Genomic DNA, 55,573 nt, shown 5'->3' on the forward strand with positions numbered 1-55,573 from the left:
CCGTCGTCAACCCCGCGACCGGGGCGGTGGTCGGCCATGTCCTGCCCGCCGCCCGCGCCGATCTCGACACCGCGCTGCGGCTGGCCGAGCCCTGGGCCGCCGATGCCGCCACCCGCGCCATTGTGCTGGAGCGCGCGGCCGACCTCTACGAGGCCCGGTTCGGCGAGATCTTCGCGCTGCTCGCGCGCGAGGCCGGGAAGACCCTTGGCGATGCGGTCTCCGAACTGCGCGAGGCGGTGGATTTCCTGCGCTATTACGCCACCGGCGCGCAGGGCCTTGCCCATCCCGCGCGCGGGCGCTTCGCCTGCATCAGCCCGTGGAACTTCCCGCTGGCGATCTTCACCGGCCAGATCGCGGCGGCGCTGGCGGCGGGGAACGCCGTGCTTGCCAAGCCCGCGCCGCAGACGCCGCTGATCGCCGCGCTGGCGGTTTCGCTGCTGCATGAGGCGGGCGTGCCGGAGAGCGCGCTGCAACTGCTGCCCGGCGGGGCCGAGGTCGGCGGCTGGCTGACCTCGGATCCGCGCATCGACGGCGTGGCCTTCACCGGATCGACCGCGACGGCGCAGGCGATCCGGCGCGCGATGGCGGCGCATCTCGCCCCCGGCGCGGTGCTGATCGCCGAGACCGGCGGGCTGAACGCCATGCTGGTCGATTCGACCGCGCTTCCCGAACAGGCGGTGCGCGATATCGTCGCCTCGGCCTTCCAGTCGGCCGGGCAGCGGTGCTCCGCGCTGCGCTGCCTCTATGTGCAGGAAGATATCGCCCCGGCGGTTCTGGCGATGCTGAAGGGCGCGATGGCGGAGCTGGCGGCGGGCGATCCCTGGCGGCTTGCGACCGACATCGGCCCGGTGATCGACGGCGCGGCCCAGGCCGCGATCCAGGCCCATGTCGAGGTCGCCCGGGCCGAGGGGCGTGTGCTGGCCGAGGGCGCGGTGCCGAAGGGCGCGGCGGGCAGCCATGTCGCCCCGGCGATCCTGTCGGTTCCCGGCATCGAGGCCATCGGGCGCGAGGTCTTCGGCCCGGTCCTGCATCTGGCCACCTTCGCCGCGGGCGGGATCGACCGCGTGGTCGAGGCGGTCAATGCCACCGGCTACGGGCTGACCTTCGGGCTGCACAGCCGCATCGACGACCGGGTGCAGCATGTGGTCGAGCGGGTGCGGGCGGGCAATATCTATGTCAACCGCAACCAGATCGGCGCGGTGGTGGGCAGCCAGCCCTTCGGTGGCGAGGGGCTTTCGGGCACCGGGCCGAAGGCGGGCGGGCCGGATTATCTGGCGCGTTTCACCGTCGCGCCTGCGCCTTATCCCGATGATCCCGGTCTCGATGATTCCGTTGGGAGCCCGTCCCCGTCCTCGGCCCCCGCCGATCCCGCCGCGACGGCGCAGCGGCTGAAGGCCCCCGCCGCGCCCCGCCCGCCCGAGACTGTCGACCTGCCCGGGCCCACCGGCGAATCGAACCGGCTCTCGCGGCTGGCGCGCCTGCCGCTTCTGTGCCTCGGGCCCGGCGCGCCGCGCGCGCTGGCGCAGGCCGAGGCCGTGCGCGCCCTCGGCGGTCTCGCGGTCGAGGCCCCGGACCTGCCCGCCGCCGCGCTGACCACGCTTGAGGGTTTTTCCGGCGCGCTCTGGTGGGGCGCCCATGCCGAAGGCCGCGCCTATGCCGAGGCGCTGGCCGCGCGCGAAGGGCCGATCCTGCCCCTGATCACCGGCCTGCCGGACCGCGGCCATGCCATGATCGAGCGCGATGTCTGCATCGACACCACCGCCTCGGGCGGGAACGCGCGGCTGCTGGCCGAGGTCGGGGGCTGAGGTCGCGCGCGGGGGGCGGTCGGGGACCTCTTTCCGCGACAAGGGTTCCGCGACAGGGGTTCCGTGACAAGGGCTTCGGGCGGGGTGATGTCTGGCGCCCGGGCCGGAAGGGGCGCCCGAAAACCGTCCGCATGGCGCGGAAAGAGGGCGGCCTGCCGAGCATCTGTGTCCCGCGCGGGGGGGGCGCAAGTTTCGCGCGGTCGATCAGGTAGAACGCCGGGCATCTGCGTCCGGTGCGCGGAGGGCGGGGCCGGTCACTCGCTGGCAGGCTGCAGAAAAGAATTTCGGGGCCGCTTCGGGACGGAAATTTTCCCGCATCGTCAATCATCGCTGCGGAAACCGCATATTCTGGTCCGCGACCGGAACAATCTGCCGATCCTCCGCGCAAGCCGACGCCGCTGCATGACGTCTTCAGCGGCCTGCCAGGGCCGGACCCCTCTTGCCTCGTCTTCCCTCGCTTCCCGCGCGCGTCCCGAGCCAGTCGGTCGTGCCGCGCCCGATGGCGCCGCGCGCTCGGGGCTCGTCTTCCTCTCCGGGCCTTGTCTCCGGCCTCGCGCCCCTCCAGACTTCCGCCCGGCCTCGCTCCAGGCACTTCTTCATCATTGACGCGGGCGCGCCCGCGCGCGAGGCTCCGGCCATGTTTCCCTTGCGCGACCACAATCCGTCCGGGCGCAGGCCCTATGTCACGATCGCATTGGTCGTGCTCAACCTGCTTGTCTTCGCGATCACCTATGCCGCGGTCTCGGACCAGCAGGCAGCCGAGGTCTGGTATCGCTGGGGCATGATCCCGGCGCGGATCCTGGCGGGCGAGGGCTGGCCGACGCTGCTGACCCATATGTTCCTGCATGGCGGCTGGATGCATCTGATCGGCAACCTGCTGTTCCTGTGGATCTTCGGCGACAATCTGGAGGACCAGATGGGGCATGGCGGATTCGCGCTCTTCTACCTTGCGTCGGGGCTTGCGGCGGCGGCTCTGGAGATGGGGATGGCGCCGGGCTCATATGTGCCGATGGTGGGCGCCTCGGGCGCGATCGCCGGGGTGATGGGGGGGTATCTGCTGCTGTTCCCCAGGGCGCAGGTCGATGTGCTGATCGTGATCCTGGTGTTCTTCCGGGTCTTTACCGTGCCCGCCTGGGTGCTTCTGGGCGGCTGGATCCTGCTTCAGTTCTTCGCCGGGCTGGAAATGCCGTCCGAAGAGGACGGGGTGGCCTATTGGGCCCATGTCGGCGGCTTCGTCGCCGGGGCGGCGCTGACGCTGCCTTTCTGGCTCGCCCGGGGCGGTCGCGGCTACTGGCGGCGCAACGACGGCCATCCGCCGCATGCCGGGGCGGAATATCCGATGGCGCAGAGCCGGATCCCGAAGGTCCGTCGCTGAGAGGCGCGTCGCCGGAAGGGGCGGGTCAGTGGATCAGCCGCAAATGCCGCCGCGAGGGATGCGCCGCCGAATTGGGCCGGGGCAGGTCGGGCCCGGCAGTATCGGGGCAGGCGGGCCGGTGGGCCGGATCCAGGCCGGGGGAGGGCATCGCCCCCGAGACATGCGACTCGGGCATCCGCGATTCGGCTGGAAAGCGGGCGCAGAAGGCCAGGGCCGACTGGAGCAGGCCCGGCTCGATCCGCCCGTCGGTCAGTTCCATCACCGCGCCGCGCGCCAGATCGGCCCGGTCGCGCCGCATGGCATGCAGCATCAGGCACAGCGCCGCCTCCTCGCCCGTCGCCATCGCGCTGCATTCGGGGCAAAGCGGGTTGGCGTAATGGAAATCCGCCCGCCGCGCCTGGCGCAGCACCTGCACCACCGTCAGCAGCCCCTGGGCCACCTGCGGCCCGCGCGCCCCGCCCCAAAGCTCGGTCGCAAGCGCGAAGGCGCTTTGCCAGGCCTGGGTCTCGGGCCGCGCGAAGGCGGTCATGAAATGGCGCAGCACCGCCAAGAGCCCGGTCTCGAAATCGTCGAGCCCCAGCGAGGCGACCGGAACCGCATCGTCGGATGGCATGTGAGGCATGGTCATCGGGCTTTCCCTCTCTGGCGTCTCGCAATGGCCGGGCGGGACGGGGTCCGGGGCGCGCGCGGGTTGGAACCGGAGAGTCCGGGCGAAGGCCCGATGGCCGAACGGCAAGCTGCCTCAAAGCCGGGACGCGCGTCCGAAGGGGGCCGGAGAGCCGTCTCTTGAAAACGGCCTCAGGCAGCCCCCGCGAAAGCCGCGCGGCAAAAGGTGCCGCCGGGCCGGGGATCGGTGACTCTCCGATCTGGCGGCGGGCTTGATCACAATTTTCTTAGTAAAATGATCGGGCAATGGCAAGGCCCGATTGCCGGAGCGGGCCAAGTGCCAGGACGAAACGATCCCCGGCAGGCGGGGCGGCCTTTCCCGAATCCGTTCCGGGCGGCTCTATTGCGACAGATGCACCATGGCGCCCGGCTCGGCCCGGAACAGGTCCTGCGGGCCGAAAAGCATGATCAGCGTGCCGATATAGACCGCCGCGAAGATCGCGATGGCGGCGAAGCGGCCGGATCCGAACCGGCGCGTTCCGAAATCGGCGGAGCCTGCCGTGCCCGACCCGGAAGACGGCAGGGCATTCCGAGTGTCGATCTGATGGCGCATCCGGGTCCTCCTTCGTCGCCTGGAACGGGGCCTGTCCCGACCGGACCCGGACCCGGGTTGCGGCGGTCCGGGTCCGTTTCGGGGGGGCTGGCCTGTGGACAGCACTTGGAAAGCATAACACGCAAGGGGGGGTGGATCGTTCCAAGTTTGGCGGCGGATCGGGAAAATATTCCCTTTTCTTGCGATGAGGATGCGGCGCACCATCTGATGCGGGCGATCGCGCGAGCGGAGGAGAATATTTTTCTCCGATCCCTGAGCGCCCCTTCGCGGGACGCTCGCCCGGTGCCAGGCAGGAAAAAAGCCGACCCGGGTTAATCCCGGGTCGGCCCTGTCATCCGCGACGAAAAAGCGGATCAGAAGCAGACATACCAGTATTCGCAATAACCGTAGTAGTTGCACCAGTATTCCCAGTAGCAATAGCCGCGCGACCGGGTCTCGGCGGCGTCGCGCAGTTCCTCGACCTTGGCGAGGAGAAGCGCATCCTCACCGGCCAGTTCCGCCGCCTCGTCCAGCACGGCGCCAAGGTCGATGGGCGCGCCGCCCGCGGCCTCGACCGTGGTGCCGTCGGTCACGTCGACGATGATCTGCACGGCGCTGACGATGGCCAGCGCGTCGCCTTGCGAGCGGCCGTAGTTGATCAGCGCATTGGCGGTTTGCAGCGCCGAGGCATCGGCGGCCTGTTCGGCGGGGGATTTCTGCGGCGCGGCCTCTTGCGCCATGACGGCGGGGGCGGGGGCGATGGTCAGGACGGAAAAGGCGAGGGCGGTCAGAAAGCGTTTCATGTCATTCTCCCAAGATAAATTCGGTTGGTCTGCGCGGGCGGTGCGAGGCGCGTCGCAAGGCGGAATGGGCCAGGCCAAGCGTCGTTGGCCCGCAGACTTTGCATCAGGCCGGATTATTCATCAAATGAAATTGATCGTCATGAATCCCGCGCCGCGCGCAGGTTGCCGCTCCAGGGACCGCAGGCCCCCCGGGCTGCCGCACTCAGGCCTCAGCCGCGGATGCCCGAGAACCGCAACTGCCAGTCGGCGCGTTCTTCGTCGGTGATCTTGGCGAACAGGTTCTCGGGCACCGAGAAGCCGTGCCCGGCCGAAAGATGGTCCAGCGCGCGCGCCAGATCGCCAGTTGCGGTTCCGGGCCAGCTTTCGTCCGTGACCCCAAGCGCCGCCAGCATCGCCGCCGAGGCATCCGGGATGAAGGGGCGCGACAGCACGGCGTAAAGCCGGATCAGGTTGAGCCCGAAGCGCACGATGGCCTCGGCCCGCGCGGGATCGGTCTTGACCACCGACCAGGGCGCGGCGCTTTGCAGATATTCGTTCCCCGCCACCCAGATCGCGCGCAGCTCGGCCGCCGACTTGCGCACTTCGATCGCATCCATGTGTTGCTCGTAGCTGCGCAGCCGTCCCTCCAGATCGGCGATCAGCGCCGCCTCCTCGGGCCCGAAGGCGCCGCCCCCCGGCACCGTCTCGCCGAATTTCGACCGGGCGAACTTGGTCACCCGGCTGACGAAATTCCCCAGCACATCGGCCAGGTCCTTGTTCACCGAGGCCTGGAAATTCTCCCAGGTGAACTCGCTGTCCGCGCTTTCTGGGGCGTGGCTCAGCAGCCACCAGCGCCAGTAATCGGCGGGCAGGATCGAAAGCGCCTGGTCCATGAAGACGCCGCGCCCCTGGCTGGTCGAGAACTGGCCGCCGTCGTAATTCAGGTAGTTGAACGACTTGAGGTAATCCACCAGCTTCCAGGGCTCGCCCGAACCCAGGATGGTCGCGGGGAAGCTGAGCGTGTGGAAGGGCACGTTGTCCTTGCCCATGAACTCGTAATAGGTGACGTCCCCGGCCCCCATGTCCTCGCGCCACCAGCGCTGCCAGGCGCTGTCGGGCAGGCCGTTGGCATCGGCCCATTCGGCGGTGGCCGCGATATATTCGATCGGCGCGTCGAACCAGACGTAGAAGACCTTGCCCTCCATCCCCGGCCAGGGCTGGTCGCCTTTCCTTACCGGCACGCCCCAGTAAAGATCGCGGGTGATGCCGCGATCCTGCAGCCCCTCGCCGTCGTTGAGCCATTTCTTCGCGATCGAGGTGGTCAGCAACGGCCAGTCGGTCTTCTGGTCGATCCAGGCCGCGATCTTGTCCTTCAGCGCGCGCTGGCGCAGGTAGAGGTGCCGGGTCTCGCGCACCTCCAGATCGCTTGAGCCGGAAATGGCCGAGCGCGGATTGATCAGATCGGTCGGGTCGAGCTGCTTGGTGCAATTCTCGCATTGGTCGCCGCGCGCGCGCTCATAGCCGCAGTTCGGGCAGGTGCCCTCGATATAGCGGTCGGGCAGGAAGCGGCCGTCGGCATTGGAATAGACCTGCTTCTCCAGCCGCTCCTCGATATAGCCGTTCTCGTCCAGCTTTCCGGCGAAATGCTGGGTCAGCCGGTGGTTGCGCGCAGAAGAGGAACGCCCGAAATGATCGAAGCTCAGCCGGAAGCCGCGCGCCAGCTCGGCCTGCACCGCATGCATATCGGCGCAATATTCCTCGACCGGCTGTCCGGCCTTGGCGGCGGCCAGTTCGGCCGGCGTGCCATGTTCGTCGGTGGCGCAGATGAACATCACCTCGTCGCCGCGCCCGCGCTTGTAGCGGGCGAAGAGATCGGCGGGCAGTTGAGAGCCGACAAGATTGCCCAGATGCTTGATGCCGTTGATGTAGGGAATGGCGGAGGTGATCAGAATCCGTGCCATGGCTGCGCCCTTTCGACCGTTCGCCAAGCGGTTTAGCGCGCGCCGGAGGGAAGGGCCAGACCCCTGATGCCCGCCCCCTTGATGGCCCCGCCCTGACACGGCCGCCTCCCCCGTCATGGCCCCGCAGGCGGCCCCACCCACGCCGGTTCAGGGCTCAAGCTCCGGCGCGTCACCCCGCCAGAGACCCAAGACACCGCAACCCGAAACACCCCGCCCTTCCTCCATTCTTCTTTGCAAAAATATCCCGGGGGAGCCCGGAACGGGCGGGGGCAGCGCCCCCCTTTTTTCCTTCCCGCAGATCTCAAAGCGCGGTGTAGCCGCCATCCACCAGATGATAGCTGCCGGTGATGAAGCTCGCCCGGTCCGAAAGCAGGAACAGCGTCAAGGCCGAGACCTCCTCGGCCCGCCCCAGCCGCCCCGCGGGATGTTTCGCGATCAGCCAGTTGCGGGTCGCCTCGTCGAAATGCGACAGCAGGGGCGTGTCGATGAAGGCCGGTCCCACCGCATTCACCCGGATGCCCTGGGTGGCATATTCCTGCGCCGCATTCTTGGTCAGCCCGACCACCGCATGTTTGGCCGCGACATAGGCGGGCGATCCGGCAAAGCCGACCGAGCCCAGGATCGAGGCCATGTTGACGATGGCGCCCCCGCCCGAGGCCAGCATCGCCGGGATCCCGAAGCGCAGCCCGTAGAAGACCGCGTTCAGGTTGACCCCGATCACCTGCTGCCAGCCCTCCAGCGGATATTCCCCCGTCGGCGCCGAGGGCCCGCCGATCCCGGCGTTGTTGACCAGCAGATGCAGCCCGCCAAGCGCGACCGCCGTCTCGACCAGGCGCGCGACCACATCGGGATCCGACACGTCGCCCCCCGCCGCCACCGCCTTGCCGCCCCGGGCGGCGATCCGCTCGACCACGCCCTGTGCCACCTCTTCCTTCAGGTCGGCCACGACCACCTGCGCGCCTGCACCCGCAAGATCCAGCGCGATGGCCTCGCCGATCCCCGATCCCGCGCCGGTGACCAGCGCGACCTTGCCTTCGAACGAGATGTTCATGCCATTTCCTCCTGTTCCCGATTCCGTCGACGCCCCGGATGAGATTTCGGCTGCGATTTCAGGCGCGATTCCGGGCGCGTTCCCGGGCGTGATCCTGCCACGAATCCGCGCCGCGCGCATTGATCTGCACCAATGCCGCCGCCGCGCATGGCGGCCTTGCGGCAGGCGCATGGCGGATCCGGGCCGGGCCTGCTCCGGGCCCGCGCCAATGGCGGCTTGCGCGCCCCGGGCGCGCAGGATCTTCGCGCCCGGGGCGCGGTTTCCGGCCCGAGTCCCCGCGATGGTGTGTCTTCGGGGCTTGTGCCCCGCCCCGGTCCGCCTAGTCTCTGGCGCAAAAGGGATATTGCCATGAAGATGATTCCGCTGGGGCGCACCGGCCTGACCGTTTCTGCGCTCTGTCTCGGCACCATGACCTGGGGCAGCCAGAACACCGAAGCCGAGGGCCATGCCCAGGCCGATCTCGCGCTTGATCGCGGGGTAACCTTCTGGGACACCGCCGAGATGTATCCGGTGGCCCCGGTCCGGGCCGAGACGGTCGGCGATACCGAGACGATCATCGGCAACTGGATCGCCGCGCGCGGCGGGCGCTCGCGCCTCGTGCTCGCCACCAAGATCGCCGGAAAGGGTCAGATCATCCGCCCGGGCGAGCCGGTCACCGGCCAGGGCCTGCGCGCGGCGCTCGAAGCCTCGCTGCGGCGCCTGCGCACGGATTACGTCGATCTCTACCAGATCCACTGGCCCAACCGTGGCAGCTACCATTTCCGCCAGCACTGGGATTACGCGCCGACCGCCGTCGACAAGGCGGCCGAGACCGCCCAGATGACCGAGATCCTGACCACCGCCCGCGCGCTGGTCGAGGAGGGCAAGATCCGCGCCATCGGCCTTTCGAACGAAACCGTCTGGGGCGCGGCGCGCTGGCTGCATCTGGCCGATGTGCTGGGCCTGCCGCGCATGGCCACGGTGCAGAACGAATATTCGCTGCTGTGCCGCCAGTTCGACACCGACTGGTCTGAGATGAGCATCGCCGAGGAGATCCCGCTTCTGGCCTATTCGCCGCTGGCGACCGGGCTGCTGACCGGCAAATACGCGGGCGGAGTCATCCCCGACGGCACCCGGCGCGAAAGGGTGCCGGATCTGGGCGGGCGCATCACGCCCCGGGTGTTCCCGGCGGTGGCGGCCTATCTGGGGATCGCCTCCGAACACGGCCTCGACCCGGCGCAGATGGCGATCGCCTTCTGCCGCCAGCGGCCTTTCTCGGTGGTGCCGATCATCGGGGCGACCGGCCTTTCGCAACTGGAGACCGATATCGGCGCGGCCGATCTGGTGCTCTCGCCCGAGGTTCTGGCCGATATCGCGGCGGCGCATCGGGCCCATCCGCTGCCTTACTGAGCCGGGCGCCGGTCCTGCTGCCCCCGATCCCGCTTCCCGCTGCGGCCCCCCGGTCTTGAGGGGCGGGGGTTGCGGGAGATCAGGGTTTCGGGCCTAATCCTTTCCACAGAAGAAACGGCGGGCCGGGCGCGATGGCAGGCAGGAATGGCAGGCCGGACAGGGACGGCAGGCAGGTGGTGGCAGGCCGGACAGGGACGGCAGGCAGGTGATGGCAGGGGGTGTTTTTCATCCGGGAACGCTCGGCATGGCGGGTGTCGGCCTTCGTGCCGGTGCCGCCGTCCTGTCGCTGCGCATGGCGGCCGTGCGGCGGGGGGCCCTGAGGCGGGGGGCCCTGAGGCGGATGGGTCTGACGTTGGTGCCCCTGCTGATGCTGGCGGGCTGCGAGTTGGCCTTGCCCTCGGGCGGCGGGGGCGCGGCGGCGACGGGCCCCAATCCGGTGACGGGCCCTATGATCGAGGTGACCGCGCTGGAGGATGCCGCCGCCGCGCCGGTGGCGGCAAGGGCGGCGGCTCAGGCCATCCCTGGCGCCTCTCCTCCGTCCGATATGACCGAACCCGATACCGCCCTGTCGGAAGTCGCCGGGCCGGAGTCCGGTCCGCCCGCTTTCGGCCCGTCTGAAGAAGCCGCGCCACCTGCGGCGCGAAAATCCCAGGCGCAGCTTGCCTGCGAGAAGGCTGGCGGCAAGTGGTCGCGCGCGGGTCAGGCCGGATATGCCTGCGTCAGCACCACCCGCGACAATGGCAAGGCCTGCACCCGCGCCAGCCAGTGCGAAAGCGCCTGCCTCGCCCGCTCGGGCAGTTGCGCGCCCTGGAAACCCTTGTTCGGCTGTAATGAAATCCTCGACGACATGGGGCGGCGCATGACGCAATGCCTGGAATGAAGGCTTCGAATGAATAAGGCCCGGGGAGTGATCCGAAATGAGGCGAGCGGAATGATCCGGCATTGCGGATCCGGCTTGGCGCGGGCGTGCCGCAGGGTTCTCTCCACCCTTTTCGCCGCGGGTTCGGCGCTCCCGCCGGGACCGGCGGCGGGCCTGCCCGGGATGGGTCGCTTCGGAGCGGGAGGTTCAAAGGCGATGCGTTTCGCCTCTGCGCGTCCGAGGCCGGGGCCTTCGCGGCGGGGGCATCGAAGGTCGTGGCCTTCGAATTTGGGGTGCTGGCTGGCGCTCGGCCTGCTGGCGGCCTGCGCCGCCGCGCCGGGGGCCTCGGTCGCGGTCTTCCGCCCCGAGGCCGCGCCGATCTGGTCGGCGGCGGCCTTCCTGCCCGCGCGGATCGAGGGCGACTGGCGCCAGGCCGCGGCCTATGCCTCGGGAGAGCGCCCCGGTTGCGCCCCCGGCGCGGTCGAGTTCCGCCAGGGCGCCGAAGGGCTTTTCCTGCGCGCGAGGCTTTGCCTCGACGGTCGCGAGGTCAGCCTGTCCGGCCCGGTCGGGATCGTCGGTCCCGGGCGGCTCTCGGTGCCGGGGATGGAGGATTGGTGGGTGATCTGGGTCGACGAATCCTATCGCACCCTGGCCATCGCCACGCCCTCGGGCCGGTTCGGCTTCGTCCTCGATCGCGGCAGCCTGCCCCCCGACCGTCGCGCCGCCGCGGCCGAGATCTTTGCTTTCAACGGCTATTCGAAGGCGCGGCTGCGGCCGTTCTGAGCGGGGGAGGCGGTTGGAGGGGGCGGGGAGAAAGAGGGGGCGCTGCCCCCTCGGCGCCTTTGGCGCCTTCACCCCCGGGATATTTTTGCAAAGAAGAATGGGGTTAGGGGGGGCTTGGTGGATGGGTTGCGGTGGGGGGGGGTCAGGTCAGGCGGCGGAAGCGCGGGGTCGGGCCGGAATTGTCGAAGAACGGCACGCCGGGCTGGTCGCCCCCGGCCAGCAGGTGGGTGACTTCGGAGAGGGCGATCTCGGTCACGAAGGGCAGGTCGAGGGTGCGCGCCTCGGCCAGCGGCAGCCAGCGTAGATGCGACAATTCGTCCGAGGCCTGCGAGAAATCCTCGGGGTCGCCCGCCAGCCCTTCGGCCTCGGCCAGCAGGAAGCGCGCGTCGTAGCGGCGGCTGCGTCCGGGCGGGGTGATCGCGCGGAAGACGAAGCGCAGCCGGGGCGCGGCGAGGCGCAGTCCGGTTTCCTCGGCCAGTTCGCGCCGCGCCGCGCCGATCAGCGTGGCGGCGCGGGCGGCGCCGCCCAGCCTGCGCGTGCAATCCTTTGAGAGCGGCAGCGGCGGCGGATGGTCGTCGCCCGGATCGACGGCGCCGCCGGGGAAGACGAATTTCGACGGCATGAAGGCCGCGCCCGCGCCGCGCTGGCCCATCAGCACCCGCGCGGGCCCGCCGTCGCGGCGGATCAGGATCAGGGTCGCGGCATCGCGGATCGTGGTGGCGGGGGAGGATCCGGCCGGATCCGGTTCAGTCGGATCTGGCAAAGCCATGCATCCTCTTGGCCCATTGCAGCCCGACCAGCGCCCCTTTCAGCCGGGGCAGCAGCCAGAGCGACATCGCCACGCAGCCCAGTGACAGCAGCAGCGCGGTCAGCAGCGGGTCCGGCTCCCAATGGGCATAGAGAAACAGCATGACCGGCGCCAGCACATGGCCCACGATCAGGATGGTCAGATAGGCCGGGCCGTCGTCGGCGCGGTGCTGGTCCAGCCTGGTCCCGCAGGACGGGCAGGTTTCGCGCACCTTGAGGTAGCCCTGCATCATCGCGCCTTTGCCGCAGTTCGGGCAGCGCCGCTGCCAGCCGCGCAGCATCGCCTGTTTCGGCACGCGCGGGGAATCGTCCTGCGGACCTTTGGTATCGGAGGCGGGGGCGGAGAGGGGCATTTCGATGTTCCGGGTCATGGCCGCGCCAGTCTCGGACGGTGGCCGGGCGCCGTCAAGCCATGGCGGCGCCTCCGCGAAGCGGGGCTGCGGGGAAATACCGGGGCGCGTTGGCCTTTCCTCGCCGGGCTTTTGCGGGCCCGGTCGGCATTCGATGGCGCGCGACGGAAACCCCGGCGGGGATCGTGGAACCGCTGAACGACAAAGCGCAGCGCCGCCCCCCGCCGGGGGGGAACGAAAGGATGACCATGCCCGATGCCGGATCCGAGCCTCGCATTCGCCCTTGTTCCGCGCCCGGAGGTCGCGCGTTGCGCCCCCCCCGGGGCCGCGCGGCAGGCGCATTGGCGCCGTTTCCGTTCCGCCGGGCGCCGTGACCCTTTGCACCTGCGCCGGTTCCGGCGCATGAACATGGCGATGCAGATGCCTCTCGACACGTCACGCACCGAAGATGACGACGCGCTTCTCGCGCGCTACGGCGCGGGAGATCCGGCGGCGGCCCGGGCGCTCGTGCTGCGGCTGACGCCCCGGGTCATGGCGATGTCGCTGCGGCTTCTGGGCGGCGACCGCGCCGAGGCCGAGGACCTGACCCAGGAGGCGATGCTGCGGCTGTGGCGTGCCGCCCCTGGCTGGCGCGCGGGCGAGGCGCGGGTGACGACCTGGCTTTACCGGGTGGTGGCCAATCTGGCGACCGACCGGCTGCGCGTGCGCGGGCGGCGGCGGATTTCGGCGCTGGAGGAGGCGCCCGAGCCCGAGGACGGCGCCCCGGGCGCGCTGGCGCGGATGATCGAACGCGACAGGATGGCGGCGCTCGACCGCGCTTTGGCCACCTTGCCCGAGCGCCAGCGTCTCGCGGTGGTGCTGCGCCATATCGAGGGGTTGTCGAACCCCGAGATCGCGGAGGCGATGGGTGTGGGGGTCGAGGCGGTCGAAAGCCTGACCGCGCGCGGCAAGCGTGCGCTTGCGGCGGCGCTGTCGGGCCAGCGGCCGGGCCTTGGCTATGACGAGGGGTAGGCGGAGATGACGAGGCGCGACGGGCGGCACAGGGCCGGAGAGGCCGGAGGGCATTGGGCCGGGGAGCATGGCACGGGAGAGCATGGCGCCGGGGCGCGAGATCCCGGGCGGGAGCCGGATCCGGGGATTGGGCCTGGCCTTGCAGGCGCTCCGGGGGCGGGTATGGGGGCGGGTCTGGGGGCGCGGACGAACCGCGAGCGCGCGTCTCTTGGCCCGGCCGGGCGGTCCGTCGGTTTTGGCGGTGCGCGCGAGTTTGGAGAGGCGGGCGGCAGGGCGCCGACCTGCCACGCCGAGGCCGATCTTGACGGATTCTTCGCCGAGGCGCGGGCGCAGTCCCGGGCGGGCGGGCTGTCGGACGGCTTGCTCTCGCGCGTGATGGCCGATGCGCTGGCGCTGCAACCCCGGGCCGGGGCGGCGGCGGCTGAGGCTTTGCCGGGGGCGGAGGTTTCCGCCACCGGGCGCAAGGCCGCCATCGCGGAGTTGTGGGGCGCGCGGTTGCCGCGCCAACTTCGGGGACGTCCGGTCGCCGAGGTGCCATCTCCGCCGCCGGGCCCGGTGCCCGGGCGGGCCGGGGGGCCAGTGCGGCCGGTCCCGGTTCCCGTCTCGGCACGCGCCCCTTCGGCACGTCCCGCTTCGGCGGGCGGGGTCTGGGCCATGCTGACCGCCGGTTTCGGCGGATCGGGCGTGCTGGCGGGGCTGGGCGCGGTGGCTTTGTTGGGCGTCTTCATCGGCTATGCCGATCCCTCCGGCGTCGCGGCGCAGTTCCTCGACCTGTCGGGCGAGGGGCTGGAGGGCGGGCTTGAACTCCTGCCCGCCGCCGAAATCTTTCTGAGCGAGGGCTGATCCCGAGATGAACGAAACCCCTTCTTCCGTCTCCCCTCCTTCGGTCCCCGCCGCCGCGCGCACCCGAGGCTGGGTGCGGATCGTGCTGGCGGTGTCGCTTGCGCTCAACCTGGCGGTGGTCGGGCTGACGGCGGGCATCGCCTTGCGCCATGGCGGGCCGCAGGACCGCGGCGGCGGGCAGGATTTCGGCCTTGGTCCCCTGGCCCGCGCGCTTCCGGTCGAGGAGCGCAAGGCGCTGCGTCGGGGGTTTATCGACAACCATCCCGAGCTTGCCAAGGGGACCGAGGCCCTGAAGGCCGATTTCGACCGGCTGCTTGCAATCCTGCGCAGCGAAAGCCTCGATCCCGCCGCGCTGGATGCGGCGTTGGCGCAGATCGCCTTGCGCAATGCGGAAAGGCTGACCAGCGGCAGCGCCCTGATCGGCGGCTATCTGGCGCGGACGGATGCGGCGGGGCGGGCGGATTACGCCGACCGGCTGGCCGAGGTTCTGGGCCGGGGCGCCAGGCGCGGATCGGGGCCGGGCGGTGCGGAAGGGGCCGGGCCGGACGGAAAATCCGGCAAGACCGGGGCCGACCCCGGGGGCTGAGTGCGGCCGGACCGCCGGGTCGGCGGATGCGCGCGGCCTCGCTGCCGCCGTGTTCCGTCCCGCATAGCGCCGCCAGCGTCGCGACACCTCATGCCGTTGGCGCCGCGTCCGGGCGCGCGGCCTCATATCGCAATCCCCAATGCGGCGTCCTGCGCGATTGCGCCCATTCTCGCCGTGTCTCGCGTCGCGGCTGCCTCGGGCCCGGCACCCGCCCTTCCGCGACCTGAGGGGTGGCCCGCTCGGCCTTTGGCGCCCGAAATCCTCCGTCCCGGTCCGTCTCTTCAACAACCTTTGCTTGCTTCCAGGAAAGGGGCAAGACGCGGGCCCGGCGCAGATGGCCGCGCGCAGGCCGGGGCGGGTGGGGCGCGGATGCGTTTGGGCACGCGTCCGACCGGGAGCCAGGCTTTCGCAGGCGACAATTGTCCCTGCTTGCAATGGTGAAACGGTGAGGATTGTCCAGAGAGGCTGGCGCTTCCGGCGCGGCTTCTGGCGGAGGCGGACAGGCCGGGAGGTCGGTGTCCCCGGTGGCGCCCACGGCAGGGTTGGGGCAGGGGATTTTCAGGCCTTGGGGATGATGGAGGTCGTTTCTGGTCCCGCCGAAGATCGGCGGGAGTTGCATTCGGGGGCGGCTGCCCGGTTTCCGACCCCAAGCCGGGTGGGCTGGCGACTTTGCCGCAGATCGGCAGCGGGGATCCTTGGGGTTCCTTTCCGGTCGCGCCCTGCCGACGCAGCGGCCCATGCCAGAACCTGGCCCGCCCGAATCTGGCCCGCCCGAATCTGACCCGGCCGAGCCCTACCCACGGACCGCCTCGCGCCGCGCCATCCCCCTTCAGGCGGCGGTGAGGCTGAAGGTCACCAGGTTGCGGCCCGAGCTTTTCGACGACAGCAGCGCCATGTCTGCCTCTTCGATCACATGCGAGATGTTGCACCCGCCCTGTGCCACGGGCGGCGCCCCGCCGGGGCTGCTCCAGCGGCAGAGCTTGACGCCGATCGAGATGGTCACGCGCAATTGCGCGCCCGAGGGCAGGTCGATCGGCCGGTCGCCCACGGCGCCGCGCAGGCGTTCGGCCACCTGGCGGGCCTCGTCGGGGCCGGTCTGCGGCAGCGCCACCAGAAACTCCTCGCCCCCCAGCCGGGCCAGTAGGTCGCTGCCCCGCAGGCTGTCGGAAAGCCTGCGGGCCACCTCGGCCAGGACGGCGTCGCCCGCGCTGTGGCCGTGCAGGTCGTTCACCGTCTTGAAACGGTCCAGATCGACCACCATCACCGCGAAATCCGAGCCCTCGTCCAAGGCCTGTTCGGCGATCCCGGCCAGCCGGGGCATGGCGTAGCGCCGGTTGTAGAGCCCGGTCAGCGGATCGACCATGGCCGCGCGCAGCCCGTCCTCGACCGTCGTCCTCAGCCGGTCCTCATGCCGCTTGCGGCGCAGGAGCGCGCGCAGCCGCAGTTCCAGCTCTGCCGGAGGGGTGGCGGCGGTGACCACCTCGCCCGCGTCGAGATCGAAGGCCATGGCGGCCAGGGCGTCATCCTCATCGGGCATGACGATGCAGAAGGCGGTGTGGCGGGTGCCGGGGTTGCTGGCCAGTTGCGACAGCAGTTGCAGCCCGCTTCCGCCGCCCGCCCCCCGCCCCGCCGCGCCGCCGGGAGAGGCCTCGACCCCGCTGCCTCGCGCCCCCACCTCGATCATCATGACCTCGGGGATGATGCCGCGACCGGGCGCGAGCGTCAGCGCCTGCGCCCGGGTCAGCACGGTCAGCCGGTCGCGCAGCCGACCCTTGAGCCGGTGTTTCCAGGTCATGGCGGTCTCGACCCGGAAGGCGAGCAGCCCGATCTGGCCCGCCCCGCTTTCGCCGGTTCCGTCCGGCTCCGTGCCGCCGCCGGGCGCGACGAAGGTGGCGGCGGGCTCGGCCAGGCCCAGAAGGGCGGGGGCCTCGCGGCCCCAGGCGGTGCGGACCACCCGCTCGGTCTCATGCCCGCGGGAGAGGTTGCGGATTCGCGCCAGCAACAGCGCGTCCGAGACGTCGCGCGGCAGCGCGTCGTCGGCGCCCGCCCGCAGCGCGGCGATCCGGCGGGCGCCCCCCTCGGGCCCGTCCGCCCCGGGCGGGCACAGCGCGATCACCGGCACCCCCCGCGACAGCGGATCGGCGCGCAGCGCGGCGATCACCTCTTCGCCGGGGATATCCGGCAGCGACAGGTTCAAAAGCACCATATCGGGCCTTTCGGCCCTGACGGCGCGCAGTCCGCTCTGGCCGTCGGGGGCCAGGACCGGCAGATAGCAGGCGTCGCTGAGCTTCACCTTGTAGACGATCCGGTTGGCGGCCGTTCCGTCGATGATGAGTATCCGTCTGTTCATTCTGAACGATCCGCGACCGGCCGGGATCCGGCGCCGGGGTTGAGGACAGGGTCTTGTGGCCCAATCTGCGACGAGGAAGGTTAATATTCCCTTTCCACGCCCGGGGTCGAGGTTCAGGATAAACCCGAACCCAAGGCCTTTGGTGCTATATTTCCTGATCATTCCGGGGGATTTTCGTGAACGCGCAAGAAACCGCTCAAATTGTCGCATTTCAGGGGCTGGAATGGCTGGCCGAAGACCGGGACCGGATCGAGGCCTTCGTGCTTCAGACCGGAATCGCCCCCCGAGACCTGGCCCGACACGCCGCCGAACCCGAGATGCTGGCGGCGGTTCTGGACTTCCTTCTGGCCGACGACGGCCTGGTGCTGGCCTTTGCCGCCCATGCGGCGCTGTCGCCCGAGGGGGTCTGGCGCGCCCGCGCGGCGCTGCCGGGGGGCGAGGTGCCGAACTGGACCTGACCCTGCCCGCCGCCGGTTGCCTTCGGCCGAGTCGGCGGGCAAGAGTGGCGCCGGACCAGGCAAAGTCCGACGAGGCAAAGGCGGGGGCGTGATGATCGGCGGGATCCTTTTCGACAAGGACGGCACCCTTTTCGACTTCCGGTCGAGCTGGGGACGCTGGGCGGGCGGTTTCCTGGGCGGAATCGCGCGGGACGAGGCACATTTCCAGGCGCTCGCCGATGCCATCGGCTATCTGCCCCGGGCCGAGAGCTTCGCACCCGACAGCATGGTGATCGCCGGGACGGCGATCGAGATCGCCGAGGCGCTCTTGCCGCATCTGCCGGGCGAAACCCCGGGGGGGCTGATCGCGGCCATCGACCGGGCGGCGGCGGATACGCGGATGACCGAGGCGGTGCCGCTGGTGCCGCTGTTCGGGGCGCTGCGCGCGCGCGGGCTGAGGCTCGGCGTCGCCACCAATGATTCCGAGGCCCCGGCGTGGGCGCATCTGGCCGCGCATGGGCTGACGGATCTGGTCGATTACGTCGCGGGCCAGGACAGCGGCCATGGCGCCAAGCCCGGCCCCGGCATGTGCCTGGCCTTCGCGCGGCAGGAGGGGCTGGACCCCGGCCGGGTGGTGATGGTGGGGGACAGCCTGCACGACCTGCGCGCCGGTCGCACGGCGGGGATGCGGGTCGTGGCCGTGCTGACCGGGATCGCCACGCACGAGGACCTTGCGCCCCATGCCGATGCGGTTCTGGCCGATATCGGCGGGCTGCCCGGCTGGCTTGACGGGCTGGGCTGAAAGGGCTCGGCCGAGGGGGGCGAGCGGCGGGATCGCTGTCGGAGGCCCCGATGCCCCGCCCCGGCAGGGCCCGACCCCGATGAGGCCATGCCCTTGCAAGTCTGGGCCCCGGCGCGTGCGTGGCCCTGCGGTCCGGGTCCTGGTGCCTGCGGTCTCCGGCCCCGAGCCCGTCCCGGAGAAAGGCGCCCCGAGAAAGGCGTCAGCCGCGAAGCGCGCGGAGGGCCAATCTCCGCCCGCCTCAGCCGCCCAGCATCTCGGGCGTCAGCGCGTAAAGCCCCTCGGCGCCCTCGCGCGCCTGGTCGAGCAGCGCCGCATGCCCCGGCAGCAGCCGCCGGATCATCACCCGCGCCAGCGCCAGCCGCGCCGGATCGGCCAGCGCCGCCTTCAGATGGGCATGCCCGCCAAGCACCAGCGCAAAGGCGCGCAGATAGGGCAGGGCGCCCGCGAAACGGTCGTTCAGCGGCATCGCCAGCAGCGCCTCGGTGGTCTCGCGCAGGGTCTCGGCGGCCTGCCAGACCTCGGTCGCGAGTTCGGGCAGATCGGCGCGCGCCGCCGCCGCCGTGGTCTCGACCTCATGGATCAGCCGGAAGGCGGCCTCGCCCGCGTCCGAGAGCTTGCGTCCCACGAGATCCATCGCCTGGATGCCGTTGGTGCCCTCGTAGATCGCGGTGATCTTCACGTCGCGCAGATATTGCGCGGCGCCGGTTTCCTCGATGAACCCCATGCCGCCATGGACCTGCACGCCGATATCGGCCACCGTCAGCCCGACCTCGGTGCCATAGGCCTTGGCGATCGGGGTCAGCAGCGCCGCGCGGGCCTGCCAATGCGGATCGGCGGTCGCGGTCGCCATGTCGATCGCCTTGGCGCAGGCCAGGCCGATGGCGCGGGCGGCGAAGACCTGGGCGCGCGCCTCGGCCAGCATGCGGCGCACATCGGCATGGCCGATGATGCCGGGCACGCCCTCGGCCGTGGGGCCCTGCACGCGCTCGACCGCGAAGGCGGTGGCCTGTTGCAGCGCGGCCTCGGCCACGCCCACGCCCTGCATGCCGACGCCCAGGCGGGCGTTGTTCATCATGGTGAACATCGCCGCCATCCCCTTGTGCGGCGCTCCGACCAGCCAGCCGGTGGCGCCGTCGAACTGCATGACGCAGGTGGGCGAGCCGTGGATGCCCAGCTTGTGCTCCAGGCTGACGACCTTGAGGCTGTTGGCCACCCCCGGCGCGCCGTTCTCGTCGGGCAGGAACTTCGGCACCATGAAAAGCGAGATGCCCCGCGTGCCCGCCGCCGCCTCGGGCAGCCGCGCCAGCACCAGATGGCAGACGTTCGACACCAGGTCGCTGTCGCCCCAGGTGATGAAGATCTTCTGGCCGGTCACCGCATAGCTTCCGTCGCCCTTCGGCACCGCGGTCGCGCGCAGCGCGCCCACGTCCGATCCGGCCTGGGGCTCGGTCAGGTTCATGGTGCCCGACCATTCGCCCGAGATCAGCTTCGGCAGGTAAAGCGCCTTCAGCTCTTCCGAGGCGTGATGCTCCAGCGCCTCGATCTGGCCCTGGCTCAGCAGGGGCTTGAGCTGCAGCGCAAGGCAGGCGCCCGCCAGCATCTCGTTCACGCAGGTCGCCAGCGTATGCGGCAGGCCCATGCCGCCATGGTCGGGGCTGGCCGAGACGCCGATCCAGCCGCCCTCGGCGATGGCGCGGTAGCCCCTGTCGTAGCCGGGCGAGGCCCGGACCACGCCGTTCTCCAGCCGGGCCGGGGTCAGGTCGCCCGCGCGGTTCAGGGGCGCCACCTCGGCATCCGACATCCGCGCGGCTTCGGCAAGGATGGCCTGGACGGTGTCGGGCGTCGCCTCGGCGAAGCGGTCGGTCGCGGCGATCTCGGCAAAGCCCACCACATGGTCGAGGATGAATTTCTGATCGGTCGCGGGGGCGCGGGCGGTCATCGCTGGGGTCTCTCCGGCAAGGTCTTGGGCAATGTCTCGGGCGGTCTTCGTCCCGGGCGGTCTTCCGGGCGGCGTCTTCGGGTGGCGGGTCGGTTCGGCATCTGCGCGTCGGGCCGGGGACGGCGGGTCTCGCGCGGATCTTGCCTGGCCGTTCCGGCTCCTCTATGCGGGCCGAAGCTAGTCAAGACGGACCAGGCTGCAAGGTGGACGCTACGTCAGATGGAAGAAACCCGGATCCTTCAGGCCGATGATGCAGGCATCGCAGGCGCCGCACGGCTGCTGCGGCAGGGCGGGCTGGTCGCCTTCCCGACCGAGACGGTCTACGGCCTTGGCGGCGATGCGCGCGACGACCGGGCGGTGGCGCGGATCTTCGACGCCAAGGGCCGCCCGCGATTCAATCCGCTGATCGCCCATCTGCCCGATCTGGCCAAGGCCGAGGAACTGGCGCTGTTCGACGACCGCGCGCGCACGCTGGCGGCGGAATTCTGGCCCGGGCCGTTGACGCTGGTCCTGCCCTTGCGCGAGGGGACGGGGCTTTCGGCGCTGGTGACGGCGGGCCTGCCGACGGTCGCGCTGCGGGTCCCTGCCCATCCGGTCGCCCGCGCGCTGCTGCGCGCCTTCGGCGGGCCCCTGGCCGCGCCCTCGGCCAATCCCTCGGGCCGGGTCTCGCCCACGCGGGCGGCGCATGTGATGGCGGGGCTTTCGGGGCGGATCGAGGCGGTGGTGGATGGCGGGCCCTGCGCGGTGGGGGTGGAATCGACGATCCTGGGCTTCGACCCGGATGGTGGCCCCCGCCTTCTGCGCCCCGGCGGCGTGGCGCTGGAGGCGCTGGAGGCCGCGCTTGGCCGCCCCCTCGCCATCGGCCCCGCCGGGCCCGAGACGGAGACGGAGACAGGCCCGAGGCCGAACGCGCCCGGGCAGCTTGCCTCGCATTACGCCCCGGCGGCGCCGGTGCGGCTTGAGGCGCGGGCGGCGGGCACGGGCGAGATCCTGGTCGGCTTCGGCCCGGTGAAGGGCGACCTGACGCTTTCGGCGACCGGCGATCTGGTCGAGGCGGCGGCGCAGCTTTTCCATATCCTGCGCGAGGCCGATCACCTGGCCGGGCCGCAGGGCGCCATCGCCTTCGCGCCGATCCCCGAAGCGGGGCTGGGCCGGGCGATCAACGACCGGCTGCGCCGCGCCGCCGCGCCCCGACCCTGATCCCGGGCCCTGATCCCCGGCCCTGATCCTCGCGACCGCTTCCGGTCCGAAACGGGCCGGGCGCCGCGATCGCCCTAGCGGTCGATCCGCGCGCCCATGATCGCTATGGATTGCTGATAGACCTTGGCCGCGTTCCACTGCTGGATCACGGCGAAATTCGGCTCGCCCTCCTGATAGCCGAGGCCGGGCTGCCAGCCCTTCTGGCGCAGGAAGTTCGCGGTCGAGGCCATGGCGTCGGTCAGGTTCATCAGATCGACCGTGCCGTCGCCATTGCCGTCGACGCCATAGGTCAGCGCATTGCCGGGCAGGAACTGCGTGTGGCCCAGCTCGCCATGCCGCGCCCCCACCGTGCGCGCGGTGATCGAGCCCCGGTCCACCAGCTTCAGCGCGCCGATCAGATGCGGCGTGAAGAAATCCGAGCGGCGGCAGTCATAGGCCAGCGTGGCGATGGCCGAGACGACATTGGTATCGCCCATGAAACCGCCGAATCCCGTCTCCATGCCGTGGATCGCGATCAGCACGCCTGCGGGCACGCCATAGGCGCGCTCCAGCGAGGCGTAGAAATCGGCGTTCCGCGACTTGCGCGTCCGCCCCTGCGAGACGATGGCGTCGGCGCCGCGCACCTGCATGAATTTCTCAAGCGTGTAGCCGAAGCTTTTCTGGTTGCGGTCGGCCGAGATGGTGGCGGTGGAATAGGACGACCCCATCAGGGCCGAGATCCCCTTCTCGCCCACGCCCGCCGCGCGGGCCTCGGCGGCGAAGACGGGCTTCCATTCCTCGTACCGGCTGCCGGTGTCGGCGCAAAAGGCTGCCAGCGCGGGTTGCGCCGCGCCGAGGAAGGCCAGGCAGGCGGCGGCCAGGCAGGCGGCGCGGGCCGACGGGCGGCGGGCAGGGAGCAGGGAGCGGCGGGCTGGCTGGAAACGGGCGGGCTGGCGGGGTTTGATCGTCACGGGACAGGCACCTTTTGAACGGATTTTCCGCAGTCTAGTGGCAGTTGCGCGGCGATCAAGCGGATTGGCAAGCGGACCGCCCCCGCCGGTGCCGCAAATTCCGGGCAGGTGGGCGCCATAGCAGGTCCGGGGGCCGGCCGCGCCGCCCCCGGATCCCGGAACTCTTGGCTGGCTCGGGGGGGCGCCCCCCCGGCCAATTCTGTCCAGGCCCGTCGGGGCCCGGCTCAAAGCGGCGCCCGGTTCAAAGCGGCGGACGTCCCCGCACCGCCCGCATCACTATCGAGACCACGAAGAGGATGATGAAGACGAAGAACAGCACCTGAGCGATACCGGCCGAGGTCCCGGCGATGCCGCCGAAGCCGAGCGCCGCAGCGATCAGCGCCACCACAAGAAAGGTCAGAGCCCATCCAAGCATGTCGATTCTCCTGTTGTCGGGATGCGCCATGTCGGTGTTCCAGCCCGAGGGCGGGGCAACGAAAGGCGCGGGTTTCGTTGTGGCAGGGCAACGTATCGGCCCGGGATTCGGTTCCCCGCGGTACCGGGGAGGGGGTCTCGCGCGGCGCGTTTTCGGGATGGATTCCGCCGGGTTGCCGCCCCCGGCGCCCGCGCTTGCGATTTTCCCGGGCTGGCGATCCGGGTTGCAGGGGATCGGATGGCCCGCCCTGCAAAGCGTGGAGCTTGCGGCACCGTCTGCCGCTCCGGGGTCCGATCCTTGCCGCGCGCCGCCTTGACTTGCCGCCTTCGCCCGCCTGCCGCCCGCAAAGCCTGCAAGCGTGCAGGGAACCAGACTGCGCCTCGCGCGTTGGGCCCGGCGAGCGGCCTGCGCGCGTCCCGATCCTGCCTTGCCCGCGCCGATCCTTGCGCGCGGCGCTTGCACTCGGGCGCGGGCAGGCGTTTCATGACACCCATGCGCCGCGCCCCTTGCGGGGCCGGATGACCCCAGACGACCCCAGGAGAGATGAATGACCACGACCCGCAAGATCAGAAAAGACACCCGCCGCGCCGCCGAAGCCGCCGGGGATGCGGTCGAGACCGTGACCGACGCCGTGGCCGAGAAGGCCTCGGATGTCGCCGGGGAGATCGGCGCGCGCGCCTCGCGCACCCGCCGCGCCGCTGCCGCCCGCATCGAGGAGGGCAGGGATTCGCTTGCCGAACTGGGCGAGCGTCTGGCCGCGGATCTGGCCGAGCGTCTGCGCGGCGCCGCCGGGGCGGCGCAGGAAACCGCCGCCGCCGTGCCGGTGCGCCTGCGCGAAGGCGCGAACCAGGCCGTGGAGCGGATCCGCGACAACCACCTGGCCGAGGATCTGCGCGGCGCGGTGCGGCGCAACCCGGGGCTTTTCGTCGCGGGCGCCGCGCTGGCCGGTTTCGCCCTGGCGCAGATCCTGCGCGGGCGTTCGGACGACGGCAGGTGATGCAGGCCTCCGATCCCGAGGGCGATCCCGCTTCTGGCCCCAAGGGCGCTTCCGGCGGCGGTCATGCCCAGGCATCGGGGGGCCTCGCGGGCCTTTTCCTCGATGTCCTCGCCGCGCTGTCCCGGCTCTTGCGCGGAGAGATCGCGCTGGCCCGGGCCGAGGCGGCGCAGGCGGGCGCAGGTCTTGCCCGCGCGCTGACGCTGGTCGCGGTGGCGGCGATCGTCGCGCTGGTCGGGCTGCATCTGCTTGCGGCGGCGGCGGTGGCGGGGCTGGTCCGGCTGGGCCTTGCCGAACCCCTGGCCACGCTGCTGGCGGGGGCGGTGCTCATCGCGCTGGCGCTGGTCCTGGTGCTGCGGGCGCGGGCGCGCCTGCGCGCGCTGCCCGACCACCTGGCGCGGGTCCTGGCCCGGTTTCCGGGCGGCGGCGGCGCGCTGGCCACGCGCCCGCCCGCACCCCCGCAGCCGCGCCGAACCGAAACCCTAGGCCATGCAGGAGGACGCGATGACGCGCCCCAGGACGACAGTTGATCCCGGCCCCCGCCGCGATTCCGGGCGGATCGCGGAGGAAATCGAGGCCGACCGCGCCGCCTTCGACCTTGCGCTTGCGCGGCTGCGCGCGAGGCTGACCCAGCCGCTCACGCGCGCGCGGGCGAAGGGTACGGGCGGGGCGACGGGCGGGGCGTTTGCCGCGCGCGCGGGCGCGGTGCTCGCCGATCCCACGCTGCAGGCCGTGGCCCGGCCGCTTGCGCTCGCCGCTCTGGGCGCCGGGATTTCCTGGCTGACGCGCCGGGGGGGCAGGGCGGCCCGGCCGCAGGAGGATCCCGCCTGGCTGGTCGAGGCCGCCGAGGCCCGTGCCCGGGCCGAGGACCTGGCGGACGAAATCCGCGCGGCCGGGGCGGAGGGGCTGCTCTCGCCCTCCGAGGCCGAGCGCAACCTGGCCGAGCTTCGCGCCGCGCGCGAGGCGGACCAGCGCCGCATCATGCTGCGCGGGCTGGAGGGGCTTGCCCCCGAGGAACGTGACGCCGCGCTTTCGCTGCGCGAGGCGCGGGCGGTGCAAAGGTTCGGCCAGGCCCGGCGGCGGGGGGCGGATCGGGGCGATGGGCTGAACCCCGCGCTGACCGGCATCCTGGCCGCCGGGGGCGCTGCGGCGCTGGCCTGGTGGCTGCGGCGCGCGGGTGCGGGTGCGGAGGCCGCGGCGTCGGAAGATGAGCCCCCGCCCTCCGCGCCCTCTCGCGAGGATGCCGCGCTGGCGGAACTGCGCGCGGTGCTGGACCAGGCCATCGCGAAGCTTGAAACCATCGTCCCGGATGAGGATTGACCGCCGCAAGGTGCTGGCCGAATGCGGGCGAGGCCGGAAATCACCCCTCAAATCACCCCTTGCTAGGGCGGTCGAGGTGAGGCCTTCTGAGCTTCTGAGCTTCTGAGCTTCTGAGCTTCTGAGCTTCTGAGCTTCTGAGCTTCTGAGCTTCTGAGCTTCTGAGCTTCTGAGCTTCTGAGCTTCTGAGCTTCTGAGCTTCTGAGCTTCTGAGCGGGGTCGGATCGGGTCTGGCGCGAATGGAAAGGCAGGCGGGATCGGCCTGCCTTTCCCTTTTCGACCTTCCCGCTCCGGCCCAGATCGGCCCAGTGACCTGCCTCCAGTCCTAACAGGCTGCTGGAAAAGTATTTTGGGGCTGTCTTGAAGCGAAAATCTTTCCTGCACGGTAGAAAATTGGACCGAAAACGGCCTGTTTTGGCGCGCTATCGGTCGAATTTCCTGTTTTTGATGCAAGCTTAGGTTGCGCATGACTTTTCCAGCAGCCTGCTAACCGATCCGGCTTGCGCGCCGCATCGCGGTTTCGCTCCGGGGGCGAAGGCCTGCGATGGTCGCCTTTGCGGTTGGCATGGCACGGGACCGGCGCCCGCCGGTTGGGCCGTCAGCCGCCCGCAGGCAGGCGGGCGGTCAGGTCGGCGTTCGGCAGGCCCGGGTGGGGCGTGCCGTCGCCGGGGCCTTTCCCGGTGGTGCTCGCCGCTTCGACCAGACGGGGGGTGAAGGTCACGCCGACCTCGATCTGGCGGGGCAGGTCGGTCACTTCCATCCGCCCCTCCAACTGGGCGACAAAGCCCTTGATCAGCCGCGCCGCGATGATCGAGGGCGTGCCGTCGCGCGCGCCGGTCAGGGTGGCGCGGGCCGAGGGCGGGATCGCCAGCGCCAGCCGCGCAAGCCCGCTCTCGCCATGCGACAGGCAGATCCTGACCGGCGGCGCCTCCGCGTCCAGATCGGCGCTGGAAAAGCACGACAGGATCTCGGCCAGCAGCAGCGCGAGCGGCACCGCCTGCTGCGCGCTCAGCATCAGCGGATCGAGCCGCGCCTCGATTCGGTCGCGCCCCTCGCCGCGCCAGCGGATGGTGCCGACCTTGGCGATCACCTCGGAAATCAGCGCATCCATCGCGACATCGGCGCGCCCGGCGATGCGATAGAGCCCCAGATGGACGGTCGAAAGCCCCATCACCCGGTCGTGGAGGTTGTCGACCAGCGACAGCACCCCGGGGTCGTGGGTCTCGCGCCGGTGCATCCGCAGGATCGAGGCGATCAGTTGCAGGCTGTTGCCGGTGCGGTGATGGACCTCGCGCAGCAGTTCCTCCTTCTGCCGGATCAGGTTTTCCAGCTCGGCCTCGTCGCGCAGGATGGTGGCGGTCATGGTCAGATAGGCCTCGGCCAGCAGCGCGATCTCCTGCGGCGGATCGTCGAGCGCGGGGGCCGGCGCGTTGCGGGTGGCGGTGAAGGTCCTGATCGCGCGCGACAGGCGGCGCAGGTGGCGCAGCACCAGACGCTCGGCCCCCAGCATGGCGACGACCAGCCCGGCGACCCACATCAGCAGAGGAAAGGCGAAAGGGTGCAACTCCAGCGTCGGCAGCAGCCCCTCCCCGGGCGTGGTCTGCCATGTGCCCAGCAGAAAAAGCCCTCCCGCCAGCGGCAGCACGGTGAAAAGCCGCCGCTCGCCCGCCATGTCCGGGGCGAAGAAGCTTTGCCGCCCGCCGGAGGCCAGTTCCGCCAGATCCCGGCCCTGCGGCAGAAGGCGGGTGTCGTTTCCCCCGCTCTCGTCCGAGGCGGTCAGGAGCCTGCCGCCGGTGTCGAAGGTGGTCAGGCCAAGCAACTGCTTGACGCCGTGGAAGATTTCAGCCTGGTCGCCTGCGTCGAAATCGGGGGTGAGCGCGCGATGCGGCATCGAGATGCCGATATAGCCGATGATCTCGCCATCGGCGGCGGCGCCCGCGCGGACCGGATGGCTGACCGACAGCACCGGAATGCCCGAGATCACGCCGTCGCCGCTGGAGGACAGCCCGGGCCCGGTGCGCGCGACGATCTCGCGAAACAGCGGATGGGCGCTGAAATCGCCGCCCGCCCCGCCCGCCACGCAACTGACGATGCCGCTTGCGGGCACGAAGGCCACCACCCGGCGGCGCGGATCGGCGGCGGCGATGCCCTCGACCAGGGCCTGGCAGGCGGCGGCATCGGGCTGGCCCCCGGCCTCCGCCATCTGGCCGATCACCAGCGCCAGCACCTTGGCCGCCTCCTGCGAGGCGCGGATCGCGGCGATCTCGGGCTCGGCGGTGCGCAGGGTCTCGCCCATGGCGGCGAGGCGCTGGCCATTCTCGGCGGTGGAAAGGATGTTGCGGGTCTGGCCGAGCGACAGGAGCCCAAGCGGCAGCAGCGCCAGCATCATCATGAACGCAAGGCGCGGGCCCAGCCCGGAGCGCAGCGCCGGGAGGAAACCCGTGCCCCGCCTTGCCGCAGCCGGTTCCCGGGCAGGCGCCCCGCCAAGCCCCCGCCCGTCTGCGCGCCCCGGAACGTCCGTATCCCGCCCCGGATCGGAACCGGAGGCGGGATCGCGGGCCTTTTCGCCGGAGGGCTGCGCGCCCCGTATCGTCGCTGCGGGGCCGGATGGGGCAGGGTCGGGGGGCGCTGGACCCGCGGCTCCCGACGATGAGGAGGGCGGCGGCACGCCGCCGGTCACCGCATCGGCGCCGACCCTGCCCCCGGCCCTACCATCGTCCGGGGTCGGGGGTGGGGGCGGGCCCGGCGGGTTTCGCGGCCCTGGCCTGGTCATGCCGCGGCGATGCCCGAACGGCTGAGAACCGCCGCCGTCGCGCCGTCGGGCGTGGCGAGGATATCCTCGCCCTCGGCCAGGTGCAGCAATTCCCCCAGGCGCTTGCGCGCGCGGCTGGCGCGGCTTTTCACCGTGCCGGTGGCGACGCCGATCATCTCGGCGGCTTCCTCGCAGGAATAGCCCGAGGCGCCGATCAGGATCAGCACCTCGCGGTGCTCGGGCGAAAGCTGGTCGAAGGCGCGCTGGAAATCGCCGAAGGCGAGGCGGCCGTCATGGGCGGGGCGCTCGAACATGGTGGCGGCATAGCTGCCGTCGCTGTCGGCGACCTCGCGCCGGGTCTTGCGCAGCGAGGAGTAAAAGGTGTTGCGCAGGATGGTGAAGAGCCAGGCCTCAAGATTGGTGGCGGGATCGAACTTGTCGATGTTGGACCAGGCCTTGAGGATGGTTTCCTGCACCAGATCGTCGGCGGTGGAGGGGTTGCGCGACAGGCCGATGGCGAAGGCGCGCAACCCGGGCAGGGCGGCCGGAATGCGGTCGCGCGGGTCGAGCGGGGGGGCGTCGCCCTGTGCCTGCGGCGCCTTCTGGGCCTGTTTCCGGGCCTGGGCCTTGCCGCGCCCGCCGCCCGGGGCGGTCGCCGGGACGGCGGGGACATTGGCGGGCGGCGGCGGGGTCATCGGTCCGGGTCCTTCGCGCCGATGTCCTTGGCCCTGAGCTGCGCCAGCAGGTCCTTGAACCTGTCGGGCACCTCCTCGGTCAGCACCTCTTCATAGGCGCGGCGAAGGTTTTCGTCGATCTGGGCCTTGATCGCCGACCGCGCCCCGGGGCGGGACTGGCCATTGATCCGGGCCTGGGCATGCGCCGGGGCGTGTTTGTCTGGAGCGGTCATGAAGATTTCCTGCCTGTAACGGGAACCGAACGCCGACGGGCGGCGTTTGGTTCCCATGAAATACACCGGAAAGGGAAAATTCATGGGAATTCCTCAGGGGGCGCAAGAGGGGGCGCAAGAGGGGGCGCAGGTTCGGGGGGGCGCTGCTTCCGCCGGGGGTGCTGCGGCATCGGTCGCGGCCAACCTGCCTTACCTGCGCCGCTACGCCCGCGCGCTGACCGGCAGCCAGGGGTCGGGCGACCGCTATGCGGTGGCGGTCCTGGAGACGGTTCTGGCCGATCCGGCGGTGCTGGACGGTCCGCTCGGCCCCCGGGTGGGGCTGTTTTCCGTGTTCAACGGGGTCTGGGCCTCGACCGGGGCGCCGGTGGCGGAACCCGATACCCCCCGCGCCGCCGCCGCCCAGGCCCATCTGGCCGCGCTGACCCCCAATTCGCGCGAGGCGCTGCTGCTGCACACGCTGGAAGGCTTCAGCCTTGAAGAGGTCGCCGCCATAATCGGCACCGACGGGGACGAGGCCGCCCATCTGGTCGACCGCGCCATCTCCGAGATGTCGAACACCCTGCGCGGCCGCGTCATGGTGATCGAGGACGAGGCGATCATCGCCATGGACATCACCGCCATCGTCGAGGCCATGGGCCATGACGTCACCGGCGTCGCCCGCACCCGCGACGAGGCGGTGGCGCTGGCCGCGCGCGAAAGGCCGGACCTGATCCTTGCCGATATCCAGCTTGCCGACAATTCCTCGGGGCTCGACGCGGTGAACGACATCCTGACGGAGCATGAGGATATTCCGGTGATCTTCATCACCGCCTTCCCCGAGCGGCTTCTGACCGGAGAGCGGCCCGAACCGGCCTTCCTGATCAACAAGCCCTATACCGAGGAACAGCTTCGCTCGTCGGTCAGCCAGGCGATGTTCTTCTCCTCGACCGAGACGCTGAGCGCCTGACACTGAGCGCCTGACACTGGGCGCCTGAAAAGCGCCTCAAGCCGAAGAAATCCGCGCGCGCCGGGCCTTTGCCCTGGCGCGCGCATCGTCCGTGGCGGGTTTTGGGATGAGGTTGGGGCGTTGGCCCGGGTCTTTCTCCCGAGCCTGGGTCTTTCTCCCGAGAATGAGTCCGGGAATGGAACGGGGCGGGCGGCCGTGACGGCGCCCGCCCCGCTTGTCTTACTTCACGTTGCTTGCCACATGATCGGCGAAAGTGTCGATCAGCGCGCGATAGACCCGGGTGCCGTCCAGGTCGACGGCTTCGACATCGAACCCCTCGCCCAGATAGGGAAGCGAGGCCCGCACGTCGACGGTCAGGTCGTAATTGTCGAAACGGGCGTTGTTGCTGTCATGGGTCTGGCTGATGCTGCCGCGCAGGATCGAATTGCCCAGCCCGCCGGTTTCCGCGAACCCGCTGGCCAGTTCGACCTCGCTGATGTCGACCGAGAGATTGGCGCCCTCGTCCCCGTCGACGCGGTTGACCAGGCGCGCCAGAAGGGCGTTTTCCAGATCGGCCTCCAGACCGGCCCAGAAGGCGGCGGCCTCGGCATTCTGGATCGCCGAGATATCGACGTTCACATCGACGCTTTTCACGCTGGCGCCGTCGATCGGGGCGCCCATTTGGGCCTGCTCCTGCGCCATCAGCGGCAGGGGAAGGGCCAGTGCCGAAGCGGCCAGGATGGCTGCGATTTTCAGTTTCATCTTCAACTCCTTGCACCATTCTACTTGAAGGGCGGCCATGTCGGAGCATGCCCCCGCGAATGCAGGCGGTGGCGGCGATCGGCACCGGCTTTTCCCTTGTGACGAGTCAACGCGCAGGGGCGCCTCGGGTTCCCCCGGGCTCCGAAGACAGGGATTGCGCCACGGAGGCGCGGCGGAAGACAGGGCCGATGGAAGACAGGGCCGATAGCGGTCCCGGCCCGCCTCAGCGCAGCCAGAGCCCCTCGCGCCGCAGGGTGTTGCGGATCATCTGCTCGCGACGCGGCAGGGCCTCGCGGTCGAACAGGGCGCGCGCCTTGCGCCCGCCGTTCAGATAGACCATGTGCTTGAGCTGCGGCCAGTCGCGCAGCAGGCGACGGTTTTCCTTCGCCAGCGCAACCGCCTCCAGCGCCGCCACCGCCCGGTCGCTTTCGCGCGCGTAAAGCAGGGGCAGGGTGCGATAATGGCAGCTCGCCTCATCGGCGCGGCCCGACCCGTCCAGCGCGGCCAGCTCCGGCCCCGGCCGCCCGCCGCCGAAGCCATGCACCACCAGGGGCAGCGCGATCTGGTCCAGCCAGGGATAGATCTCCTGGCAGATCAGTGCCTCGGGGCGGTTGTCGTTGATTTCTTTCGCGATGGCCAGATAGCGCGTGCCGAACGCCCGGGGGCTTTCGTGGAAGAACCATCCGGCATTGAAGTAAAGATAGCGTTTCCAATATTCGTCGGGCTGCGACAGGTCGAGCGTGGTCTCGAACTCCAGCCCGAAATGGTCGTAAAGCGATTTCCAGGTCTCGGCATAGCCCGGGCCGTAAAGCTCGGGCTGTGGCCAGGTGCCCTCGCGCCGCATCGAGGCCGAGGGCCGGGCGAAGTCGAACGCCAGGGCCGAGACCGCGCCGGTGATCAGCGTATCGGTGTCGAGAAACAGGAAGGGCGCCTCGGGCAGGGCTGTCAGCGCCTCGATCTTGTTGCCCTGCGGATAGGGCGCGCCGAAGACGCGCGATTCGAAGGGCAGGAATTCGGCCCCCAGTTCCGCCAGCCGCTCGCGCAGGGGCCCCGGGGGCAGGCGTGGGTCGTCCCCGGACCAGAGCGGGCCGGGCAGGGGTTCGGCCAGGATCAGCCGTCCCGCGAAATCCGGGTCGTTGGCGCGCAGCGAGGCGGCGAGGATCAGCGCCTCGAACCCGAGCCGCCCGTTCTGCACTATGGCGACGATGTTGAAATTCGGCTTTGTCTTCGGGGCCATGGCTGCCTCTTCTTCCTTGGTCGAGGATAGGCCAGCGGGCGGGCGACCGCAACATGGGCCCCCTGCGGCCGCGTCGGGGAACCGGGGCGGGGCGGGGGGCGTTGGGTCCGAAACGCAAAGGAGGAAAGCCATGGCAGATCGAAAGGACGATCACGAGGGGGCGAAGCCCGGCGTGGCGGCGGGCGAGGGCGGGGCGCCCGATCCCGCGAAGCCTGATCCGAGGGCCGACAACGACCGTTTCGACATCAAGGCCGAGGCGCAGGCGCAGAAGATGCTCAACGCCGCGCGCCCGCACAATCCCAACAAGGCGCCCCGCACCAACGAGCCGAACGCGGGCGGCGCCAATCGCGAGGCCGGTGACCGGCGCGGCTGAGGCCCTTCGCCCCGGGGTTCCGCCTTGGCGCGAGGGCGCCGGGAACCTGCGGAAATTCCGAATGGCCGGTGGAGAGATCCATCGGCCATTCGTGCTTTTGGTCGCTTGTCTCGGGATTTCCGAAGGCTGCCGTCGGAAAAGGCCTGGGCTTCGGGCGGGCTAAGGCTACTCGGGCGATTTTGTGGCAGGGGCTTTCCCACAGCGGGCTTGTCGCGGGAAGGCCGGGGTCAGGGGGCTTCCCACCAGCGGTCTTGCCCACAAGCGGGGGGCAGCGGCCTTGCCGCAAGGGGTCTTGTCGGCAGGGCCTCGCCACAAGCTTTCCCGCACCTGCCGGGCGGCGCGGCGAACGCCCGCGATGCGAGATGCAAAATGCCCCCCGGTGTGCGACCCGGGGGGCGAGGTCTTTCGCCTTTGCAAAGCCCGGCGGCGGTCGGCGGCGCTTGCGGCGGCAGTCGGCGCAGACGGGTCGGCCGCTGCGGACGGGGCCTATTCCTGGATCAGGCGCGGCAGCGGGCGATAGACCTGTGGCGCAAAGCCATTGGTGGCGGCGATCAGGAAACTGCGCAGATCATCCGTTTCGAGATCCGCATCGCGGATACGGCTTGCGCGAAGGCTGGCGACCTCGAAGCTGGAGGCGTTCAGCCCGCCGATCAGATCTGTGCCGCCCGTCGAAAGCCGGGGGCTGCGGGTTTGGGCATGGGTCTGGTTCTGCATGGTCGTCTCCTCCTTTCCTGCCGCCGGGATTGGCGGCCTGCGGATATGCTACACCAGAATCGTCGTGATTCCGACGATGATTCTGCGCGCGGCACGGGTGGGGCGCCGGTTTTGGAAGCGACCCATCCGCTGTCCGGGCGTGGCGAGGGGTTTCTTCCCCTGCGCCGGAGTTGGGGGGAAGATCTTGCCTGTTTCGGCGATTACATGCCGGCCCCGGCTTCTGTCCGGCTGGTTTCGCCTGTTTGGGAAAAGGTCAGACCCCGCCCGGCCGTGTCCACCAGCCGGGTGGCGATGCGGGGGCGAAGCATGCGCAGCCGGGCGGGATCGCGGGCGCCGCACCGCCCCCAGGGATCCCGCCCTTGGCGGGTTGCCGAGAGAGTAATCGGGGTCGCCTTGAAGCGGAAATCTTTCCCGCATCGATGGAACGCATCGTGGGAACCGCATCTGTCGGGGCGCGAAGCTGGAAAGATTTCCTGTTTCTCGGCTTAACCCCAGGCCGCCGCATGATTCTTCAGCCGCCTGGCCGGGCCCTGTGGCCTTCGGACCGGGACGGGGCCCGATGCGATAGGCCGCCCGGGTTCGCACCCCGGGCGGCCTTTTCTCGATCTTGCTTCACAGCGCGCAAAGCGCGCCCCGGCCTCAGTTCTCGGGGCATTTCCCATCGGCGAGGGGCAGCGCGCAGGCCGGGGCGGCGGGCGCGGTTTCGACCGGGGCGGCCTCGGGCACCGTGGCGGGAGGCGTGGCCGGAACCGTGACGGGGGCCACCGCAGGAGTCGGCGCGGCCTCGGCCGCCGGATCGAGCGGATCGGGCGTTGCCGCCTCGCGCGTCAGCGCCGTCTCCGCGCTGCCGCCAAGCCCGGGCGGCGGGCCGACCAGGGTCAGTTCGGGGGCGGGCGCCACGACAAGGGGGTCGGGCGCGGGCTCGGCCTTCTTCTTCGGCGCGGGGGGCTTGGGGATCGACAGGCCCTTGGGCATCTCGCCCTTGGCGGTCAGCACGATCACCCGCTCGCCGCCCTTCACCCGCTCGTAAAGGTCCATGACATCCTGGTTGATCATGCGGAAACAACCCGACGAGGCGTTGCGCCCGATCGACTTCCATTCCGGCGTGCCATGGATGCGATAGCCGTAGTCGATGCCGTTGGTGGTCAGGTAGATCGCGCGCGAGCCAAGCGGATTGGTCGGCCCGCCGGGCTGTCCGCTGCGCCATTTCTCCAGATGCGGCTGCCGGGCGATCATCTCGGCCGGGGGGGTCCAGGTCGGCCAGGTGCGCTTGTTCGCGACGATGGATTCGCCCGACCACTGGAAGCCCTCGGCCCCGACGGAGATGCCGTAGCGGATCGCCTGGTTCTTGCCGAGCACGTAATAAAGGAATTTCGGCGTCGGATCGATGACGATGGTGCCGGGCGGCAGGTCGGTCTCATAGCTGACGATCTGGCGGCGATAGGCCTGGGGGATCTGCTCGACCGGCAGCGCGGGCACGCTGAACCGCCCGTCCGAACGCGAGGCATAGATCGAATCATCGGTTTCTACGGCCGGTTGCTCGGGAGTGGGGACGATCACGCCGGAGGTGCCATCGACGCAGGCCGATAGCAGCAAGGTCGCGGCAAGCGCGGCGAATGGGATCCTCGCCCTTGAAAACACAGAAATATTTAGGCCGTTCAATCGCATGTTGGGCTCGTTCTCGGTTCGCTCGGGAAAGCGCGCTTCCCTGTTCCGCCCCGGTGTTGGGACCGGCAGACGGTAGCGGAAGGGCGCCGAAGCGTCAAATCAAGCTGGCCGAACGCAAGGGTTTTCGGCGGGACCGGGGCCCGGCTGCCCGATCCCTGGTCACGGTTCACGGGTCTTCGGCGTGGAAGGCCATGGTGGCGGACAGCGCGCGGCGCCAGCGCGCCAGATCGGCGCGGCGCCGCGCGGGATCGGCCCCGGGGGTGAAGCGCCGCTCCAGCCGCCAGCCGCCCGCGAAAGCGGCTTCGTCGGTCAGCCCTGCGCCAAGCGCGGCCAGATAGCCCGCGCCAAGGGCGGTGGTCTCGGTCACCTCGGGGCGGTCCACCGGCGCGTCGAGGATGTCGGCTAGGAACTGCATCGTCCAGTCGCTGTTCGCCATGCCGCCATCGACGCGCAGGACGCCGTCGCCTGGGCCGCGCGCCCCAGGCCAGTCGGCATGCATCGCCTCCAGCAGGTCATGGGTCTGGAACCCCACGCTTTCCAGCGCGGCGCGGGCGAATTCGGCGGGGCCGGAATTGCGGGTCAGCCCGAAGATCGCGCCCCGGCATTCGGGCCGCCACCAGGGCGCGCCCAGCCCGGTGAAGGCCGGGACCAGCGTCACCCGCTGCGCCGGATCGGCGGCTTCGGCAAGGGCCTGGCTCTGGGCCGCGGTGGTGAGGATTCCCAGCCCGTCGCGCTGCCATTGCACCGCCGCCCCGGCGACGAAGATCGAGCCCTCCAGCGCATAGCGCACCCGCCCGCCGATCCGGCTGGCGATGGTGGTGAGCAGGCGGTTCTCCGAGGTGACCATGGTCTCGCCGGTGTTGAGCAGCGCGAAACAGCCGGTGCCATAGGTCGATTTCACCATGCCGGGGGCGAAACAGGCCTGGCCGAGCGCGGCGGCCTGCTGGTCGCCCGCCACGCCCCGGATCGCGATCCCGGCACCGAAAAGGCCGGGCGGCGTGGTGCCGTAATCCCCCGCGCTGTCGAGCACCCGGGGCAGGAGTTCCATCGGAATGTCCAGATGCGCGCAAAGCGCATCGTCCCAGGCGCCCCGCCCGATGTCGTAAAGCATGGTGCGGGCGGCGTTGGTCGCGTCGGTCGCGTGCAGGGCGCCGCCGGTCAGGTTCCAGACCAGCCAGCAATCCACCGTGCCGAAGGCCAACTCGCCCCGCCGGGCGCGGTCGCGCGCGCCGGGCAGGGTGTCGAGCAGCCATTTCAGCTTCGTGCCCGAGAAATAGGGGTCGAGGATCAGGCCGGTGCGCGCGGTCACGAGCGGCTCCAGCCCCGCCTCGCGCAGATCTGCGCAGATCCCGGCGGTGCGGCGGTCCTGCCAGACCAGCGCATTGTGCAGCGGCCTGCCGGTGGCGCGGTCCCACAGGATCGTGGTCTCGCGCTGGTTGGTGATGCCGATCGCGGCAATGGCGCCGGGCGCCACCCCGGCCTTGGCGATCGCCGCGCGGGCGGTCGCAAGCGTGGTCGACCACAGCTCTTCGGGGTCATGCTCGACCTGGCCGGGGGCGGGGAAGATCTGGGCGATTTCCTCTTGCGCGCTGGCGACCGGGGCCAGCGCGCCGTCCGGTTGCCGCGCGAAAAGGATCGCGCGCGATGAGGTGGTGCCCTGGTCGAGGGCAAGGATATGGGTCATGTCGGGCCTCCTCCGGCGGGCATGATGGCATGGGACGGGCGCCGGGGGCAGGGGGCTCAGTGGGCCGTTTCGCGGGAAGGCGGCCTCGGGGTGCGGGGATTGCGTGTGGGGCCTGCCGGGTCCGGAGGTGGTGTCGATCCGGCGTCGCGGGCGCGCCAACCCTTCGGTATGGGGCCGGTGCCTCTTCCGACGGGGCTTTTCCCGCTCAGGCCGCTCCGGTCCAGGGCATATTCTGTGCTGTCCCCGCGCCTGTGTCCGGGGTCGGGGGGGCGGGAGGCGTGGTTCGGGGGTCAGGCGGGCAGGAATTGGCGGGTAAATCTTTGCGGATTGGCGGCGATGCAGGCGCGCAGCTGATCTAGAACCTTTTCGGCCTTTTCCCGGGTCGTGATCCGATACAGGCCCTCGACCTGACTCGGGTCGTTGCGGCTGGAAAGGTGGAATCCCGGAAGATCCTGCACCAGCCGGTCGAAACGAAAGATGCCGTCCCGCAGGTCGGGGCGGCGGAAATACCATAAAAGCCACGCCCGGTTGGCGATCACGGCGAAATAATCGCCGTCGCGGCTGCGCAAATGCAACGCTTTCTTGCTGCCGCCAATATGGGGCACCGCCATGAAAACGCCGGGCCGATGCAGCCCGGCGATCAGGATTTCGAAGGCCTCCCTCACCTGTCCGACCCCGATCCGCGCGGTCAGCGCCTCACGGGCCCGGGGTGGGAGAAACCCGGTCATTGATCGAGGAACGAGCGCAGCTTGCGCGAGCGCGAGGGGTGCTTGAGCTTCCTGAGCGCCTTGGCCTCGATCTGGCGGATCCGCTCGCGGGTGACCGAGAACTGCTGGCCGACCTCTTCCAGCGTATGGTCGGTGTTCATGCCGATGCCGAAGCGCATCCGCAGAACCCGCTCCTCGCGCGGGGTCAGCGAGGCCAGAACCCGGGTCGTGGTTTCCTTCAGGTTTTCCTGAATGGCACTGTCGAGCGGCAGGACCGCGTTCTTGTCCTCGATGAAATCGCCAAGCTGGCTGTCCTCCTCGTCGCCGATGGGGGTTTCGAGGGAGATCGGCTCCTTGGCGATCTTCATCACCTTGCGGACCTTTTCCAGCGGCATCTGCAGCTTTTCGGCCAACTCCTCCGGCGTGGGCTCCCGGCCGATCTCGTGCAGCATCTGGCGGCCGGTGCGCACCAGCTTGTTGATCGTCTCGATCATATGCACCGGGATACGGATGGTGCGCGCCTGATCGGCGATGGAGCGGGTGATCGCCTGGCGGATCCACCAGGTGGCGTAGGTCGAGAACTTGTAGCCGCGGCGATACTCGAACTTGTCCACCGCCTTCATCAGGCCGATGTTGCCTTCCTGAATGAGATCAAGGAATTGCAGCCCGCGGTTGGTGTATTTCTTGGCGATGGAGATCACGAGCCGCAGGTTCGCCTCCACCATCTCCTTCTTGGCCTGGCGGGCCTCTTTCTCGCCCTTCTGGACCTGCTGGACGATGCGGCGGAATTCGGGGATGTCGACGCCGATATACTGGCCGACCTGGGCCATTTCGGCGCGCAGATCCTCGACCTTCTCGCGGCTCTTCTCCATCAGGACCTGCCAGCCGCGCCCGGCCTTGGCCGCCATGCGGGCGACCCAGTTCGGGTCCAGCTCGTAGCCCTGGTATTCCTGGATGAATTCCTGGCGGTTGATCCGCGCGCCATCCGCCAGCTTCACCATGCCCGAATTGATCGACATGATGCGCTTGTTGATGCCGTAAAGCTGGTCGATCAGCGCCTCGATCCGGGAATTGTTCAGGTGAAGCTCGTTCACCAGCAGGACCATTTCCGAGCGCAGCTTCTGATAGGCGGCCTCCTCGGCGGTCGAGAAGCGCTGGCTTGAGGACATGGTGGCCGACATGCGCTGTTCCTGCATCTCGGACAGCGTCTCGTAGTTCACCGCGATCCGTTCCAGGATCTCCAGCACCTTCGGGCGCAGCGCCGCCTCCATCGCGGCCAGCGACATGTTCGAGGCATCGTCGTCGTCGTCGTCGGCATCCTCGCGCGAGATCGGATTGCCGTCGGCATCCAGCTCGGGCTCGGCGCTGCCGGTGCGGCGGGGGGCGGCGACCACGCCCACCTCGTCAAGCGGCGCGCCCTCCAGCTCTTCGTCGCCGTCCAGATTGCGCCCGAAGGTCGCCTCAAGGTCGATCACGTCGCGCAGCAGGATCTCTTCCGACAAGAGTTCGTCGCGCCAGATGGTGATGGCCTGGAAGGTCAGCGGGCTTTCGCACAGGCCCGCGATCATGGTGTTGCGGCCGGCCTCGATGCGCTTGGCGATGGCGATCTCGCCCTCGCGCGACAAGAGCTCGACCGAGCCCATCTCGCGCAGATACATCCGTACCGGATCGTCGGTGCGGTCCAGCGTCTCGGAGGTGGTGCCCGCCACGGTGATCTCGCGCGAGCCCGAGGTGTCGACCAGATCGCCCCCGGCGGCGGCGCCGTCCTCGGGTTCCTCGGCCTCGTCATCCTCGACGACGTTGATGCCCATTTCGGAAAGCATCGACATCACATCCTCGATCTGGTCGCCCGAGACCTGATCGGCGGGCATCACCGCATTGAGCTGCGCCATCGAGATATAGCCGCGCTCGCGCGCGTCGGTGATCATCTTCTTGACGGCGGCCTGGCTCATGTCGAGCGAGATGTCGGTCTCGTCGCTTTCCGGCTTTACGTCGTCATTGTCCTTGAGGGCCATGAATGCTCCTGCGGGGAAGGGTCGCGAATCGCGGGGATGATTTTTCGAATCAATAACGCGAATCACGCCGGGGGAAAGGGCGAATCAGGTCTGGCGGCCCCGACCGCGCCCGAAGTCGATCGAATCGCGCAGGCGGCGGGCACGATCTATCTCGTCTCGATCCAGTTCGACGCCATTGGGGGCGATGATGGTTTCGGATTTCTGTTCCTTCGGTCCGCGCGCGGCGAAGACCCGCGCCTCGGTGGCTTTCGACAGCCGCCAGGTCAGGCCCTCGTCGGCCAGACCCTCGACATCTTCCTGCGCCTCGGCCAGTTCGGTGCGGTGGGCGCGGTCGGCGCCAAGCCGGGCGAGCGCCTCTTCGACGCAGGCGGCGGCGAAATCCTCATCCGCCCGGGGCTGGAGCGCGGGGCTGATGCGCACATGGGGGTTGGCCAGCAGCCGGTCAAGGGCGGCGGGGCTGTCGGCTATGATCCGGTCGCGGCAATCGGGGTCGCGGGCATGGGTCAGGATCAGGTTGCGCAGCCGGGTGTGATCCTCGGTCGAAAGCTCCAGCCGCTCCAGCGCCGGTTCGAACTGCGCGACCAGCGCGGGGTGGTGGATCAGGGTGGCGAGGATCACCGCCTCGCGCAGGCCGTCTTCGGGTGCGGCCCCCGAAGCCAGGAGCGAGGCGCGGGCGGCCGCCGTGGGCGCGACCGGAAGCGGGGGCGCGCCCTTGCCCTGCCATGGCCCGCGCCGGGCGGCGGCAGTGGCGGGGGGGCGGGGGCCTTTCCCGGGGCGGAACAACTGCCATCGCAGATCCTTCAGCGCCTGGCCGTAATGGCTGCGCAAGGTGGGATCGGTGATGCGGGCGAGCGTTTCGTTCAGGGTCTTTTCAAGCGCCGCGCGGCGTTCGGGGCTGTCGAAGCTGCGCCCCTCGGTCTCGCGCCGCCACAACAGGTCGACCATGGGCTGTGCGCCCTCGATCACCCGGCGCATCGCCTCGGGCCCCTGCGCGCCGATCAGGTCGTCGGGGTCCTGGCCCTGGGGCAGCATCGCAAAGCGCAGGCCCTTTCCCGCCTCCAAGAGCGGCAGCGCCAGGTCCATCACCCGCAGCGCCGCCCGCATCCCGGCCGAATCGCCGTCCAGCGCGATCACCGGCTCGTCCGAGATGCGCCACAGCAGGCGAAGCTGGTCCTCGGTCACTGCCGTGCCCAGGGGCGCGACCGAGGCGCCGAACCCCGCCTCGGACAGCGCGATCACATCCATATAGCCCTCGGCCACCACAAGCGGCTGGCCCTTGCCCGCCGCCTCGCGCGCGGGGCCGTGGTTGAAGAGGCTGCGGCCCTTGTCGAAAAGCTCGGTCTCCGGCCCGTTGAGGTATTTCGCCCGCGCGTTCGGATCCAGCGAGCGCCCCCCGAAGGAAATCGCCCGCCCGCGCCCGTCGCGGATCGGAAAGGTGATGCGGGCGCGGAAACGGTCGTAGAGCCGCCCGTCGTCGGCGCGCGCCACCATGCCCGAGGCCACCATCAGATCGGGCGCGATCCCCTTGGCCGACAGCGCGCCGATCAGGGCCTGGGAATTGTCCGGGGCCCAGCCGATCTCCCACCGGTCGAGCGCGGCTTCGGTCAGGCGGCGCTTGCGGGCCAGATAGTCGCGCGCGGGCGCGGCGGCGGCGGTCTTCAGTTGCAGGCGGTAGAATTTCACCGCCCCTTCCACCACCTGGATCAGTTCGCTGCGCCGGTCGGCCTTCTCAGTGGCGCGGGGGTCGCGCTCGGGCATCTGCATCCCGGCCTCGGAGGCCAGCACCGCCACTGCCTCGATGAAGGACAGATTCTCGCTTTCGCGCAGGAAGTTCAGCGCGTCGCCCTTCGCATGGCAGCCGAAGCAGTAATAGAAGCCCTTCCTGTCGTCGACATGGAAGGAGGCCGATTTTTCCTGATGGAACGGGCAGGGCGCCCACCAGTCGCCCTTGGCCATGTTCGACTTGCGCATGTCCCAGGTGACCTTCCGGCCGACCACGGCGGAAAGCGAGATGCGGTTGCGCAATTCGTCGAGGAAACCGGGCGGCAGGCTCATGGTTGCAACTATCGGCGCGGCGGGGCGGGAGTCGAGTCACATCTGGCGCGGCGGCACGTCGGCGAGTGGTTTGATCAGTTCATCTTATATTCATTATCAGAATATACAATTTTTTCTGATGGTGTGGTTCTGCTAAGAATGATTCTAGATTGGACGCCGCGCGGGTTGAGCAGCGTTCGGCCACGGATACCAGACGCAGCCAGAGGAGTTGAGCGATGGACGGAAACGACATGAAGGACGAGGGCGGTTGCCCCTTCGGACATGGGTCGGCAAAGGGCACCAACCCGGTCGCGGGCGGGCGCGGACGCAGCAACCGCGACTGGTGGCCGAACCAGCTCAACCTCAAGATCCTGCACCAGAATTCGGCGCTTTCCAGCCCGCATCGCGATTTCGACTATGCCGAGGCGTTCAAGGCGCTCGACCTTGCGGCGGTGAAGGCCGACCTGACCGCGCTGATGACCGACAGCCAGGATTGGTGGCCTGCCGACTGGGGCCATTACGGGCCCTTCTTCATCCGTATGGCCTGGCATTCGGCCGGGACCTACCGGACGGCGGACGGGCGCGGCGGCGCGCGGTCGGGCTCGCAGCGGTTCGCGCCGCTGAATTCCTGGCCCGACAACGTCAGCCTCGACAAGGCGCGGCGCCTGCTGTGGCCGATCAAGCGCAAATACGGCAACAGCATCTCCTGGGCCGACCTGATGATCCTGACCGGCAATGTCGCGCTGGAAAGCATGGGCTTCAAGACCTTCGGCTTCGGCGGCGGCCGTCCCGACGTCTGGGAGCCGCAGGAGGACGTCTACTGGGGCGCCGAGGACACCTGGCTTGCGCCCTCGAACGATCCGAACAACAAGCACAACCGCTATTCGGGCGACCGCGACCTGGAAAACCCGCTGGCCGCCGTGCAGATGGGCCTGATCTACGTCAATCCCGAAGGCCCTGACGGCAATCCCGACCCGCTGGCCTCGGCCCGCGACATCCGCGACACCTTCGGGCGGATGGGGATGAACGACGAGGAAACCGTGGCGCTGATCGCGGGCGGCCATACGTTCGGCAAGACCCATGGCGCCGGTCCCGCCGATCATGTCGGCGCCGATCCCGAAGCCGCCCCCATCGAGGCCCAGGGCCTGGGCTGGGCCTCCAGCTTCGGCAGCGGCAAGGGCGCGGATGCGATCACCTCGGGGCTTGAGGTGGTCTGGACCTCCAGCCCGACGCAATGGAGCAACGGCTTTTTCTGGAATCTCTTCGGCTATGACTGGGAGCTGACGAAATCCCCGGCCGGCGCCCATCAGTGGACGCCGAAGAACGGCGCGGGCGCGGGCACGGTGCCGGATGCGCATGTGGCCGGAAAGCGCATCGCGCCCTCGATGCTGACCTCGGACCTCGCGCTGCGCTTCGACCCGATCTACGAGTCGATCGCACGCCGCTTCTTCGAACATCCCGACCAGTTCGCCGATGCCTTCGCCCGCGCCTGGTTCAAGCTGACCCACCGCGACATGGGGCCGAAGGCGCTTTACCTGGGCCCGGAGGTCCCGGCCGAGGATCTGATCTGGCAAGATCCGATCCCCGCCGCCGATCATCCGCAGGTCGAGGCCGCCGACGTGGCCGCGCTGAAGGCCGAGATCCTCGGCTCGGGCCTGACCTCGGCGGAACTGGTGGCGACGGCCTGGGCCTCGGCCTCGACCTTCCGCGGCTCGGATTTCCGGGGCGGCGCCAATGGTGCGCGGATCCGGCTGGCGCCGCAGAAGGACTGGGCGGCGAACCAGCCCGAGCAACTGGCGAAGGTGCTGGGGGTTCTGGAGGGGATCAAGGCGCGGTTCGACGCGCAGGGCGCCAAGAAGGTCAGCCTGGCCGACCTGATCGTCCTGGGCGGCACGGCGGCGGTCGAGGCGGCGGCGAAGGCGGCGGGTGCCTCGGTCGAGGTGCCCTTCACCCCGGGCCGCACCGATGCGACGCAGGACCAGACCGATACCGAAAGCTTCGCGCTGCTCGAACCCCTTGCCGACGGGTTCCGCAACTATCAGGCCCGCGTCTTCTCTGCCCCGGCCGAGGAGCTGCTGGTCGACCGCGCCCAGCTTCTGGGCCTGACCGCGCCGGAAATGACCGTGCTGGTCGGCGGGCTGCGGGCGCTGGACGCGAACTGGGGCGGCACCAAGCATGGTGTCTTCACCAGCCGTCCGGGCCAGTTGACGAACGATTTCTTCGTCAACCTGCTGGACATGGGCACGGTGTGGAAGCCGGTCTCGGCGACGCAGGACCTGTTCGAGGGCACCGACCGCGCCACCGGCGCGCCGAAATGGACCGCGACCCGGGTCGATCTGGTCTTCGGCTCGAATTCGCAACTGCGCGCCCTGGCCGAGGTCTATGCCCAGGATGACGCGGGCGAGGCCTTCGCCGCCGAATTCGTCCGGGTCTGGACCAAGGTGATGGAGGCCGATCTCTTCGCCGTGAAGTGATCCGGCGGGCGATTCATTCGCGGACGGGGTGCGGGCCCGGGGGATGCGTCTCCCGGGCCCGTTCTTTTCGGCCCGCTCTTTCGGGGCGGGTGGCGGCGGCCCCGCCTGCGGGCCACGGTGGCCGGGGGCCTCGTGCCGTCGCGGCGCGGGCGTGTCCCATGGGGCCCCCGCATTCGCCCTGCCCGGGGCGCTTTACGCCGGCCCCCGCGCGCGCTATCGGGGGGCGATCCGCATGAAAGGCCCCGCCATGCCGCATTTCCTTGATACCGGCGCGCCGGATTTCGAAACCGCCTTCACCGCGCTTCTGGGTATGAAGCGCGAGGATGCGCCCGAGGTCGACGAGGCCGTTGCCGCGATCATCGCCGATGTGCGCGCGCGCGGCGATGCGGCGGTGATCGAGCATACCGCGCGTTTCGACCGGCTGGAACTGACGCCCGAAACCCTTGCCCTCTCGCCCGAGGAAATCGAGGCGGAATGCGCGCGCGTGGCGCCCGAGGATGCGCAGGCGCTCTCGCTCGCGGCGCAAAGGATCCGGGCCTATCACGTTCGCCAGATGCCGCAGGACGCGCAATGGACCGATCCCGACGGCGCGAGCCTGGGCTGGCGCTGGACGCCGGTTTCGGCGGCGGGGCTTTATGTGCCGGGGGGGCTGGCCAGCTATCCCTCCTCGGTGCTGATGAACGCCATTCCCGCCAAGGTCGCGGGGGTGGAGCGGCTGGTGATCGCCTGCCCGACGCCGGGGGGAGCGATCAATCCGCTGGTGGTGCTGGCGGCGCGGCTGGCGGGGGTGGACCGGATCTGGCGCGTGGGCGGCGCGCAGGCCATCGCGGCGCTGGCCTACGGGACGCAGACCATCGCGGCGGTCGACAAGATCACCGGGCCCGGCAATGCCTATGTCGCCGCCGCCAAGCGCCGCGTCTTTGGCCGGGTGGGCATCGACATGATCGCGGGCCCGTCCGAGATCCTGGTGATCGCCGACGACGCCTCGGACCCCGACTGGATCGCGCTCGACATGCTGAGCCAGGCCGAGCATGACGAAAGCGCCCAGGCCATTCTGGTGACGCCGGATGCGGCATTCGGGCGCCGGGTGGTGGCGGCGCTGGAGGCGCGGCTCGCGACGCTGTCGCGCCGCGAGATCGCGGGGGCGAGCTGGCGCGACTATGGCGCGGTGATCGTGACGCGCGACCTGGACGAGGCGGCGGCGCTGTCCAATCGCATCGCGCCCGAGCATCTGGAGCTTTGCGTCGAGGATCCCGAGGCACTGGCCGCGAAGATCACCCATGCCGGGGCGATCTTCCTGGGCCAGTGGACGCCCGAGGCCATCGGTGATTACGTCGGCGGGCCGAACCATGTGCTGCCGACCGCGCGCTCGGCGCGGTTTTCCTCGGGGCTGTCGGTGCTGGATTTCCTCAAGCGGACCACGCTGGCGCGGATGACGCCCGAGGCCCTGCGCGCCATCGGGCCCGCGGCCGAGCGGCTGGCGGCGTCGGAAAGCCTTGAGGCGCATGGGCTGAGCGTGCGGGCGCGGCTGGAAAAGCTCAACGGTTGAGGTGGCGCGCGGATGGCTGGTGGTGGGAGCGGGGGTTTCGCACCCCCGCGCCCCCGCGGGATATTTTTGCAAAGAAGAAAGGCGGGGGGGAAGAGCGGGTGGCCCGGTCGGGACAGGCAGCGCCCGGTCAGTGGGGCGCTTGGCCCGGGTGCGTGTCTGCGGCGGGGCTCAGTAGCGGGTGATCGCGAGGTCGGTCGCGTCGATCTCGGGCGCGCGGCCCGAGACCAGATCGGCGATCAACCGGCCCGAGCCCGAGGACATCGTCCAGCCCAAGGTGCCGTGGCCGGTGTTGAGCCAGAGCCCCTTGACCGGGGTCGCGCCGATCACCGGGGTGCCGTCGGGCGTCATCGGGCGCAGGCCGGACCAGAAGGTCGCGCGCGACAGGTCGCCGCCGGGGAAAAGGTCGGTGACGGAATGTTCCAGCGTGCGGCGGCGCGCCGGTTCCAGCCGGTTGTTGAAGCCCGAGATCTCGGCCATGCCGCCGACGCGGATCCGATCGCCCAGCCGGGTGATGGCGATCTTGTAGGTTTCGTCCATCACCGTGGATTCGGGGGCGCGACTTTCGTCCTGGATCGGCAGGGTCAGGGAATAGCCCTTGACCGGATAGACCGGCAGCCGCAGCCCCAGGGGCCGCAGCAGCGCGGGCGAATGGCTGCCGAGCGCGACCACCACCGCCTCGGCCCGCAGCAGGCCCCGGTCGGTGCGGATGCCGGTGACGCGGCCCGCCTCTGTCTCCAGCCCCAGGACGTTTTCGCCCCAGCGGAAGGTGACGCCGTTTTCCGCCGCCAGCCCCGCCAGCGCATTGGTGAACTTGAAGCAATCCCCGGTTTCGTCCAGCGGCGTCAGCAGACCGCCCGCGATCCGGTCCCGGGCATGGGCAAGGGCGGGCTCGGCGCGGATGCAGCCCTCGGGGTCGAGGATCTGGCAGGGGATGCCGTCGGCCTTCAGCGCCTTCACATCCTTGGCCGAGGCGTCGAGCTGCGCCCCGGTGCGGAAAAGCTGCAACGTGCCCTTCATGCGCTGATCGTAGGCGATCCCGGTCTCGTCGCGCAGTTCGGCTAGGGCGCTGCGGCTGTAATCGGCCAGCCGCAGCATCCGGCCTTTGTTCAGCGCATAGCGCGCCGAGGTGCAGTTGCGCAGCATCCTGACCAGCCAGGACAGCATGGCCGCGTCCGGCTGTGGGCGCAGGATCAGCGGGGCATGTTCCATCATCAGCCATTTCAGCGCCTTGGCCGGGATGCCGGGTGCGGCCCAGGGGCTGCAATAGCCGAAGGAGACCTCGCCCGCATTGGCGAAGCTGGTTTCGAGCGCCGGGCCGCTCTGGCGGTCGATCACCGTCACCTCATGGCCCGCCCGGGCCAGATACCAGGCCGAAACCGTGCCGACGACGCCGCTGCCAAGGACGATGACTTTCATGCGACCGGATCTTTCCGTGAAAGGGGGAGGGTCCGTGGATCATCTTCGATCATCCGTCGAATGTCCTTTGCTTATGCGCAAGGATCGTCGATATTACTGATCTTTGCGCAACAAATGATCGAAAGGCGCAATGATATGCCGGAAATCGACCGGATCGACCGCGCGCTGATTCGGGCGCTGCGCCGCAATGCCCGCGTCACCAATGCGGCACTCGCGGCCGAGGTGGGGCTTTCTCCCTCGGCCTGCCTGCGCCGGGTCAGGATGCTGGAGGAGGCGGGCGTGATCCGGGGCTATACCGCGCTGGTCGCGGGCCCGGCGGCCGAGGGGCGGCATGCGGTGATCGTGCGTATCAGCCTGTCGCGCCAGACCGAGGACATTCTCAACGCCTTCGAGGCCGAGGTGCTGCGCCACCCCGAGATTCGGCAATGCTACCTGATGACTGGCGAGGAGGATTACCTGCTGCATCTGGAGGCCGAGGGGCCGGGCGATTACGAGCGGATCCACAAGGAGATCCTGTCGCGCCTGCCCGGCGTCACCCGGATCAATTCGAGCTTCGCGATCCGCTCGGTGTTGTGAGCGGCGGCGGGGGCGCTTTGGCTGAGGCGCTTCGGGTGGCGCGCTTTGCCTGTCGCGCGCGGTGCGGGGGGCCTGCGCGGTGAGGCGGCGGCGGGGCGGAGCGGCGCGCGCCGGGCGCAGGTTGGGCACCCGAGCCCGAGCATGTGCGGGCGCGCCCGGTGCGCAGGCATGTATGGGTGGGACGTGTGCCGGGGTGGCGGGTGGAGTGTATCGGGACTTGACGGGCCGAGCATGGCTTGCCTCCTTGCCTCCTTGCCTCCTTGCCTCCTTGCCTCCTTGCCTCCTTGCCTCCTTGCCTCCTTGCCTCCTTGCCTCCTTGCCTCCTTGCCTCCGTGTCGGCCGAGCGTGGAGGTCGAGTCACTTTCCCGACCTCCGACCCCTTTCCCGACCCGCCACCCCGAAATGGAAACGTCCGGGACCATGGATGGCCCCGGACGCTTTGGGTCCGGCTTTCTCCCCTGCGCGCGGCCCGGGGCCCGGCGATCAGAAACCGGATTTGATCAATTCGAATTCCTCGACCAGGCGGTCGCGCAGTTCGGGATCCATCGGGGTTTGCAGGAACAGCGTCGAATCGATCTGGTTGACGAAGGCCGCTTCCAGTTCCTCGGCCGAGATCGTCGCCATCGCCGCCGAATTGGTGTTGGCATAGCCGATCGCCTCAAGGATCGGCGCCGCCGAGGAGGGCGCATACATCGAATTCACCCAGTCGTAGACCTTGTCCTCGGAGCCGGGGGCGTCCTTGATGTTCACGAAGCCGCAGAAGAAGGTGGTCGAGCCCTCGGCCGGGGCGCGGTTGAAGCCGATGGGGAAGCCGTCGGCCTGCAGGATCGCCACCGGATCGTTCCAGGACCAGGAGACCAGGATCTCGCCCGAGGCCATCATCTGGGCGATTTCCGACGGATCCGACCAATAGGTGCGGACGTTGGGATGCACCTCGCGCAGCCAGGCGGCGGCGGCGTCGACCTGCGCATCGGTCACATCGTCCCAGGAGGTGACGCCGGTGGCGAGGAAGGCCAGCGCCCAGACATCGTCGGAATTGTCGGCCAAGGCGATGCGGCCCGCGTATTTCGCCTCTTTGAAGACCTCCAGCGACTGGACATCCGCTTCGGGGACCTCGTTGAGGTTGTAGGCGATGGCGGTATAGGCGAAGTCGTAGGGCAGGAACCACACGCCCTCATCGTCCGAGATATGCGATGAGGCGAAGAGGTCGGGGTCGATGTTCGCGTAGGCCTCGACCCGGCTGACGTCCCAGGGCTCGATCAGGCCGGCCTCGCGATAGCGCGGCACCGCGCCGGGGCAGGGGTGGACCACATCGGGGCGAAAGCCCGAGGCGACGCGCTGGAAGGCCTCGTCGTCATCGGCGTAGAAGGAATAGCTGGGCTTCTGGCCGTGCTTTTCGACATAGGGCACCAGGGCGCCGTCGATCTCCCACCCGGCCCAGTCGAAGACGGTCAGTTCGGGATCCGCGGCCCGCGCGGCCCCCGCCACCATGGCCGCCAGCGCGAGCGCGGAGACGGCACCGGAAAGCATTGAGCGTTTGGAAGACATCGTGACTCCTGTTGAGTGGTGGCCGGGGTCCTTCGGTGCCGCCGGTCCATGGGCGTTGCGGTCGATGCGCGACCGGGTCCGGCAGGACCTGCCTATCCGGTTGGCGCTTCGGGAAAATATGTGCGGGAATTTCCGGCAGGGCAAGAGGCGGTTCGGGCCGCGTCGGGCGGGGCCGGGAAAGGGGGCGGCAATATGCCTGTTCCTGCGGCAGGGCGGCGGGGCATATGCCGCCTGTGCGGAGATGGTTTCGGCCAGGGTCGGGGTCGGGGCCGGGGCCGCGCGACCGGCCCGGGGGGCACTCGGTGCGCGGCCTGAAGGTGCGGCTTTGCCGGGTGCCATCCGGCCGCGCGGGGAGCGGCCTTGCATGGGCGGGGCCCATTGCCGGGGCGGGTGGCCCGGCGCGTCCCGGGGCGCGGGAGGGGGAGGCCTGCCGCCGCTTGGTGTCCGGCCATCGTTCGGTCCGGGCCGCGCAGGATGCTTGGGTGCGGCCCGTTCGTGGATGCGGCCGGGCCGGTCCGTTCGGCGGGGACTGGTCCCGCCCTCGCTTGACATGATGCCGTCGCCGGATCCATGCGTCCATGCGGTCTGGTGGGCGGCGGATTTCACGGGGGGGCGGCTGCGTGCCCGGACGCAGCAGCGCGGAAGGCTTGGGCTTTTCCGAGTGCTTCCGCTTCCTGGCACCCCTAGACGCTCCCCAAAGGCGTCCCGCCCCTTGCTATTTCGCCCGCCGAAGTCTCTGGCCCCCTCGCGGCGCGGCGGGTAAGGATTGGAGGCATGACCGACATGCCCCCCCTGATCCTGTGGTTTCGTCGCGACCTGCGGCTTGCCGACAATCCCATGCTGGCCGAGGCGGCTCAGACGGGCTGTCCGCTCCTGCCGGTCTTCGTGCTGGACCCCGAGACCGAATCCCTGGGCGCGGCGGCCAGATGGCGGCTGGGTGAGGCGCTTGTCGCCTTTTCGCAGGCGCTTGCGGCCAAGGGGCTGCGGCTGCACCTTGCACGCGGGGCGGCGGGTGAGGTGCTGGAGCGGCTGGCGCGGGCCACCGGCGCCTCGGGCCTGTGGTGGGGGCGGCTTTACGACGCCCCCGCCGTGGCCCGCGACAGCGCGGTGAAGGCGCGGTTGCGCGGGCTGGGGATCGAGGCGAAAAGCTTCCCCGGCCATCTGCTGCACGAGCCCTTCGGGATCCAGACCTCGGGCGGGGGCGGCTACCGCGTCTTCACCCCGTTCTGGAACGCGATCCGCGCGCGCGATCCCGGCCCGGCCCGGCCCGGCCCCGCCCGGCTGCGGGGCTGGGACGGCGATCCCGGCGCGGGAGAGCGGCTGGCCGACTGGCGGCTCGGCCAGGCGATGCGGCGCGGCGCGGCGGTGGTCGCGCGCCATGCCCTGATCGGCGAGACGGCGGCGCGCGACCGGCTGCACGACTTCCTGCACGGCCCGGTCGCGGATTACCCGGCGCGGCGCGACCGGCTGGACCGCAGGGCCTGTTCGGGCCTGTCGGAGCCGCTGGCCTGGGGCGAGATCGGCCCGCGCGAGATCTGGCACGCCGCCCGGTCCGTGATGGAGGGCGCCCAGGATCCAGGCGTCGATTCGGGCTCCGATTCTGGTGCTGCGGCCTTCCTGCGCCAGTTGGGATGGCGCGACTTCGCCTGGCACCTGCTTTACCATTTCCCCCAGATGGGCGCGCGGAACTGGCGCGCCGAATGGGACGCCTTTCCCTGGCGCGGCGACAGCGCCGAGGCCGAGGCCTGGCGGCGGGGCCGCACCGGCGAGCCCGTGGTCGATGCCGCCATGCGCGAGCTTTACGCCACCGGCCGGATGCACAACCGCGCCCGGATGATCGTCGCCAGCTATCTGACCAAGCATCTGCTGACGGATTGGCGGCTTGGCCTCGACTGGTTCGCCGATTGCCTGACCGACTGGGATCCGGCGGCGAATGCCCTGAACTGGCAATGGGTTGCGGGTTCGGGCCCCGATGCCGCGCCGTTCTTTCGCATTTTCAACCCGCAGTCCCAGGCGCAGAAATTCGATCCCGAAGGGCGCTATCGCGACCATTGGCTGAAGGGCGTGGGCGCGGATGATTTCTACGCCGCCGCGCCGCTGCGCTGGCGGCTCGACCCCGCCGCGCCCCCGCCCGTGCCCCTGATCGGGCTGGCCGAGGGGCGCGCGCGGGCGCTGGCGGCCTGGAACGCAGGAAAGGCTTGATCGGCGCGGGGATTTCGGGAAACCTGAGCGGGAAGTGGGACCAGTCGCGGGGATGCGATGGACGTTTTCACCTCGACCGCGGGGCTGACCGGCCTGCCGCGCTATTTCCGACAGGTGTTCGAGCGCGCCCTGACCCTTGGCGCGGGCAGGCTGGATTTCGTCCTGCCGCCGCAGGTGCTGGCGCAGGGGAACGATGGTGCCGCCCCGCTGGTCTTTCGCGCCGAGGCCGCGCGCCCCGGCCCGGGGGCCGAACTGCGGGTCGAGGATGGCGATCTTTTCGCCCGGCTGCTGCGCGAGGGCGATCTGGGCTTTTGCGAATCCTATCTGGACGGCGGCTGGACCACGCCCGACCTTCAGGCGCTTCTCGACCTGATCCTGATGCCCGAGAACGCGCATCTGACCGATTCCTTCCCCGGCGTCGCGCTCTTGCGCGGGTGGGAGCGGCTGCGCTTCCGCCTGCAGGCGAACTCGCGCCGCCAGGCCCGGCGCAACATCGCGGCGCATTACGATCTGGGCAATGATTTCTACCGGCTATGGCTGGACGACAGCATGACCTATTCCAGCGCGCTGTTCCGCTCGGGCCAGGAAAGCCTCGAACGCGCGCAAGAGCAGAAATACCAGAGCCTTCTCGACCGGATCGGCGCGGAACCGGGCGACCATCTGCTTGAGATCGGCTGCGGCTGGGGCGGTTTCGCCGAATATGCCGCCGCCCGGCGCGGGATGCGGGTCACCGGCCTGACCATCTCGCCCGCGCAATACGAATATGCGGTGGCGCGGATGGCGCGGGCGGGCCTCTCGGACCGGGTCGAGATCCGGCTTCAGGACTATCGCGACGCGCGCGGCCAGTATGACGGCATCGCCAGTATCGAGATGTTCGAGGCCGTGGGCGAGAAATACTGGCCGATCTATTTCCGCACCCTGTTCGAGCGGCTGAAGCCCGGGCGCAACGCCACGCTGCAGATCATCACCATCGCCGAGACCCGGTGGGAGCTTTACCGCCGCTCGGTCGATTTCATCCAGAAATACGTCTTCCCCGGCGGCATGCTGCCGCCCCCCTCGGCGCTGCGGCGCGAGGCGGCGCGGGCGGGGCTTGAGGTCGCCGACACCTTCGAATTCGGCGACAGCTACAGCCAGACCCTGCGGCGCTGGCACCAGAGCTTCAATGTCCGCTGGGACGAGGTGCGCAGGCTTGGCTTCGACGACAGGTTCCGGCGGCTGTGGGATTTCTACCTGACCTCTTGCGCTGGCGCCTTCAAGGGCGGAAACTGCGACGTGACGCAGATCACCCTGACGCGTCCGGGCCTTGCCCCGGGGCCCTGAGAGCCCCGGGGGCAAGGCCGGGGCGCAAGAGGGGGCGGGCTGCGGCGCAGGATGACAGCCCCGCCGCCCCGGTGCCGATGCGCCCGGGGGCAGCCCCGTTCCCGAGGAGCCCGATGCCCACCTCAGCGAAACTCGTCGCCGCGCTCTGGTTCGCGGCCGTGGGCTGGCTGGCCGCCAATGCCCATGTGCCCGCGCTTGGCGAAAATGCCCAGATCGGCTTTTTCCGCGAGATCACCGCCGCCATCGGCCTTCTGTGCGGCTGGATGGTCTCGGGCGCGCTGGCGGGGCGGGGCGGGGTCGAGGCGGTGGGGACCGGGCTGCGCACCTCGGTCACGCTGACCTTCTTCGCGCTTTTGGTGTTCTCGGTCTGGCAGATGGTGCAACTGGCGTTTCGCCGGACCTATAACGAGGCGGGCCCGATGGGGGCGGTGATGGGGGCCTTCGAACTGATGATCGAGAATGCGGTGGCGATGCTCAGCGTGGGCGTGATCGGCGTGCTGGTCCTGGGCGGGGTCGTCGGCGGCCTGGTGGTCGAGGCGGCGGGGCGGCGCTGGAGATGAGCGGGCAGGAGGGGACCGGGGCCAGGGGCCGCCCGGATCGGGACGGTGCGGCGCCTGAGGGGGAGGTTGCGGGCCGGGATGCTGGTGGCGGGGACGCTTCCGCCCCGGCGATCGCCGATCCCGCGCTGGCGGCGCTGATCGCGGGCGAGGGGGCGGACGGCCCGGCCCGGCTCGCCTTCTGGCGCGAGGTGACGCAGGGCGAGACCGCGCCCGATTCGGCGGTGGAGCGGCGTCTGGCGCAGGATATCCTGGCCGCTTACGGCGCGGTTCCGGCGCCGGATCTGCGCGCCGCGCGCGGGCCGATGCTGTCGCGGGCGGCCTCGGCGGTGCGGGCGGCCTCTGCCGGCGCCGATGCCTCCGTCGATGCCGTCGGGGACGGCAAGGTCGAGCTGCTGGCCCGCCACCATGGCTGGCGCGGCTTCTTCGGCGTCGAGCGGCTGGACCTGCGCCACCGTCGCTACGACGGCACCATGTCCGGGCCCCTGCGGCGCGAGATCTTCGTGATGACCGATGCGGTCACCGTGCTGCCCTATGACCCGTTGCGCGACCGGGTGCTGATGGTCGAGCAGTTCCGCGCCGGGGCCTATGGCCGGGGCGGCGGGCGGCTTTGGCAGATCGAGGCGGTGGCGGGCCGCATCGACCCCGGAGAGACCCCCGGGGAGGCCGCGCGCCGCGAGGCGGTGGAAGAGGCCGGGCTGACGCTTTCGGCCCTGCTGCCGGTGGCCGAATACTACCCCAGCCCGGGCGCCGCGACCGAGTATCTCTATTCCTTCGTCGCGCTGACCGACCTGCCGCAGGAGGGCGAGAGCTTCCACGGCCTTGCCGTCGAGGGCGAGGATATCCGCGCCCTCACCTGGCCCTTCGAGCGGGCCGTCGAGGCGCTGCGATCGGGCCTGATCTCGAACGCGCCGCTGATCCTATCGCTGCTCTGGCTCACGCGTGAGCGGGCGCGGCTGCGGGGCGGGGCAGGAGGGGGCGGGGCCGAAGCGGAGGGGGCAGATGCGGATGGGCCCTGAGCGGGCGGCGCGAGGTGGTTCGCGCTTGCGCCGACGCCGCGCGGGCGGTCATAACGGGCGGCCTGAAGGGATGGGGGCCGAGCATGACCGATGACAGCCGCAAGATACCCAGCCACGAGCTGACCTATGCGCGGCTGCGCGACATGGTGCTTTTCGGCCATCTCGCGCCCGGCCAGCCGGTCACCATCCAGGGGCTGACGGCCGAGCTTGGCGCGGGCATGACGCCGGTGCGCGAGGCGATCCGTCGCCTGACCGCCGAGGGGGCGCTGTCGCCGCAGGGCAACCGCCGGGTGGCGGTGCCGCCGATGACGCTGGCCGCGCTGGACCAGGTGGGTTTCGCCCGGCTGGCGATCGAGCCGGAACTGGCGCGGCGCGCCTGTCCGATGCTGACGCCCGAGCGGATCGCGGCGCTTGAGGTGATCGACGAGCGGGTGACCCGGGCGATGGAGGCGGGCGACCTGCCGGGCTATCTGGGCGCCAACCACGATTTCCACTTCACGCTCTACGATCTGGCCGGTGCGCCGGTGCTCTCGGATCTGGCGCGCTCGCTGTGGCTGCGGGCGGGCCCCAGCCTGCGTGAGGTCATGGGCCGGTTCGGTCCGGCGGGCCTGCCCGACCTGCACCACGAGGCGCTTGCCGCGATGCGGGCGGGCGATGCGCCCGCGCTGGCGGCGGCGGTGGCGCGCGACATCGCCCAGGGGCTGGACCAGATCCGCGCCGCGCTGGCCGGGGATGCGGCGGGCTAGAAGGGCCCACCCCACCGATCCACCGATCCACCGGGCCCTGCCGTCCCGGGCGCGGCAATCGGCATGGCCCTGCCGATCGACGCGAAGCCTTGCCCGCGATCCTGTCGCGATTCCCCTCCCGCGCGCGCGCCCATGACGCTTGCGCCGTGCCATGGGTCGCGGCCTCTCATCCCCGCAGGCCGGTCCATTCCCTGCAACCTCGTTGGTGTCGAAGCGCCCTCCGCCATGGTCCGACGCATCGCCTACATGATGGAAATATTTTCCTTGCGAAAATATTTCCATCATGTGAGTTTGGCCGTGCCAAAAGCGTCATGGAAAACGCAGGGCGCATCCACAGGGAGACCACGAATGAAACTGACCCGCCGCAGAATGCTTCAGGCCTCGGCCACCGCCTTGGCTGCGCCGCTGATCGCCCGCCCGGCCTTTGCCTCCGAAACGCTTTCCGTCGCCTCGATCTTCGATCTTTCCGGCGGGCTCGAGATCTACGGCCAGCCGATCGACGCCTGTCTCGACCTTGCGATTTCCGAGATCAACGCGGCGGGCGGCCTTCTGGGCCGAGAGGTCGATGTGACCAAATACGACCCGCAGTCGAGCATCCAGCTCTACGCCCAATACGCCACCGAGGCCGCCACCGCGCAGCAGGCGGCGGCGGTGTTCGGCGGCATCACCTCGGCCTCGCGCGAGGCGATCCGGCCGCTGCTGTCGCGCTACCGGACGCTTTACTTCTACCCGCCGCTCTACGAGGGCGGGGTCTGCGACCGCAACACCTTCCTGACCGGCTCGACCCCGGCGCAGACCATCGGCGTCCTGCTGCCCTATGCGGTCGAGAACCTGGGCAAGAAGGTCTATGTGCTGGCCGCCGACTACAATTACGGCACGATCTCGGCCAAATGGGTGCGCGAATACACCTCGCAGGCCGGGGGCGAGGTGATCGCGGAAGAGTATTTCCCGCTGGAGGTCACCGATTTCTCGGCCACGATCCAGAGGATCCAGGCCCAGAAGCCCGACGTGATCTACACGCTTCTGGTCGGCGGCAACCACATGTCCTTCTTCCGCCAATGGGCGGCGGCGGGCATGGCCGGGCAGATCCCGATCATCTCGACCTCCTTCGGCGGCGGCAATGAGCATATCGTGCTGACCTCGCCGGAATCCGATGGCGTCTATGCCGCCTTCGGCTATTTCCA

General features: G+C 70.1%; 49 protein-coding genes (2 of these 49 running past the window's edge). 25 read left to right on the forward strand and 24 right to left on the reverse strand.

The window, feature by feature from the left end:
• Positions 1-1,805: the 3' portion of a bifunctional proline dehydrogenase/L-glutamate gamma-semialdehyde dehydrogenase PutA gene (gene putA, locus ABNX41_RS08445; RefSeq protein WP_438669278.1), read on the forward strand. Its footprint begins 1,675 nt before the window's first position; only the last 1,805 of its 3,480 coding nucleotides appear in the window; the start codon falls outside the window, past its left edge; its stop codon occupies positions 1,803-1,805.
• Between the two features lie 637 nt (positions 1,806-2,442).
• Entirely contained in the window at positions 2,443-3,180 is a 738-nt protein-coding gene (locus ABNX41_RS08450) for a rhomboid family intramembrane serine protease (protein ID WP_438669279.1), read from the forward strand.
• A gap of 25 nt (positions 3,181-3,205) precedes the next feature.
• Here ABNX41_RS08450 and ABNX41_RS08455 read toward each other — a convergent pair whose 3' ends face one another.
• The 5 genes from ABNX41_RS08455 to ABNX41_RS08475 form a co-directional block, all read right to left on the reverse strand.
• A complete protein-coding gene (locus tag ABNX41_RS08455; RefSeq protein WP_438669280.1) occupies positions 3,206-3,808 on the reverse strand; it encodes a hypothetical protein in 603 nt (200 codons plus the stop codon).
• A gap of 378 nt (positions 3,809-4,186) precedes the next feature.
• The gene (locus tag ABNX41_RS08460) at positions 4,187-4,399 is read right to left on the reverse strand and encodes a hypothetical protein (RefSeq protein ID WP_438669281.1); all 213 of its coding nucleotides are present in this window, start codon (positions 4,397-4,399) and stop codon (positions 4,187-4,189) included.
• Between the two features lie 353 nt (positions 4,400-4,752).
• The gene (locus ABNX41_RS08465; protein ID WP_438669282.1) at positions 4,753-5,181 is read right to left on the reverse strand and encodes a hypothetical protein; all 429 of its coding nucleotides are present in this window, start codon (positions 5,179-5,181) and stop codon (positions 4,753-4,755) included.
• 209 nt (positions 5,182-5,390) lie between these two features.
• On the reverse strand, positions 5,391-7,121 hold the full coding sequence (metG, locus tag ABNX41_RS08470) for a methionine--tRNA ligase (RefSeq protein WP_438669283.1): 1,731 nt from the start codon (positions 7,119-7,121) through the stop codon (positions 5,391-5,393).
• 301 nt (positions 7,122-7,422) lie between these two features.
• A complete protein-coding gene (locus ABNX41_RS08475) occupies positions 7,423-8,172 on the reverse strand; it encodes an SDR family NAD(P)-dependent oxidoreductase (RefSeq protein WP_438669284.1) in 750 nt (249 codons plus the stop codon).
• 348 nt (positions 8,173-8,520) lie between these two features.
• On the opposite strand from ABNX41_RS08475, the gene ABNX41_RS08480 reads away from it, so the two are divergent.
• The 3 genes from ABNX41_RS08480 to ABNX41_RS08490 all read left to right on the forward strand — a co-directional run bounded on the left by ABNX41_RS08480 (position 8,521) and on the right by ABNX41_RS08490 (position 11,203).
• The gene (locus ABNX41_RS08480) at positions 8,521-9,561 is read left to right on the forward strand and encodes an aldo/keto reductase (protein WP_438669285.1); all 1,041 of its coding nucleotides are present in this window, start codon (positions 8,521-8,523) and stop codon (positions 9,559-9,561) included.
• Positions 9,562-9,901: 340 nt separating this feature from the next.
• Entirely contained in the window at positions 9,902-10,441 is a 540-nt protein-coding gene (locus ABNX41_RS08485) for a hypothetical protein (RefSeq protein ID WP_438669286.1), read from the forward strand.
• A gap of 267 nt (positions 10,442-10,708) precedes the next feature.
• Positions 10,709-11,203 carry a lipocalin/fatty acid-binding family protein gene (locus ABNX41_RS08490; protein WP_438669287.1) on the forward strand — a complete coding sequence of 165 codons (495 nt, stop codon included), beginning with the start codon at positions 10,709-10,711 and terminating at the stop codon, positions 11,201-11,203.
• A 142-nt stretch (positions 11,204-11,345) separates the two neighbouring features.
• On the opposite strand, the gene ABNX41_RS08495 is transcribed toward ABNX41_RS08490, so the two are convergent.
• Both ABNX41_RS08495 and ABNX41_RS08500 read right to left on the reverse strand, forming a co-directional pair.
• Complete coding sequence (locus tag ABNX41_RS08495) at positions 11,346-11,972, reverse strand: NUDIX hydrolase (protein ID WP_438669288.1); 627 nt, start codon at positions 11,970-11,972, stop codon at positions 11,346-11,348.
• Positions 11,950-12,363 (reverse strand): DUF983 domain-containing protein, encoded by a 414-nt coding sequence (locus tag ABNX41_RS08500; protein WP_438669289.1) that lies wholly within the window; start codon positions 12,361-12,363, stop codon positions 11,950-11,952. Before ABNX41_RS08500 ends, ABNX41_RS08495 begins: the two co-directional genes overlap by 23 nt.
• Before the next feature lie 411 nt (positions 12,364-12,774).
• On the opposite strand from ABNX41_RS08500, the gene ABNX41_RS08505 reads away from it, so the two are divergent.
• The 3 genes from ABNX41_RS08505 to ABNX41_RS08515 all read left to right on the forward strand — a co-directional run bounded on the left by ABNX41_RS08505 (position 12,775) and on the right by ABNX41_RS08515 (position 14,800).
• Entirely contained in the window at positions 12,775-13,371 is a 597-nt protein-coding gene (locus tag ABNX41_RS08505) for an RNA polymerase sigma factor (RefSeq protein ID WP_438669290.1), read from the forward strand.
• Between the two features lie 162 nt (positions 13,372-13,533).
• A complete protein-coding gene (locus ABNX41_RS08510; RefSeq protein ID WP_438669291.1) occupies positions 13,534-14,214 on the forward strand; it encodes a hypothetical protein in 681 nt (226 codons plus the stop codon).
• 7 nt (positions 14,215-14,221) lie between these two features.
• Positions 14,222-14,800 carry a periplasmic heavy metal sensor gene (locus ABNX41_RS08515; protein WP_438669292.1) on the forward strand — a complete coding sequence of 193 codons (579 nt, stop codon included), beginning with the start codon at positions 14,222-14,224 and terminating at the stop codon, positions 14,798-14,800.
• An 829-nt stretch (positions 14,801-15,629) separates the two neighbouring features.
• On the opposite strand, the gene ABNX41_RS08520 is transcribed toward ABNX41_RS08515, so the two are convergent.
• Positions 15,630-17,150 (reverse strand): diguanylate cyclase, encoded by a 1,521-nt coding sequence (locus ABNX41_RS08520; RefSeq protein WP_438669293.1) that lies wholly within the window; start codon positions 17,148-17,150, stop codon positions 15,630-15,632.
• Positions 17,151-17,326: 176 nt separating this feature from the next.
• Between ABNX41_RS08520 and ABNX41_RS08525 the strand changes: the two genes are divergently transcribed.
• Together ABNX41_RS08525 and ABNX41_RS08530 are read left to right on the forward strand one after the other, a co-directional pair.
• Positions 17,327-17,608 (forward strand): DUF3572 domain-containing protein, encoded by a 282-nt coding sequence (locus tag ABNX41_RS08525; protein ID WP_438669294.1) that lies wholly within the window; start codon positions 17,327-17,329, stop codon positions 17,606-17,608.
• 91 nt (positions 17,609-17,699) lie between these two features.
• Positions 17,700-18,389, forward strand: a complete 690-nt coding sequence (locus ABNX41_RS08530) for an HAD family hydrolase (RefSeq protein WP_438669295.1) — start codon at positions 17,700-17,702, stop codon at positions 18,387-18,389.
• A gap of 238 nt (positions 18,390-18,627) precedes the next feature.
• Here the strand turns inward: ABNX41_RS08530 and ABNX41_RS08535 are convergent, their stop codons facing one another.
• Positions 18,628-20,328: an acyl-CoA dehydrogenase gene (locus ABNX41_RS08535; RefSeq protein WP_438669296.1), complete on the reverse strand. Its 1,701-nt coding sequence runs from the start codon at positions 20,326-20,328 to the stop codon at positions 18,628-18,630.
• Positions 20,329-20,547: 219 nt separating this feature from the next.
• Here ABNX41_RS08535 and ABNX41_RS08540 point away from each other — a divergent pair, with 219 nt between their 5' ends.
• Positions 20,548-21,528, forward strand: coding sequence for an L-threonylcarbamoyladenylate synthase (locus tag ABNX41_RS08540; protein ID WP_438669297.1), 981 nt, complete (start codon positions 20,548-20,550; stop codon positions 21,526-21,528).
• A gap of 74 nt (positions 21,529-21,602) precedes the next feature.
• Here ABNX41_RS08540 and ABNX41_RS08545 read toward each other — a convergent pair whose 3' ends face one another.
• Both ABNX41_RS08545 and ABNX41_RS08550 read right to left on the reverse strand, forming a co-directional pair.
• On the reverse strand, positions 21,603-22,388 hold the full coding sequence (locus tag ABNX41_RS08545; RefSeq protein ID WP_438669364.1) for a lytic murein transglycosylase: 786 nt from the start codon (positions 22,386-22,388) through the stop codon (positions 21,603-21,605).
• Between the two features lie 331 nt (positions 22,389-22,719).
• Complete coding sequence (locus ABNX41_RS08550; RefSeq protein WP_438669298.1) at positions 22,720-22,893, reverse strand: DUF1328 domain-containing protein; 174 nt, start codon at positions 22,891-22,893, stop codon at positions 22,720-22,722.
• Between the two features lie 547 nt (positions 22,894-23,440).
• Here ABNX41_RS08550 and ABNX41_RS08555 point away from each other — a divergent pair.
• Genes ABNX41_RS08555 through ABNX41_RS08565 form a run of 3 tightly spaced genes read left to right on the forward strand, consistent with a single transcriptional unit; the run spans position 23,441 to position 25,207 of the window.
• Positions 23,441-23,890, forward strand: coding sequence for a hypothetical protein (locus ABNX41_RS08555; RefSeq protein ID WP_438669299.1), 450 nt, complete (start codon positions 23,441-23,443; stop codon positions 23,888-23,890).
• Entirely contained in the window at positions 23,890-24,417 is a 528-nt protein-coding gene (locus ABNX41_RS08560; RefSeq protein ID WP_438669300.1) for a phage holin family protein, read from the forward strand. Before ABNX41_RS08555 ends, ABNX41_RS08560 begins: the two co-directional genes overlap by 1 nt.
• The gene (locus ABNX41_RS08565) at positions 24,392-25,207 is read left to right on the forward strand and encodes a hypothetical protein (protein ID WP_438669301.1); all 816 of its coding nucleotides are present in this window, start codon (positions 24,392-24,394) and stop codon (positions 25,205-25,207) included. The genes ABNX41_RS08560 and ABNX41_RS08565 overlap by 26 nt, the downstream gene beginning before the upstream one ends.
• Before the next feature lie 595 nt (positions 25,208-25,802).
• Here the strand turns inward: ABNX41_RS08565 and ABNX41_RS08570 are convergent.
• The 3 genes from ABNX41_RS08570 to ABNX41_RS08580 form a co-directional block, all read right to left on the reverse strand.
• Positions 25,803-27,596, reverse strand: coding sequence for a sensor histidine kinase (locus ABNX41_RS08570; RefSeq protein WP_438669302.1), 1,794 nt, complete (start codon positions 27,594-27,596; stop codon positions 25,803-25,805).
• 377 nt (positions 27,597-27,973) lie between these two features.
• On the reverse strand, positions 27,974-28,651 hold the full coding sequence (locus ABNX41_RS08575) for an RNA polymerase sigma factor (RefSeq protein WP_438669303.1): 678 nt from the start codon (positions 28,649-28,651) through the stop codon (positions 27,974-27,976).
• Positions 28,648-28,863, reverse strand: coding sequence for a NepR family anti-sigma factor (locus tag ABNX41_RS08580; protein WP_438669304.1), 216 nt, complete (start codon positions 28,861-28,863; stop codon positions 28,648-28,650). The genes ABNX41_RS08575 and ABNX41_RS08580 overlap by 4 nt, the downstream gene beginning before the upstream one ends.
• A gap of 82 nt (positions 28,864-28,945) precedes the next feature.
• On the opposite strand from ABNX41_RS08580, the gene ABNX41_RS08585 reads away from it, so the two are divergent.
• A complete protein-coding gene (locus tag ABNX41_RS08585) occupies positions 28,946-29,809 on the forward strand; it encodes a response regulator (RefSeq protein WP_438669305.1) in 864 nt (287 codons plus the stop codon).
• Between the two features lie 219 nt (positions 29,810-30,028).
• On the opposite strand, the gene ABNX41_RS08590 is transcribed toward ABNX41_RS08585, so the two are convergent.
• Together ABNX41_RS08590 and ABNX41_RS08595 are read right to left on the reverse strand one after the other, a co-directional pair.
• On the reverse strand, positions 30,029-30,550 hold the full coding sequence (locus ABNX41_RS08590; RefSeq protein ID WP_438669306.1) for a hypothetical protein: 522 nt from the start codon (positions 30,548-30,550) through the stop codon (positions 30,029-30,031).
• Between the two features lie 223 nt (positions 30,551-30,773).
• Complete coding sequence (locus ABNX41_RS08595) at positions 30,774-31,787, reverse strand: GT-B fold glycosyltransferase domain-containing protein (RefSeq protein WP_438669307.1); 1,014 nt, start codon at positions 31,785-31,787, stop codon at positions 30,774-30,776.
• Positions 31,788-31,917: 130 nt separating this feature from the next.
• Between ABNX41_RS08595 and ABNX41_RS08600 the strand changes: the two genes are divergently transcribed.
• A complete protein-coding gene (locus tag ABNX41_RS08600; RefSeq protein ID WP_438669308.1) occupies positions 31,918-32,160 on the forward strand; it encodes a hypothetical protein in 243 nt (80 codons plus the stop codon).
• 486 nt (positions 32,161-32,646) lie between these two features.
• Here the strand turns inward: ABNX41_RS08600 and ABNX41_RS08605 are convergent, their stop codons facing one another.
• From ABNX41_RS08605 to dnaG, 6 genes are all read right to left on the reverse strand, one after another.
• Entirely contained in the window at positions 32,647-32,874 is a 228-nt protein-coding gene (locus ABNX41_RS08605) for a hypothetical protein (RefSeq protein WP_438669309.1), read from the reverse strand.
• 639 nt (positions 32,875-33,513) lie between these two features.
• The gene (locus ABNX41_RS08610; RefSeq protein WP_438669310.1) at positions 33,514-34,434 is read right to left on the reverse strand and encodes a L,D-transpeptidase; all 921 of its coding nucleotides are present in this window, start codon (positions 34,432-34,434) and stop codon (positions 33,514-33,516) included.
• A gap of 274 nt (positions 34,435-34,708) precedes the next feature.
• Entirely contained in the window at positions 34,709-36,226 is a 1,518-nt protein-coding gene (glpK, locus tag ABNX41_RS08615; protein WP_438669311.1) for a glycerol kinase GlpK, read from the reverse strand.
• A 290-nt stretch (positions 36,227-36,516) separates the two neighbouring features.
• A complete protein-coding gene (locus ABNX41_RS08620; RefSeq protein WP_438669312.1) occupies positions 36,517-36,891 on the reverse strand; it encodes a hypothetical protein in 375 nt (124 codons plus the stop codon).
• A 59-nt stretch (positions 36,892-36,950) separates the two neighbouring features.
• Entirely contained in the window at positions 36,951-38,948 is a 1,998-nt protein-coding gene (gene rpoD, locus ABNX41_RS08625; protein WP_438669313.1) for an RNA polymerase sigma factor RpoD, read from the reverse strand.
• Positions 38,949-39,032: 84 nt separating this feature from the next.
• Complete coding sequence (gene dnaG, locus ABNX41_RS08630) at positions 39,033-41,003, reverse strand: DNA primase (RefSeq protein WP_438669314.1); 1,971 nt, start codon at positions 41,001-41,003, stop codon at positions 39,033-39,035.
• A 215-nt stretch (positions 41,004-41,218) separates the two neighbouring features.
• Here dnaG and katG point away from each other — a divergent pair, with 215 nt between their 5' ends.
• Both katG and hisD read left to right on the forward strand, forming a co-directional pair.
• Entirely contained in the window at positions 41,219-43,456 is a 2,238-nt protein-coding gene (katG, locus tag ABNX41_RS08635; RefSeq protein ID WP_438669315.1) for a catalase/peroxidase HPI, read from the forward strand.
• A 247-nt stretch (positions 43,457-43,703) separates the two neighbouring features.
• Complete coding sequence (gene hisD, locus ABNX41_RS08640; protein ID WP_438669316.1) at positions 43,704-45,005, forward strand: histidinol dehydrogenase; 1,302 nt, start codon at positions 43,704-43,706, stop codon at positions 45,003-45,005.
• A gap of 168 nt (positions 45,006-45,173) precedes the next feature.
• Here the strand turns inward: hisD and ABNX41_RS08645 are convergent, their stop codons facing one another.
• Positions 45,174-46,421, reverse strand: a complete 1,248-nt coding sequence (locus ABNX41_RS08645; protein WP_438669317.1) for a D-amino acid dehydrogenase — start codon at positions 46,419-46,421, stop codon at positions 45,174-45,176.
• A 135-nt stretch (positions 46,422-46,556) separates the two neighbouring features.
• Here ABNX41_RS08645 and ABNX41_RS08650 point away from each other — a divergent pair, with 135 nt between their 5' ends.
• The gene (locus ABNX41_RS08650; RefSeq protein WP_438669318.1) at positions 46,557-46,997 is read left to right on the forward strand and encodes an Lrp/AsnC family transcriptional regulator; all 441 of its coding nucleotides are present in this window, start codon (positions 46,557-46,559) and stop codon (positions 46,995-46,997) included.
• A gap of 483 nt (positions 46,998-47,480) precedes the next feature.
• Here the strand turns inward: ABNX41_RS08650 and ABNX41_RS08655 are convergent, their stop codons facing one another.
• Positions 47,481-48,545, reverse strand: a complete 1,065-nt coding sequence (locus ABNX41_RS08655) for an extracellular solute-binding protein (RefSeq protein WP_438669319.1) — start codon at positions 48,543-48,545, stop codon at positions 47,481-47,483.
• A 774-nt stretch (positions 48,546-49,319) separates the two neighbouring features.
• On the opposite strand from ABNX41_RS08655, the gene ABNX41_RS08660 reads away from it, so the two are divergent.
• The 6 genes from ABNX41_RS08660 to ABNX41_RS08685 all read left to right on the forward strand — a co-directional run.
• Positions 49,320-50,747 carry a cryptochrome/photolyase family protein gene (locus ABNX41_RS08660; protein WP_438669320.1) on the forward strand — a complete coding sequence of 476 codons (1,428 nt, stop codon included), beginning with the start codon at positions 49,320-49,322 and terminating at the stop codon, positions 50,745-50,747.
• Positions 50,748-50,804: 57 nt separating this feature from the next.
• Positions 50,805-52,067 (forward strand): class I SAM-dependent methyltransferase, encoded by a 1,263-nt coding sequence (locus tag ABNX41_RS08665; protein ID WP_438669321.1) that lies wholly within the window; start codon positions 50,805-50,807, stop codon positions 52,065-52,067.
• A 113-nt stretch (positions 52,068-52,180) separates the two neighbouring features.
• A complete protein-coding gene (locus ABNX41_RS08670; protein ID WP_438669322.1) occupies positions 52,181-52,627 on the forward strand; it encodes a TrgA family protein in 447 nt (148 codons plus the stop codon).
• Positions 52,624-53,643 carry an NUDIX domain-containing protein gene (locus tag ABNX41_RS08675; RefSeq protein WP_438669323.1) on the forward strand — a complete coding sequence of 340 codons (1,020 nt, stop codon included), beginning with the start codon at positions 52,624-52,626 and terminating at the stop codon, positions 53,641-53,643. Before ABNX41_RS08670 ends, ABNX41_RS08675 begins: the two co-directional genes overlap by 4 nt.
• Before the next feature lie 83 nt (positions 53,644-53,726).
• Positions 53,727-54,389 (forward strand): GntR family transcriptional regulator, encoded by a 663-nt coding sequence (locus tag ABNX41_RS08680; protein WP_438669324.1) that lies wholly within the window; start codon positions 53,727-53,729, stop codon positions 54,387-54,389.
• 348 nt (positions 54,390-54,737) lie between these two features.
• Positions 54,738-55,573: the 5' portion of an urea ABC transporter substrate-binding protein gene (locus tag ABNX41_RS08685; RefSeq protein WP_438669325.1), read on the forward strand. 385 nt of this gene lie beyond the right edge of the window; 836 of the gene's 1,221 nt are visible here — the first part of the coding sequence; it begins with the start codon at positions 54,738-54,740; its stop codon lies beyond the right edge, outside the window.

Origin of the sequence: Pseudogemmobacter sonorensis, assembly GCF_042762395.1 — a bacterium.
In the GTDB taxonomy this organism is placed as follows: domain Bacteria; phylum Pseudomonadota; class Alphaproteobacteria; order Rhodobacterales; family Rhodobacteraceae; genus Pseudogemmobacter; species Pseudogemmobacter sonorensis.

Excerpts from the sequence above, each read along its gene's own strand:
- ABNX41_RS08450 (WP_438669279.1), top strand. The coding sequence starts at position 2,443 with ATGTTTCCCTTGCGCGACCACAATCCGTCCGGGCGCAGGCCCTATGTC.
- ABNX41_RS08455 (WP_438669280.1), bottom strand. The coding sequence starts at position 3,808 with ATGACCATGCCTCACATGCCATCCGACGATGCGGTTCCGGTCGCCTCG.
- ABNX41_RS08460 (WP_438669281.1), bottom strand. The coding sequence starts at position 4,399 with ATGCGCCATCAGATCGACACTCGGAATGCCCTGCCGTCTTCCGGGTCG.
- ABNX41_RS08465 (WP_438669282.1), bottom strand. The coding sequence starts at position 5,181 with ATGAAACGCTTTCTGACCGCCCTCGCCTTTTCCGTCCTGACCATCGCC.
- metG (WP_438669283.1), bottom strand. The coding sequence starts at position 7,121 with ATGGCACGGATTCTGATCACCTCCGCCATTCCCTACATCAACGGCATC.
- ABNX41_RS08475 (WP_438669284.1), bottom strand. The coding sequence starts at position 8,172 with ATGAACATCTCGTTCGAAGGCAAGGTCGCGCTGGTCACCGGCGCGGGA.
- ABNX41_RS08480 (WP_438669285.1), top strand. The coding sequence starts at position 8,521 with ATGAAGATGATTCCGCTGGGGCGCACCGGCCTGACCGTTTCTGCGCTC.
- ABNX41_RS08485 (WP_438669286.1), top strand. The coding sequence starts at position 9,902 with ATGGGTCTGACGTTGGTGCCCCTGCTGATGCTGGCGGGCTGCGAGTTG.
- ABNX41_RS08495 (WP_438669288.1), bottom strand. The coding sequence starts at position 11,972 with ATGGCTTTGCCAGATCCGACTGAACCGGATCCGGCCGGATCCTCCCCC.
- ABNX41_RS08500 (WP_438669289.1), bottom strand. The coding sequence starts at position 12,363 with ATGCCCCTCTCCGCCCCCGCCTCCGATACCAAAGGTCCGCAGGACGAT.
- ABNX41_RS08505 (WP_438669290.1), top strand. The coding sequence starts at position 12,775 with ATGCAGATGCCTCTCGACACGTCACGCACCGAAGATGACGACGCGCTT.
- ABNX41_RS08510 (WP_438669291.1), top strand. The coding sequence starts at position 13,534 with ATGGGGGCGGGTCTGGGGGCGCGGACGAACCGCGAGCGCGCGTCTCTT.
- ABNX41_RS08515 (WP_438669292.1), top strand. The coding sequence starts at position 14,222 with ATGAACGAAACCCCTTCTTCCGTCTCCCCTCCTTCGGTCCCCGCCGCC.
- ABNX41_RS08520 (WP_438669293.1), bottom strand. The coding sequence starts at position 17,150 with ATGAACAGACGGATACTCATCATCGACGGAACGGCCGCCAACCGGATC.
- ABNX41_RS08530 (WP_438669295.1), top strand. The coding sequence starts at position 17,700 with ATGATCGGCGGGATCCTTTTCGACAAGGACGGCACCCTTTTCGACTTC.
- ABNX41_RS08535 (WP_438669296.1), bottom strand. The coding sequence starts at position 20,328 with ATGACCGCCCGCGCCCCCGCGACCGATCAGAAATTCATCCTCGACCAT.
- ABNX41_RS08540 (WP_438669297.1), top strand. The coding sequence starts at position 20,548 with ATGGAAGAAACCCGGATCCTTCAGGCCGATGATGCAGGCATCGCAGGC.
- ABNX41_RS08550 (WP_438669298.1), bottom strand. The coding sequence starts at position 22,893 with ATGCTTGGATGGGCTCTGACCTTTCTTGTGGTGGCGCTGATCGCTGCG.
- ABNX41_RS08555 (WP_438669299.1), top strand. The coding sequence starts at position 23,441 with ATGACCACGACCCGCAAGATCAGAAAAGACACCCGCCGCGCCGCCGAA.
- ABNX41_RS08560 (WP_438669300.1), top strand. The coding sequence starts at position 23,890 with ATGCAGGCCTCCGATCCCGAGGGCGATCCCGCTTCTGGCCCCAAGGGC.
- ABNX41_RS08565 (WP_438669301.1), top strand. The coding sequence starts at position 24,392 with ATGACGCGCCCCAGGACGACAGTTGATCCCGGCCCCCGCCGCGATTCC.
- ABNX41_RS08570 (WP_438669302.1), bottom strand. The coding sequence starts at position 27,596 with ATGATGATGCTGGCGCTGCTGCCGCTTGGGCTCCTGTCGCTCGGCCAG.
- ABNX41_RS08575 (WP_438669303.1), bottom strand. The coding sequence starts at position 28,651 with ATGACCCCGCCGCCGCCCGCCAATGTCCCCGCCGTCCCGGCGACCGCC.
- ABNX41_RS08580 (WP_438669304.1), bottom strand. The coding sequence starts at position 28,863 with ATGACCGCTCCAGACAAACACGCCCCGGCGCATGCCCAGGCCCGGATC.
- ABNX41_RS08585 (WP_438669305.1), top strand. The coding sequence starts at position 28,946 with ATGGGAATTCCTCAGGGGGCGCAAGAGGGGGCGCAAGAGGGGGCGCAG.
- ABNX41_RS08590 (WP_438669306.1), bottom strand. The coding sequence starts at position 30,550 with ATGAAACTGAAAATCGCAGCCATCCTGGCCGCTTCGGCACTGGCCCTT.
- ABNX41_RS08595 (WP_438669307.1), bottom strand. The coding sequence starts at position 31,787 with ATGGCCCCGAAGACAAAGCCGAATTTCAACATCGTCGCCATAGTGCAG.
- ABNX41_RS08600 (WP_438669308.1), top strand. The coding sequence starts at position 31,918 with ATGGCAGATCGAAAGGACGATCACGAGGGGGCGAAGCCCGGCGTGGCG.
- ABNX41_RS08605 (WP_438669309.1), bottom strand. The coding sequence starts at position 32,874 with ATGCAGAACCAGACCCATGCCCAAACCCGCAGCCCCCGGCTTTCGACG.
- glpK (WP_438669311.1), bottom strand. The coding sequence starts at position 36,226 with ATGACCCATATCCTTGCCCTCGACCAGGGCACCACCTCATCGCGCGCG.
- rpoD (WP_438669313.1), bottom strand. The coding sequence starts at position 38,948 with ATGGCCCTCAAGGACAATGACGACGTAAAGCCGGAAAGCGACGAGACC.
- dnaG (WP_438669314.1), bottom strand. The coding sequence starts at position 41,003 with ATGAGCCTGCCGCCCGGTTTCCTCGACGAATTGCGCAACCGCATCTCG.
- katG (WP_438669315.1), top strand. The coding sequence starts at position 41,219 with ATGGACGGAAACGACATGAAGGACGAGGGCGGTTGCCCCTTCGGACAT.
- hisD (WP_438669316.1), top strand. The coding sequence starts at position 43,704 with ATGCCGCATTTCCTTGATACCGGCGCGCCGGATTTCGAAACCGCCTTC.
- ABNX41_RS08645 (WP_438669317.1), bottom strand. The coding sequence starts at position 46,421 with ATGAAAGTCATCGTCCTTGGCAGCGGCGTCGTCGGCACGGTTTCGGCC.
- ABNX41_RS08650 (WP_438669318.1), top strand. The coding sequence starts at position 46,557 with ATGCCGGAAATCGACCGGATCGACCGCGCGCTGATTCGGGCGCTGCGC.
- ABNX41_RS08655 (WP_438669319.1), bottom strand. The coding sequence starts at position 48,545 with ATGTCTTCCAAACGCTCAATGCTTTCCGGTGCCGTCTCCGCGCTCGCG.
- ABNX41_RS08660 (WP_438669320.1), top strand. The coding sequence starts at position 49,320 with ATGACCGACATGCCCCCCCTGATCCTGTGGTTTCGTCGCGACCTGCGG.
- ABNX41_RS08665 (WP_438669321.1), top strand. The coding sequence starts at position 50,805 with ATGGACGTTTTCACCTCGACCGCGGGGCTGACCGGCCTGCCGCGCTAT.
- ABNX41_RS08670 (WP_438669322.1), top strand. The coding sequence starts at position 52,181 with ATGCCCACCTCAGCGAAACTCGTCGCCGCGCTCTGGTTCGCGGCCGTG.
- ABNX41_RS08675 (WP_438669323.1), top strand. The coding sequence starts at position 52,624 with ATGAGCGGGCAGGAGGGGACCGGGGCCAGGGGCCGCCCGGATCGGGAC.
- ABNX41_RS08680 (WP_438669324.1), top strand. The coding sequence starts at position 53,727 with ATGACCGATGACAGCCGCAAGATACCCAGCCACGAGCTGACCTATGCG.